Source organism: Janthinobacterium sp. GW821-FHT03C10 (assembly GCF_059420865.1).
In genome coordinates, this window is record NZ_JBWKUN010000002.1 from 121844 (window position 1) to 178715 (window position 56872).

General features: G+C 64.9%; 50 protein-coding genes and 1 tRNA gene (1 of these 51 only partly in view). 18 read left to right on the top strand and 33 right to left on the bottom strand.

Features of this window, described 5'->3' with window-relative positions:
- Nucleotides 1–77 (bottom strand) — tRNA-Arg (locus tag AC07VH_RS08350).
- Between the two features lie 424 nt (nt 78–501).
- On the opposite strand from AC07VH_RS08350, the gene AC07VH_RS08355 reads away from it, so the two are divergent.
- Together AC07VH_RS08355 and AC07VH_RS08360 are read left to right on the top strand one after the other, a co-directional pair.
- Nucleotides 502–3009, top strand: a complete 2508-nt coding sequence (locus AC07VH_RS08355; RefSeq protein ID WP_494787197.1) for a hybrid sensor histidine kinase/response regulator — start codon at nt 502–504, stop codon at nt 3007–3009.
- 306 nt (nt 3010–3315) lie between these two features.
- Nucleotides 3316–4299, top strand: a complete 984-nt coding sequence (locus tag AC07VH_RS08360; protein WP_077406388.1) for a GGDEF domain-containing response regulator — start codon at nt 3316–3318, stop codon at nt 4297–4299.
- 78 nt (nt 4300–4377) lie between these two features.
- Here the strand turns inward: AC07VH_RS08360 and AC07VH_RS08365 are convergent, their stop codons facing one another.
- Nucleotides 4378–4773, bottom strand: a complete 396-nt coding sequence (locus AC07VH_RS08365; protein WP_489630490.1) for a hypothetical protein — start codon at nt 4771–4773, stop codon at nt 4378–4380.
- A 310-nt stretch (nt 4774–5083) separates the two neighbouring features.
- Here AC07VH_RS08365 and AC07VH_RS08370 point away from each other — a divergent pair, with 310 nt between their 5' ends.
- Together AC07VH_RS08370 and AC07VH_RS08375 are read left to right on the top strand one after the other, a co-directional pair.
- Complete coding sequence (locus AC07VH_RS08370; RefSeq protein ID WP_475414029.1) at nt 5084–5797, top strand: sensor histidine kinase; 714 nt, start codon at nt 5084–5086, stop codon at nt 5795–5797.
- Nucleotides 5798–5873: 76 nt separating this feature from the next.
- Complete coding sequence (locus AC07VH_RS08375; protein WP_494787198.1) at nt 5874–6389, top strand: DUF6265 family protein; 516 nt, start codon at nt 5874–5876, stop codon at nt 6387–6389.
- 42 nt (nt 6390–6431) lie between these two features.
- Here the strand turns inward: AC07VH_RS08375 and AC07VH_RS08380 are convergent, their stop codons facing one another.
- From AC07VH_RS08380 to AC07VH_RS08395, 4 genes are all read right to left on the bottom strand, one after another.
- A complete protein-coding gene (locus AC07VH_RS08380; protein ID WP_475414031.1) occupies nt 6432–7730 on the bottom strand; it encodes an NAD(P)/FAD-dependent oxidoreductase in 1299 nt (432 codons plus the stop codon).
- Nucleotides 7731–7745: 15 nt separating this feature from the next.
- A complete protein-coding gene (locus AC07VH_RS08385) occupies nt 7746–8240 on the bottom strand; it encodes a hypothetical protein (protein ID WP_494787199.1) in 495 nt (164 codons plus the stop codon).
- A 93-nt stretch (nt 8241–8333) separates the two neighbouring features.
- Nucleotides 8334–9095 (bottom strand): transporter, encoded by a 762-nt coding sequence (locus AC07VH_RS08390; protein WP_494787200.1) that lies wholly within the window; start codon nt 9093–9095, stop codon nt 8334–8336.
- 77 nt (nt 9096–9172) lie between these two features.
- Entirely contained in the window at nt 9173–10768 is a 1596-nt protein-coding gene (locus AC07VH_RS08395) for a methyl-accepting chemotaxis protein (RefSeq protein ID WP_494787201.1), read from the bottom strand.
- Between AC07VH_RS08395 and AC07VH_RS08400 the strand changes: the two genes are divergently transcribed.
- Entirely contained in the window at nt 10746–10976 is a 231-nt protein-coding gene (locus tag AC07VH_RS08400) for a hypothetical protein (protein ID WP_475414035.1), read from the top strand. The two genes, AC07VH_RS08395 and AC07VH_RS08400, sit on opposite strands and share 23 nt — an antisense overlap.
- A gap of 34 nt (nt 10977–11010) precedes the next feature.
- Here the strand turns inward: AC07VH_RS08400 and AC07VH_RS08405 are convergent, their stop codons facing one another.
- The 9 genes from AC07VH_RS08405 to AC07VH_RS08445 form a co-directional block, all read right to left on the bottom strand.
- The gene (locus tag AC07VH_RS08405) at nt 11011–12393 is read right to left on the bottom strand and encodes a multicopper oxidase family protein (RefSeq protein WP_494787202.1); all 1383 of its coding nucleotides are present in this window, start codon (nt 12391–12393) and stop codon (nt 11011–11013) included.
- A 2-nt stretch (nt 12394–12395) separates the two neighbouring features.
- On the bottom strand, nt 12396–13766 hold the full coding sequence (locus AC07VH_RS08410; protein ID WP_494787203.1) for a TolC family protein: 1371 nt from the start codon (nt 13764–13766) through the stop codon (nt 12396–12398).
- Nucleotide 13767: 1 nt separating this feature from the next.
- Complete coding sequence (locus AC07VH_RS08415; RefSeq protein ID WP_494787204.1) at nt 13768–14148, bottom strand: hypothetical protein; 381 nt, start codon at nt 14146–14148, stop codon at nt 13768–13770.
- Nucleotides 14149–14261: 113 nt separating this feature from the next.
- Nucleotides 14262–14690 (bottom strand): hypothetical protein, encoded by a 429-nt coding sequence (locus tag AC07VH_RS08420; protein WP_494787205.1) that lies wholly within the window; start codon nt 14688–14690, stop codon nt 14262–14264.
- A gap of 33 nt (nt 14691–14723) precedes the next feature.
- A complete protein-coding gene (locus tag AC07VH_RS08425) occupies nt 14724–15269 on the bottom strand; it encodes a hypothetical protein (RefSeq protein WP_494787206.1) in 546 nt (181 codons plus the stop codon).
- Between the two features lie 135 nt (nt 15270–15404).
- The gene (locus tag AC07VH_RS08430; protein WP_475414041.1) at nt 15405–16979 is read right to left on the bottom strand and encodes a diguanylate cyclase; all 1575 of its coding nucleotides are present in this window, start codon (nt 16977–16979) and stop codon (nt 15405–15407) included.
- Between the two features lie 143 nt (nt 16980–17122).
- A complete protein-coding gene (locus AC07VH_RS08435; RefSeq protein ID WP_230540715.1) occupies nt 17123–17680 on the bottom strand; it encodes an NADPH-dependent FMN reductase in 558 nt (185 codons plus the stop codon).
- 86 nt (nt 17681–17766) lie between these two features.
- Entirely contained in the window at nt 17767–18885 is a 1119-nt protein-coding gene (gene alr, locus AC07VH_RS08440; protein WP_475414042.1) for an alanine racemase, read from the bottom strand.
- Between the two features lie 13 nt (nt 18886–18898).
- Nucleotides 18899–20188 carry a D-amino acid dehydrogenase gene (locus AC07VH_RS08445; RefSeq protein WP_475414043.1) on the bottom strand — a complete coding sequence of 430 codons (1290 nt, stop codon included), beginning with the start codon at nt 20186–20188 and terminating at the stop codon, nt 18899–18901.
- Nucleotides 20189–20293: 105 nt separating this feature from the next.
- On the opposite strand from AC07VH_RS08445, the gene AC07VH_RS08450 reads away from it, so the two are divergent.
- The 3 genes from AC07VH_RS08450 (at nt 20294) to AC07VH_RS08460 (ending at nt 22227) form a co-directional block, all read left to right on the top strand.
- The gene (locus AC07VH_RS08450; protein WP_034754979.1) at nt 20294–20794 is read left to right on the top strand and encodes an Lrp/AsnC ligand binding domain-containing protein; all 501 of its coding nucleotides are present in this window, start codon (nt 20294–20296) and stop codon (nt 20792–20794) included.
- Nucleotides 20795–20942: 148 nt separating this feature from the next.
- Complete coding sequence (locus AC07VH_RS08455; RefSeq protein WP_070222194.1) at nt 20943–21290, top strand: hypothetical protein; 348 nt, start codon at nt 20943–20945, stop codon at nt 21288–21290.
- Between the two features lie 76 nt (nt 21291–21366).
- Complete coding sequence (locus tag AC07VH_RS08460) at nt 21367–22227, top strand: tetratricopeptide repeat protein (RefSeq protein ID WP_494787207.1); 861 nt, start codon at nt 21367–21369, stop codon at nt 22225–22227.
- On the opposite strand, the gene AC07VH_RS08465 is transcribed toward AC07VH_RS08460, so the two are convergent.
- On the bottom strand, nt 22204–23172 hold the full coding sequence (locus tag AC07VH_RS08465; RefSeq protein WP_494787428.1) for a GlxA family transcriptional regulator: 969 nt from the start codon (nt 23170–23172) through the stop codon (nt 22204–22206). The two genes, AC07VH_RS08460 and AC07VH_RS08465, sit on opposite strands and share 24 nt — an antisense overlap.
- Nucleotides 23173–23311: 139 nt before the next feature.
- Between AC07VH_RS08465 and AC07VH_RS08470 the strand changes: the two genes are divergently transcribed.
- The gene (locus AC07VH_RS08470; protein ID WP_475414046.1) at nt 23312–23953 is read left to right on the top strand and encodes a cysteine hydrolase family protein; all 642 of its coding nucleotides are present in this window, start codon (nt 23312–23314) and stop codon (nt 23951–23953) included.
- A 9-nt stretch (nt 23954–23962) separates the two neighbouring features.
- Here the strand turns inward: AC07VH_RS08470 and AC07VH_RS08475 are convergent, their stop codons facing one another.
- A complete protein-coding gene (locus tag AC07VH_RS08475; protein ID WP_494787208.1) occupies nt 23963–24454 on the bottom strand; it encodes a hypothetical protein in 492 nt (163 codons plus the stop codon).
- A gap of 152 nt (nt 24455–24606) precedes the next feature.
- Here AC07VH_RS08475 and AC07VH_RS08480 point away from each other — a divergent pair, with 152 nt between their 5' ends.
- Nucleotides 24607–25167 carry a YdcF family protein gene (locus tag AC07VH_RS08480; protein ID WP_494787209.1) on the top strand — a complete coding sequence of 187 codons (561 nt, stop codon included), beginning with the start codon at nt 24607–24609 and terminating at the stop codon, nt 25165–25167.
- A gap of 2 nt (nt 25168–25169) precedes the next feature.
- Nucleotides 25170–25550 (top strand): hypothetical protein, encoded by a 381-nt coding sequence (locus AC07VH_RS08485; protein ID WP_494787210.1) that lies wholly within the window; start codon nt 25170–25172, stop codon nt 25548–25550.
- 4 nt (nt 25551–25554) lie between these two features.
- Here the strand turns inward: AC07VH_RS08485 and glpK are convergent, their stop codons facing one another.
- The 8 genes from glpK to glpD form a co-directional block, all read right to left on the bottom strand.
- On the bottom strand, nt 25555–27048 hold the full coding sequence (gene glpK, locus AC07VH_RS08490; RefSeq protein ID WP_494787211.1) for a glycerol kinase GlpK: 1494 nt from the start codon (nt 27046–27048) through the stop codon (nt 25555–25557).
- 83 nt (nt 27049–27131) lie between these two features.
- Nucleotides 27132–28859, bottom strand: a complete 1728-nt coding sequence (locus AC07VH_RS08495; protein WP_230540705.1) for an ABC transporter substrate-binding protein — start codon at nt 28857–28859, stop codon at nt 27132–27134.
- Nucleotides 28860–28930: 71 nt separating this feature from the next.
- A complete protein-coding gene (locus tag AC07VH_RS08500; RefSeq protein WP_070222334.1) occupies nt 28931–29206 on the bottom strand; it encodes a DUF2160 domain-containing protein in 276 nt (91 codons plus the stop codon).
- Between the two features lie 31 nt (nt 29207–29237).
- Nucleotides 29238–30044 carry a carbohydrate ABC transporter permease gene (locus tag AC07VH_RS08505; RefSeq protein ID WP_070222208.1) on the bottom strand — a complete coding sequence of 269 codons (807 nt, stop codon included), beginning with the start codon at nt 30042–30044 and terminating at the stop codon, nt 29238–29240.
- Nucleotides 30041–30925, bottom strand: coding sequence for a carbohydrate ABC transporter permease (locus AC07VH_RS08510; protein ID WP_034754965.1), 885 nt, complete (start codon nt 30923–30925; stop codon nt 30041–30043). Before AC07VH_RS08510 ends, AC07VH_RS08505 begins: the two co-directional genes overlap by 4 nt.
- Nucleotides 30925–32025: an ABC transporter ATP-binding protein gene (locus AC07VH_RS08515; RefSeq protein WP_494787212.1), complete on the bottom strand. Its 1101-nt coding sequence runs from the start codon at nt 32023–32025 to the stop codon at nt 30925–30927. The genes AC07VH_RS08510 and AC07VH_RS08515 overlap by 1 nt, the downstream gene beginning before the upstream one ends.
- Before the next feature lies 1 nt (nt 32026).
- On the bottom strand, nt 32027–33121 hold the full coding sequence (locus tag AC07VH_RS08520; protein WP_494787213.1) for an ABC transporter ATP-binding protein: 1095 nt from the start codon (nt 33119–33121) through the stop codon (nt 32027–32029).
- Nucleotides 33122–33195: 74 nt separating this feature from the next.
- Nucleotides 33196–34734: a glycerol-3-phosphate dehydrogenase gene (gene glpD, locus AC07VH_RS08525; protein ID WP_494787214.1), complete on the bottom strand. Its 1539-nt coding sequence runs from the start codon at nt 34732–34734 to the stop codon at nt 33196–33198.
- Between the two features lie 226 nt (nt 34735–34960).
- On the opposite strand from glpD, the gene AC07VH_RS08530 reads away from it, so the two are divergent.
- The 3 genes from AC07VH_RS08530 (at nt 34961) to AC07VH_RS08540 (ending at nt 37580) form a co-directional block, all read left to right on the top strand.
- Nucleotides 34961–35719 (top strand): DeoR/GlpR family DNA-binding transcription regulator, encoded by a 759-nt coding sequence (locus AC07VH_RS08530; RefSeq protein ID WP_193316641.1) that lies wholly within the window; start codon nt 34961–34963, stop codon nt 35717–35719.
- Between the two features lie 354 nt (nt 35720–36073).
- Nucleotides 36074–36577, top strand: a complete 504-nt coding sequence (locus AC07VH_RS08535; RefSeq protein WP_475414054.1) for a MarR family winged helix-turn-helix transcriptional regulator — start codon at nt 36074–36076, stop codon at nt 36575–36577.
- An 85-nt stretch (nt 36578–36662) separates the two neighbouring features.
- Nucleotides 36663–37580 carry a pyridoxal-phosphate dependent enzyme gene (locus AC07VH_RS08540; RefSeq protein ID WP_494787215.1) on the top strand — a complete coding sequence of 306 codons (918 nt, stop codon included), beginning with the start codon at nt 36663–36665 and terminating at the stop codon, nt 37578–37580.
- A gap of 3 nt (nt 37581–37583) precedes the next feature.
- Here AC07VH_RS08540 and AC07VH_RS08545 read toward each other — a convergent pair whose 3' ends face one another.
- From AC07VH_RS08545 to AC07VH_RS08575, 7 genes are all read right to left on the bottom strand, one after another.
- Nucleotides 37584–39584, bottom strand: coding sequence for a diguanylate cyclase domain-containing protein (locus tag AC07VH_RS08545; RefSeq protein WP_494787216.1), 2001 nt, complete (start codon nt 39582–39584; stop codon nt 37584–37586).
- Nucleotides 39584–40114, bottom strand: coding sequence for an adenylyl-sulfate kinase (gene cysC, locus AC07VH_RS08550; RefSeq protein WP_494787217.1), 531 nt, complete (start codon nt 40112–40114; stop codon nt 39584–39586). Before cysC ends, AC07VH_RS08545 begins: the two co-directional genes overlap by 1 nt.
- A 63-nt stretch (nt 40115–40177) precedes the next feature.
- Nucleotides 40178–42847 carry a molybdopterin-dependent oxidoreductase gene (locus AC07VH_RS08555; RefSeq protein ID WP_494787218.1) on the bottom strand — a complete coding sequence of 890 codons (2670 nt, stop codon included), beginning with the start codon at nt 42845–42847 and terminating at the stop codon, nt 40178–40180.
- A 22-nt stretch (nt 42848–42869) separates the two neighbouring features.
- Nucleotides 42870–44096, bottom strand: coding sequence for an NAD(P)/FAD-dependent oxidoreductase (locus AC07VH_RS08560; RefSeq protein WP_489630464.1), 1227 nt, complete (start codon nt 44094–44096; stop codon nt 42870–42872).
- Nucleotides 44093–44455, bottom strand: coding sequence for a nitrite reductase small subunit NirD (gene nirD / locus AC07VH_RS08565; protein ID WP_489630463.1), 363 nt, complete (start codon nt 44453–44455; stop codon nt 44093–44095). The genes AC07VH_RS08560 and nirD overlap by 4 nt, the downstream gene beginning before the upstream one ends.
- 3 nt (nt 44456–44458) lie before the next feature.
- The gene (nirB, locus tag AC07VH_RS08570; protein WP_494787219.1) at nt 44459–47011 is read right to left on the bottom strand and encodes a nitrite reductase large subunit NirB; all 2553 of its coding nucleotides are present in this window, start codon (nt 47009–47011) and stop codon (nt 44459–44461) included.
- 10 nt (nt 47012–47021) lie between these two features.
- On the bottom strand, nt 47022–48329 hold the full coding sequence (locus tag AC07VH_RS08575) for an MFS transporter (RefSeq protein WP_489630461.1): 1308 nt from the start codon (nt 48327–48329) through the stop codon (nt 47022–47024).
- Nucleotides 48330–48665: 336 nt separating this feature from the next.
- Here AC07VH_RS08575 and AC07VH_RS08580 point away from each other — a divergent pair, with 336 nt between their 5' ends.
- The 3 genes from AC07VH_RS08580 to AC07VH_RS08590 all read left to right on the top strand — a co-directional run bounded on the left by AC07VH_RS08580 (nt 48666) and on the right by AC07VH_RS08590 (nt 53270).
- Nucleotides 48666–50402, top strand: a complete 1737-nt coding sequence (locus AC07VH_RS08580) for a CehA/McbA family metallohydrolase (RefSeq protein ID WP_494787220.1) — start codon at nt 48666–48668, stop codon at nt 50400–50402.
- A 129-nt stretch (nt 50403–50531) separates the two neighbouring features.
- Nucleotides 50532–50960 (top strand): RcnB family protein, encoded by a 429-nt coding sequence (locus tag AC07VH_RS08585; protein WP_494787221.1) that lies wholly within the window; start codon nt 50532–50534, stop codon nt 50958–50960.
- Between the two features lie 204 nt (nt 50961–51164).
- Entirely contained in the window at nt 51165–53270 is a 2106-nt protein-coding gene (locus tag AC07VH_RS08590; RefSeq protein ID WP_494787222.1) for a prolyl oligopeptidase family serine peptidase, read from the top strand.
- A 140-nt stretch (nt 53271–53410) separates the two neighbouring features.
- Here AC07VH_RS08590 and AC07VH_RS08595 read toward each other — a convergent pair whose 3' ends face one another.
- Nucleotides 53411–54034, bottom strand: coding sequence for a glutathione S-transferase family protein (locus AC07VH_RS08595; protein WP_494787223.1), 624 nt, complete (start codon nt 54032–54034; stop codon nt 53411–53413).
- A gap of 254 nt (nt 54035–54288) precedes the next feature.
- Here AC07VH_RS08595 and AC07VH_RS08600 point away from each other — a divergent pair, with 254 nt between their 5' ends.
- On the top strand, nt 54289–56872 hold the 5' portion of the coding sequence (locus AC07VH_RS08600; protein ID WP_494787224.1) for a M1 family metallopeptidase. It continues 122 nt past the right edge of the window; the window shows 2584 of its 2706 coding nt (coding positions 1–2584); it begins with the start codon at nt 54289–54291; its stop codon lies beyond the right edge, outside the window.

The following is a 56872-nucleotide window of genomic DNA, read 5'->3' on the forward strand; positions in this document are numbered from 1 at the left end:
TGGTGCGGCTGGCAGGAATTGAACCCACGACCCCTTGGTTCGTAGCCAAGTACTCTATCCAGCTGAGCTACAGCCGCGCAGGCAAACATTATAGCGTATTCATTTCGCTTTGAAAAGTTCGATTTTTCAATCGCTTAGCTGATTTTGCAGAATACCGCCCCGCATGACCGACTACCTTTTCACTGCCAAAAAGCTCACGCCTTTTTATCGGTGGACACTTCTGCTTTCGCAGCGGCGCCCAGCGAATCGAGAAGTTGCTGTCTCGAAAGAAGCGGGATTATAGGGACTGCTTTCCAGCCTGTCCAGTGCTATCTGCAGGCGGCGCGCAAGCGTGCGGTGGCGCCGCGCCGCTTGGGGCTACAATACCAGCCAGACAGGGGCGCTTGTGCCTCCCCTAATTCATGACCGCGGGCATTTACATCATGACCCATTTAACTGAGCTTAGCGGCGGCCCGGCGGGGCAAGGGCCCGTGCGGCAGACCCACTGTTGCAGGATTTCCGATGGCCAAGCATGACCGCGAGCAAGACCTGCTTCCCCCATCAGCGCCGCTGAGCCTCTCCGACGAGCGCCTGGCCAACTTGCTGGAAGGCATTACCGACGGCTTCTGCCTGCTCGACCGCGACTGGACCATCCGCTACCTCAATACGCGCGGCGCCGACATGCTGGCGCCGCAGCACGCGCCTGGCGCCAGCCTGGCGGGCAAGAACCTGTGGCAAGCCTGCCCCGACCTGCCGGGCACGGAACTGGAAACGCAGTACCGGCGCGCCATGGCGCAGCAGCACAGCTGCAGTTTCGAACTGCTGTATCCGCCGCTGGGGCGCTGGCTGGAAGTGCGCATCTTCCCGTCCAGCGACGGCTTGAGCACGTATATCCAGGACATCAGCCAGCGCAAGGCGGCCGAGGACAGCCTGCGCCAGAGCGAGGAAGACTTGCGCGCGCTGGCCAATTCCATCCCGCAACTGGCCTGGATCGCCAGCTTCGACGGCACCATTGCGTGGTACAACCAGCGCTGGCACGACTACACGGGCACCAGCGCCGAGCAGATGGCGGGCGACGGCTGGAGCATCGCCTACGACGCGCAGCATTTGCCTTCCATGCTGCAAGCCTGGAAGGCCGCCTTGCGCGATGGCAGGCCCTTCGAAATGGAATTTCCCATCCGTGGCGCCGACGGCCAGTACCGCTGGTTCCTGACGCGCGCCAATCCCGTGCGCGACCGGGGCGGCCAGCTGCTGCGCTGGTTTGGCACGAGCACCGATGTCGACCAGGTCAAGCGGGCGCAGGAAGCCTTGCGCGACGAGACGCGCGTGCTCGAGTTGCTCAACAATACGGGCGCGGCCCTGGCCGGCACCCTCGACTTGCCGGCCCTGCTGCAGGAAACCGTCGACGCGGCCACGCGCATCAGCGGCGCGCGCTTCGGCGCCTTGTATTACGACGATGCGGGCGATGTCCACGACGATCCCGACGCCCTGCCCGCGGCGCGCGCCGTCAACAACGTCAGCCTGCGCCAGGCCGACGCCATTGCCACGGAACTGCGCCAGGGAGCGGCCATGCGCCAGAACGACTTGCTGGCCGCACCCGACGCCAGCGACGGTGGCGCGCCGCCCCTGCGCAGCTGCCTGAGCCTGCCCGTCAGTTCGCGCTCGGGCCTGCTGCTGGGGCGCTTGCTGCTGGGCCATCCGCAGGCGGGCATGTTCAGCGCGCGCAGCGAACGCATCGTCTCGGCCATCGCGGCCCAGGCCGCCGTCGCGCTCGACAATACGCGCCTGTACGCGGCCGCCACGCGCGCCGCCGAAGAGCGCAAGGTGCTGCTCGACAGCGAACGCGAGGCGCGCGCCGAGGCCGAGCGCACGAACCAGCTGAAAGACGATTTTCTCGCCACCCTGTCGCACGAACTGCGCACGCCGCTGTCGGCCATCCTCGGCTGGGCCCAGGTGCTGCGGCGCGGCACGCGCGACCAGGCCGACCTGCACCGCGGCCTGCAAAGCATCGAACGCAATGCGCGCGCGCAGGCGCAACTGATCGAAGACTTGCTCGACATGAGCCGCATCACCTCCGGCAAGGTGCTGCTGGACCTGCAAACCATCGTGCCCGCCAGCATCATCGCCTCGGCCATCGAAACCCTGCGCCCGGCGGCCGACGCCAAGCACATCGCCATTCACAGCAGCATCGCCAGCGATGCGGGCAGGATCACGGGCGACCCCAGCCGTATCCAGCAAGTGATCTGGAACCTGCTGTCGAATGCCTTGAAATTCACGCCGCAAGGGGGACGGGTCGAGATCGGCGCGCGCCGCGAAGCTACCCGCCTGGCCATCACGGTGAGCGACAACGGCGTCGGCATCAAGAAGGATTTCCTGCCGCACGTGTTCGACCGCTTCCGCCAGGCCGACGCCTCCACCACGCGCCGGCATGGCGGCCTGGGCCTGGGGCTGGCCATCGTCAAGCACCTGGTGGAGCAGCATGGCGGCACGGTCGCGGTCAGCAGCGCCGGCGACATGCAGGGCGCCAGCTTTACCGTGCGCCTGCCCCTGGGGACGCGGGCCGCGCCGGCGCGCCTGGAGGCCGGCGCCCCGTCCGCCAGCCATGACTTGCGCGGCGTCACGGTGCTGCTGGTCGATGACGAAGCCGATGCGCGCGAACTGACGGCGCGCATCCTGCGCGACAGCCACGCCGAAGTGCATGACGCCGGCAGCGTGGCGCAAGCGCTGCAACTGCTGGACCAGGTGCGCCCGCACGTGCTGGTCAGCGACATCGGCATGCCCGACGCCGACGGTTTCGACTTGCTGGCGCACATCCGCGCGCACGCTTCCCCCGACGCGGCCCGCCTGCCGGCGCTGGCCCTGACGGCGTTCGCGCAACCGCAGGACCGCCAGCGGGCGCTGGCCAGCGGCTTCCAGGCCTGGGTCTCGAAACCGCTCGACCCGGCCGAACTGCTGGCGGCCGTGGCGCAACTGGCCGCGCCGCGCGCGAGCGCCCTGCCCCCTGAACAGGACGACACAACACCGCCCTAAAAAGATGATGCAAAGAAATACATAGTGCAATACAAAATGACTATTTTCATGGGTTAGCCTTCCTACTTTCAGACGCGGCACTGTCCTACAAGCAACTAAGCCGAAGTTTGCTACACTGAAATGCAGAAGCACACCTGCACGGCAGGCTGGAGACGGCGGCCCTGGCCGGCGAGAACGTGAAAAGCGAGCTCAAGCGCTGTTGTGCGCCCTATCTTGTTGCAAGGCGCTACTATCTTTCCCACCGCCGTCAGCCCAGCATCTGCGGTGGAAGCCAGCGTTGCATAGACCGTATAACCGAGACCTTACATGCCCAGCCAAGATGAGATTTTGAAAGCCAAAATTTTGGTCGTCGACGATTCACCCGACAATGTTGACCTGATGCTGGAAATCCTGCGCGATGCCGGCTACACCAATGTCACGGCCACCATGCGTCCGGCCCAGGTCTGCCCCCTGCACCGGGAGCATTGCTACGACCTGATCTTGCTGGATCTGCAGATGCCGGAACTGAATGGTTTCCAGGTCATGAAAGGCTTGAAGGAAATCGAGCATGGCGGCTACCTGCCCGTGCTGGCCTTGACGGCGCAACCGAGTTTCAAGATCGCCGCCCTGGAAGCCGGGGCGCGCGACTTCATCAGCAAGCCCTTCGACCTGATGGAAGTGCACAAGCGCATCCACAACATGCTGGAAGTGCGCCTGCTGTACAAGGAACTGGCGCAATACAGCAAGCAGCAGCAGGAACTGGCGCTGCACGATCCGCTGACGGGCTTGCCGAACCGGCGCCTGCTGGAAGACCGCATCGAGCATACCCTGCAGCAATCGGCCCGCAGCCGCGGCAAGTCCGCCATCCTGTACCTGGACCTGGATGGCTTCAAGGCCATCAACGACAGTTACGGCCACGGCTATGGCGATGAAATCCTGAAAATGGTGGCGGCCCGCCTGGTGGGCGCCTCGCGCAAGGAAGACACGGTGGCGCGCATCGGCGGCGACGAATTCGTCATCGTGCTGGGCAACCTGGCCGGCAAGGGCGATGCGCGCGAACCGGCCGCCAAGCTGATCGAAGTCATTTCCGAGCCGTATTTCATCAACGACCTGACCCTGCGCCTGTCGACCAGCATCGGCATCGCCATCTACCCGGACGACGCCAGCACCGTCGAATCGCTGCTGGGCGCGGCCGACACGGCCCTGTACGAAGCCAAGCGCGCCGGCAAGAACCGCTTTTGCTGCACGCCCCACGAGGTGATCGCCGCGCAGGTGAACATGCAGAAAAGCAGCATCCCCTCGATCGCCTGAGCCTACTTTCCGCGCGGCACGTAAAAAACCCGGCAAGCCACGTTGATGGCTTGCCGGTTTTTTCATGGCCAGGATGCTTTATTTCTTGCCAGCCGTCACTTTATGCTGGCCCGCGTGCTGGTGGTCCGTTTGCGCATCGACGGTTTCCGGCGGCACTTCGATGCGCGTGATGCCGGCATCGACGGAGATCGGGTCGCTGGCGGGGAAGGTCATTTCCACGGCGTCGTCCAGCAACTCTTCCTTGGCCCGCTCTTCGCCGCTCATGCCCTCTTCATCGGCCAGGATGGCCAGCGCGCTGGCCCACTTGACGAAATTGAGGTTGGACAATTCGCGTACGGTGGTCACGCCAAACGCTTGCTGCAAGGCCTTGGCATCCTTCGCGCTGACGCCGCGCAAGGCGCTGATGGGGGCGTTGACGATGTCGCGGAAGCTTTTGTCGAGGTATTCCTTGTCGACGATGGTTTCGATATTCATGGCATGTCCTTTCGTTTCGGTAATCGGGCCTGTGCTGCGCCCTGCGCCGCGGGGCGGCTATGCTGCATGGAGAAAATGCACACCCTCACTATGGCAGCGTGCAGCGCCCCGGTATGTGCGCAGCCGTACGCAACGGCGGGAACGATGCCCCTTGGCACCAAGAATAATATTGCCTATGATATAAAAGTGATGTGAGGAGATTAAAATTGCCGAAAAGACAGAAATTTTCCATCCATGCGCCCCGCGATGAAATCCTCATGTATGATCCACAACTTGAATTTGGTCCACCTTTCACCATTCACGGGGCGCTATGTCCGCACAAACAGATCCGAACAAGGAAGCGGCCCAGGCCGATGCGGAACGCGCCGCCGATCTCAGCGAGTTGCTGGGTCACGTCAACACCAGCTGGGACAATGAACGGCGCGCCCTGTCGCGCCAGCTGCACGACAGCCTCGGCTCGTCGCTGACGGCGCTGACCATGCACCTGTCGCTGCTGACGCAAAAAATGCCGCAGGAAGCGGCCTTGCTCGACCGCGCCGCGACCATGAAGCAATTGCTGCTGAACGTGATCGAGACCAACCGGCAAATGCAGATGAAGCTGTGGAACGACAAGCTGGAGTTTCTCGGTGTCAATGTGGCGCTGGGCGAGCTGGCCGCGCAATTTGCGGAACAGCACAAGATCACCGTGCGCTGCAGCCTGCCCGAAGATGAGTTGATTTGCCCGCGCAACGTGGGCGTGGCCCTGCTGCGCACCCTGGAAGAGGCGCTCGGCAACATCGCCGCGCACGCCCATGCCACGCAGGTGGACATCATCATCGACGACAATGACGAGGCGCTGATGATGACCGTCAAGGATAACGGCAGCGGCTTGCCGGCCAGCGGCACCGTCGAAATGAGCAAGCACGGCCTGCGCTCCGTACGCGAGCGCGTGCATTACCTCGGTGGCAGCCTGAGCCTGGCGAGCAATCCCCAGGGCGGCACGGCCCTGACCGCCGTCTTGCCGCGCATTAGCCCGAAAGAATAATCCTTGCCAGGCCGCATCGGGCCGGAACACCGCCGGGCGCCCTGATCCGCTGAACGACACAACGACAGGAGACCGCATGCAACGACTGATCCCCACCGTGCTGGCAGCGCTGCTGGCCATGGGCGCCGCCCAGGCCGCCGACAAGACCGTGCCGCCGCCGGAAACCGTGGACAAGCTGGCATGGCTGGCCGGCTGCTGGAACGTCGACGGCGCCGAGCCCGGCTCTGGAGAACAATGGAGCACGGCCGCCGGCGGCACCATCCTCGGCACCAGCCGCACCGTCAAGGGCGGCAAGACGACGGCCTTTGAATTCGTGCAGATCCGCCTCACCGACCCGGGCCAGCTGGCCTACATCGTGCAGCCGTCGGGCCAGCCGCCCGTGATCTTCAACCTGCTGCGCCAGGACAAGCCGAATGAATTCATCTTCGCCAACCTCGACAATGACTTCCCAAGCCGCATCGTCTACCGCCAGGACAGCGAGCGCATCTTGCACGCCAGCATCACCGGCACCTTGAAGGGCAAGCTCACCACCATCGCCTTCCCCATGACGCGGGGCCGCTGCGACGCGGTGCCCGTTACGCGCAGCAAATAAAAAGGGGCCTTGCGGCCCCTTTTTGCTCTGACATCAGCCAAGTTAATGCAACTTGACCTGCGGCGTGCTGCGCTTGATCAGGAAACGGCCCATGGCCATGACGGCCGTGCGCACGCTGCCCAGTACGGCGTTGTGGTGCATCAGGTGCAGGCTGACATACATCATGCGCGCGATAAAGCCTTCCACGAACCAGCTCAGGCCCTTCAGGGAACCCATCAGGGTGCCCACCGAGGTGGTGCGGCCAAACGAGACGAGCGAACCGTAATCGAGGTATTCGTACGGCTTGGTTTGCGGCGGCTTGCCCTTCGCCTGCAGCAGGAACGTTTTCAGCAGGTAATCGGCTTGCTGGTGGGCCGCCTGGGCGCGCGGCGGCACCAGCTTGCCGTCGGGCCCCATGCAGGCGGCGCAGTCGCCCAGCGCGAAGATATTCGCATGGCCCTGCACGTTGAGCATGCCCGTCACTTCCAGCTGGCCGGCGCGGTTGGTCGGCAAGCCCAGGGTAGCCAGGAATTCCGGCGCGCGGATGCCGGCGGCCCACACGCAGATGTCGGCCGCATAGCTGGTGCCGCTGGCCACCGTCACCTTGTCGGGGTCGATGGACGTCACGCGCGTATCGGTCACCACGGTGATGCCGTGCTGGTGCAGCAGTTTCGAGGCGGCGATGGAGACGCGCTCGGGCAGCGGCGCCAGGATGCGCGGCGCCCCTTCCAGCAGGGTGATGCGCACATCCTTGATGGCGTTGAGATTCTGAAAGCCATAGGCGGCATACACGCCGCTCGCTTCGCGCAATTCGGCCGCCAGTTCCACGCCTGTGGCGCCGCCGCCGATGATGACGATGTCGACACCGGGATGGCCCGCGTCGCCCTGGCGCTGCTCGGCCATGGCCAGCAGCTTCAACAGGGTCAGACGGAAACGTTCCGCGTCTTCCGTGGCGTTCAGGGAAATCGTGTTTTCCTTGGCGCCGGGCACGCCGAAGTAATTCGAGGTGCTGCCCACGGCCAGCACCAGCTGGTCGTAGCTGACCTGGCGCTGCGGCAAGAGCTGTTCATCCTTGTCGGTGGCGATGGCGCCCACCGTCAGGCTGTTCGAAGCGGCATCGAGCGCGGTCAGGGGGCCATAGACATAGGTAAAACCATTGTCATGCGCCAGCATCTGGTACGACAGGCCCTCCTGGTGAATATCCAGGGTGCCGGCCGCCACTTCATGCAGCGACGGCTTCCAGATATGGTACAGGCGGCTATCGACCAGGGTCACCTGGCCGGGGCCGAGCTTGCGGCTGAGTTTGCAGGCCAGCTCCAGGCCGCCTGCACCTCCTCCTACGATTACGATTTTACTGTGCAAAAATCCTCCTGCGTGTTAATCCCTGTGCCCGTTACCGTTACCACGGCCGTTGCCATTGCCGTTGCCATTGCCGTTGCCATGGCCTTTGCCCGGCTTGTTGTCATGCTTGTCATAGTGCTTGTCATGCTTGTCGTCATGACGGCCGCGGTCGCCGTAATCAGGACGGCCATGATCGCCATGTTGCTGGCGGTAACGGGGCACATACTGGTTGTTATACCAACTATCTTGGACGAAATATACCTCTTGGTTACAGGCATTATACTTGCGGCAGTGCTTGGACCAGTTTTTCGCATGACCGGGCGGCACGCGCAAATAGATGGGACGGGCCGAATAGTATTGCGGGCGCTGCACGATGACGGGCTGGGCATAGATCAATTGCGGCGCGGGATAGTCGCCTATGTCGAGGCGTCCGTAAAAGCCCGGCTGGCCGACGGTGACGGAGACGCCGACCTGGGCGACGGCGGCGGTAGCTGCCGACAGCAGGACGGCGGCGAGAATGAGGGTTTTCATGAGGACACTCCTTTTATCAGTTATGTCCCAATTGTAGACCTTGTGCGACCAACTGTTTGTTCGCAAGGACACATAAGGTACGCCGTGGCAAACTCACCACAGCTTGCCCAAAGGCACGACCAAGCCGCTGAACAGCGACCAGTCCGGCGACGCCGCCGTCAAGCCGCGCGCCATGCCGAAATCGATGGCCAGCCGTGGCGTGGGACTGTAGGTGGCGGCCAGCAACAATTGCGCCGTGGCCGTTGCCCCGCGCAGGCGCGTGCCAGACACTTCCGCCGTGGCGCCCCAGCGCTCGCTGACGGGCGTGGAAAAGGAGGCCGCCCAGCCCGTTTGCACGCTGCCCGTGCCAGGGCCGGATGCGCCCAGGCGCGTGGCGTTCAGATTGGCGTCCACGTGCACGGCGCCCAGGTCGCGGCTAAGAATGCCGTTCAGTGAGAGATCGCTCTTGCCGCTGCCGATGCTGTCCTTGGCCGTGGGCAACTTCCAGCCCAGTTCCAGGCCCAGCGCCGTGGCGCCATCGAGCAAAAAGGCGCGCTTGAGCACCACCGTGGTGTCGCCCACGCCAGTGTCGCGCCGGCCCGTGCCGTCGCGCGCGCGCACGAAGCCCTCGCCTTCGAGCAACACGCCCCATGCGGGCGTGAACGCCAGCTTGAAGGTGTACGGCAGGCTGGCGCGGCGCGTGTCGTCCGTTTTCGACAGCAGGCCGCCCGCCTCGAATTCCAGCTGGCCCGGCACGGGCAGCTGGGCGGGACTGGCGACGGAAGGCCGGTAAGGCAGGACGGGATCGCCCTGCTGCGCCTGCGCCACAGGCGCCAGGGACAGCAGAGATAAGCAAAGCAAGCGGGGAGACGGCATGAAAGACCCGGAAGTGGCAAACGCGCAATAGCGACAGCCTACCACCGCCGCGCCGATTGCGCCCGAGCCAGCCGCTGTCAGGCCAGGCGCCGCACGTCCTGCCGGGCGGGCGGCACTGGCCGGCGCAGCGGCGTGACGTTGCTCGATGCCGGCACGGCGATGCGTTCGGCCTGGGCATGCAGGCGGAATACGCCCACGAGTTCCGTCAGGGTCTGCGCCTGGTCTTGCAGCGATTCGGCGGCCGCCGCCGCCTCTTCCACCAGGGCCGCATTCTGCTGCGTCACCTGGTCCATTTGCAGCACGGCCTGGTTGACTTGCTCGATGCCGGCGCTTTGCTCCGCGCTGGCGGCCGTGATTTCCTGCATGATGTCGGCCACCTGGCGCACGCTGGCGACCACTTCATCCATCGTCCTGCCCGCGTCATGCACGAGTTTGGAGCCGATTTCGACCTGTTCGACGGAGTCGCCGATCAGGGTCTTGATTTCCTTGGCGGCACTGGCCGAACGCTGAGCCAGGCTGCGCACTTCGGATGCCACGACGGCAAATCCCCGCCCTTCCTCGCCCGCCCGGGCCGCTTCCACGGCCGCGTTCAAGGCCAGGATATTCGTCTGGAAGGCGATGCCGTCGATGACGCTGATGATGTCGACGATCTTGCGCGACGACGCGTTGATCGATTCCATGGTCTGCACCACCTGCCCCACGACGGCGCCGCCCTTGCCGGCCACATCGGACGCGGCGCCGGCCAGCGCATTGGCCTGGCGCGCGTTGTCCGCGTTCTGCCGCACGGCCGACGTCAGCTGTTCCATCGAGGACGCCGTTTCTTCCAGCGAACTGGCCTGCTCTTCCGTGCGCGACGACAGGTCGAGGTTGCCCTGGGCGATTTCGCTGGAGGCCGTATTGATGGTGTCCGTGCCCGAGCGCACCTGACTGACGATGCCCACCAGCTTGTCGCGCATGGCTTTCATGGCGAACAGCAGGCTGGTGCTGTCATGGCTGGCCGTGCGGATATCGATGGTGAGGTCGCCCTCGGCGATGGCGCCGGCGATCCTGACGGCGTACGCCGGCTCGCCGCCGAGCTGCCGCGTCAGTCCGCGCGTGATCAGCGCCCCCAGCGCCAGGCCGGCCGCCATGCTGCCCAGCACCAGCGCGATCATGAAGCTGCGGCTGGCCTGGTACACGCCCGATGCCTGCTCGGAAGCCGCCTTGGCGCGCTCTTCCTTCTGCAGCGAAAGTTTATCCAGCATACCGTCGAGTTCATCGGCATGCAGGCGCGTCTTGTTGAGCAGTTCGACCAGTTGCGCGCTGCGCTGGGCCAGCGGCTCGGCCGCCGCCAGGGCCAGCGCCTGCTGCATGGTGGCAATGTACTCGGCTTCGACAGCGGCGAAGCGGGCAAACAGTTCCTTGGCGGCCGGCGTGACGAACAGCGGCTGGGCCTTGGCCAGGTAGCTTTTATTTAACTCGAGGAATTTGGCGATGTCGGCCTGGCGCGTGGCGCGCTCTTCGGCGGTGCTGGCCAGCAAGAAGTTACTGCGCGCGCGGCCCACCTTGATCAGGGCGATGTTGGCTTCCTTGATGTACGACAGCCCCAGCAGTTCATGGTTGTACATCTGCCCCGCCATGGTATCGATCTTGCCCATGTTGAAGATGCCGATGCCGGCCACGATGGCCCCCATCAGCGCAACGCAAAAAAAAGCCGCCAGCAAGCGCGTTCCCACCCTCATCCGGTTCAACATGATTTCCCCCATAGACTGGCCGACACTCGATGCAACTGGAGCGTACCGACTTGAATATAAAGAAAAATCGCTGAAAAAAATCCTCGGATTGTCACTAAACAACAATTCCTTGATTTATAGCAACATGCAAGACGGCTTGCCATGCTAGGCAAGCCGCCGGGTCTATCCGCGCCTGCCGGGCATCAATGCCCGCCGTGCGCCGCTGGCTTGCGCACCGTCATCTCCACGCCGCCCTTGGCCGGCGGCTTGCCCGCGCCCTGGCCGCGCACGGGTTCCGGCAAGGCGCCCGTCCACTCGTACGCCACGCTGCCGGCCGGGTGCTTGTACCAGCCCGGGTCGCGGTAATCGCCGGGTTTCTGGTCCTTGCGCACCTTCACCGTGGTAAACATGCCACCCATGCCGATGGCGCCGAAGGGGCCGTCGCCGGCCATCATGGGCAAGGTATTGTCAGGAATCGGCATCTGCATCTCGCCCATGTCGGCCATGCCACGCTCGCCCATCACCATGTAGCCGGGCACGAGCTGGTTGACCTTCGCCGCCACGCCCTGGTGGTCGACGCCGATCATGGTGGGCACGTCATGCCCCATGGCATTCATCGTGTGGTGCGACTTGTGGCAGTGGAAAGCCCAGTCGCCCAGGTCCGTGGCCGTGAATTCCACGGCGCGCATCTGGCCCACGGCGATATCGGTCGTCACTTCGGGCCAGCGCGATTCGGGGCGTGTCCAGCCGCCATCCGTGCCCGTCACCTCGAATTCATGCCCATGCATGTGGATCGGGTGGTTGGTCATGGTCAGATTGCCCACGCGCACGCGCACCTTGTCGCCCTGACGCACGACCATGGGGTCGATGCCGGGGAAGACGCGGCTGTTGAAGGTGAACAAATTAAAATCCGTCATGGTCATGATCTTCGGCGTGTAGCTGCCGGGATCGATGTCGTAGTTGCTGAGCAAGAAGACGAAATCGCGGTCCACCTTCATGACATTCGGGTCTTTCGGGTGCGTGACCCAGAAACCCATCATGCCCATGGCCATCTGCGTCATTTCGTCCGCATGCGGGTGGTACATAAAGGTGCCGGGCCGCTTGGCGACGAATTCATAGACGAAAGTCTTGCCGGGAGGAATGCCCGGCTGGGTCAGGCCCGTGACGCCATCCATGCCGTTCGGCAAGCGTTGGCCATGCCAGTGCACGCTCGTGTGTTCCGGCAACTTGTTGGTGACAAAGATGCGCACCCGGTCGCCCTCCACCACTTCGATGGTGGGACCGGGCGACTGGCCGTTGTAGCCCCACAGGTTCGCTTGCATGCCGGGCGCCAGTTCGCGCACGACGGGTTCGGCCACCAGGTGGAATTCCTTGACGTTGTTGTTCATGCGCCAGGGCAAGGACCAGCCATTCAGGGTGACGACGGGGTTGTACGGGCGTCCGTTCGGCGGAGGTGGCGGCGCCTTGGTGTCCGCGCCGGCCATGCTGACGGCTTCCGGCAGGGACGCCGCACCCACGCGGCTGACCGCTGCCGCACTCAGGGCGACGGCGCCCGCATTCATGAAAAAGTTTCTACGTGTAATCATCATTATTCCTTTGCCGCAGTTGCCACACCTGGGCCGCTGCCATTGATGGCCGATTGCAATTCAGTTTGGGCGATCCAGAAATCGCGCTGGGTCTCGATGGCGCTGTTCACGCTGGCAACCTGCTCGCGCGCGTCGGCCAGCAGCTCGAAGACGCTGGCCAGCATGCCGTTGTAACGCAGCAATACTTCATGCGAGATCGTCTTGCGCAGCGGCACAACCTCATCGCGGTAGTGGCGCGCCAGGTCGTAGGCCGTGCGGTAGCTCGAATACGCCTCGCGCACCTCCGAGCGGGCCCGCACCGCCGTGCCCGCCGTGCGCTGCAGCGACTGCTCGTACAAGGCTTGCGCCTTGGCGTTGCGCGCGGCGCCCCAGTCGAACAGGGGCAGTTCCAGCGATACCTCATAGCCGTTTTCGCGCGGCGCCTCGCTGCTGCTCTTGTTGGTGTAGCCCACGTCGAGCACGTTGATGAATCCCGTCACCTTGGACAGGCCCAGCGCGTCCGCCGTCGCATGGACGTCGAGTTTCGCTCTTTGCACGTCGAGCCGCTGCTCCATCGCCTGCGCCTCGATATTGCCGGCCTCCGCCGCCCGGGCCGGCAAGTCTGGCAGGCGCGACGGCAAAGTAAAGCTGGTCTGCTTGCCCCACAAACCCAGCAAGCGCGTCAGGTGCTCGCGCGTGGCGCTGGCCTGGTGGCGCGCGCGGGCCAGGTCGCTGACGGCGTCCGCATAAAACACTTGCTGGCGCGCCTGGTCGAGGCGGCTCCAGTTGCCCGCCTGCCGCAGGCGCGTGGCCAGTTCGGCGCCCGCCTCGGCCGACAGCAGCGCGCGCTGCATGAATGCTTCCGTCTGCACGGCGGCCACGGCATTGAAATAGGCGCGACGCGTGTCAGCGGCCAGCTGCACGGCGCTGCTGGCCGCCTGCAGCTTGGCTTGCTCGAAACGGCCCCGCTCGATCTTCACGCGCATCGGCATGGTCAGCAGTCCCGCCAGGTCGAAGCTGACACCCCGGTCGATTTCATTGCCGTGGCTGCCGTGCGAGCGGCCGAACGACAGGCCGGGATTGCGCAAGCGCCCCGCCTGCACCAGGTCCGATTCGGACGCGCCCAGTTCGGCCAGCGCCACCTTCATGCCGCGGTTGTTCATCAGGGCGATGCGCACGGCGCTGTCGGCGTCCAGGGGCTGAGCCAGCAGGGAGGCCAGTTTTTCTTCGCCGCCCTTGTCCGTCAATGCCGCCGGGGCGCCCGTGCGGGCGTCGGCTAGCGCGGACACGGCCTGCATGCCGCCATCGGGGCTGAAGCTGGCGCAGCCGCTGAGCAGCAAGACGGCCGCCAGGGCCAGCGGCGTGAGGCAAGTTGATTTTGTGAAACGTGCCATCTCAGTGTCCTTCATGCTGGTGTTGCGGGGCGGGCTGGGCGGCCGGCTTGGCATCGGGCTTCTCCATCGGCATGGTGTGCCCGTTCATCTTGTGGCCGTCCATCTTGTGGCCGTCCATCTTGTGACCTTCCATCTTCATCATGCCCATGTGGCCGCCGGCCTTGCCGACTTTCTCGTTGACGGCGCGCCAGGTCTGGTCGGGCGTAGCGTCCTCCTCGGCGGCGGGACGGTAGCCGGCGAAGGCGGAGCGATAGGTGGGGGCCGGCACGGGCGCTTGCGCCTCTTGCGGGGCGGACGGAGGCCGGGACTGCGCGGCGGCGACCAGCGGCAGCGAGGCAAGCACAACGCCGGCGGCCAGCGCGAGGCTGAATAATTGCTTCATGGTATTCCTTGAATGACAGGGTATGGCGCGGCGGGCGCGCGACTGGAACGCTGGCGCGGCCAAAGCAACGAGCAGTGACGTGCGAAGGCGGCACCGCCAGGTTCAACGGGCGGTCAGGCGGAGCGCGTGCTTCTCGGGGGACGTTCGGGACCAGGCGGGATATGCCCGGCGAACAGGGAATCGGGCGCCAGCGCCGGGGGCGGCGCGCGCAGGGTCAAGGCGTGCACGGCAGGCATGCCCGGCGGCGCCGTGGCGCCCACCGTGCAGGCGCCATGGTTGCTGCAATCGTGGCCAGGGTGGCCGGCGCCGCCATCGTCCATGGCCATGTGCAGCGGCTGGTCCTGCATGTGGGACATGCCGGCCATGTCGCCCATGTCGTGGCACTGGGGCGCCTGCATGGCCTCGGCGGCGACCGTGACTGCTGCCGCCCGCTCATCCACGCAGCAGCTGCGCATGGCCGACGCAAAGCCCTGCAAGGGCAGCGTGACGGCAAGCAGCCAGAGCAGCGAGCGGGCGAGAAAGCGGAAAAAGGCACGGTTCATGGCAGGACTATAAACCTTCCCATATGAGGAAGGTCAAGTGCCTATTTGATCTCGCCGGCCCTGCGTCAGCCAGATAATGTAGGTGCCGTAGTAGCCCTGCCCTTCCAGGATGACCTGGCCATCGGCAAAATAGATTTTCTCCACTTTATTGACGGTAAAATACGCGCGGCCATCGGCCGCCTCCACGTCGCCCAAGCAACGGGCGCGGGGCCGGCAGTAGCCGCTGGCGCGCCCGATGGCCCACATCAGGTCGCCGATCATGAAGTCGTCAATCATTTCGGCCAGCAGCGGCCGGTGGCCCGCCAGCATGGCCGTGATGTCGGGATAGCCGGCCTGCATGAGCTCGGGCAAGTCGCTTTCCTCGTACTGCAGGTCGTCTTCGCGGCAATCCTGCACGAAACTGTTGAACGGTTCGTCGAGCAGTCCCGCCAGCGCCGCTTCCGGCACGCTCAGGCGGAACGGGTGCAGCGGCAGCACGCTGTGCTGGCCGTAATTGAGTTCGCGGCAGTCGAGCAGGGCCGGCGGGTGAGGCTGATCACCGACCTCGCAGCGGATGCCAAGTTCTTGCTCAAACGTCATCAATATTCACCGTTGCCATGCACTTTGCCCCCGTTGTACACCATCAGGGCCATATGGTAAGCGCTGTCGGGAAAACGGGACAGGCTCAGATGCAACAGAAAACAACGGATCAGTTCATCCCGCGCGGCACGCCCGTCAGGCGGGTTCCGTGATGCCCACGCAATTGCGGCCGTTTTCCTTGGCCACGTACAGGGCCGCGTCGGCGGCCAGCAGCACCGCGTCCGTGCTGCGCTCGCCGTGCGACGACGAGACCACGCCCAGCGAGACCGTGATGGCGCCCGCGCCGGGAATCACGGCGGCGGCCACCTTGGCGCGCAGGCGCTCGGCCACCTGCATGGCCACGTCCAGGTCCGCATCGGGCAGCAGCATGATGAATTCGTCGCCGCCATTGCGGCACAGCACGTCGGCATCGCGCGAACAGGCGCGCATCAGCTGCGCCAGGCGCAGGATGACGTCATCGCCCACGGCATGGCCCCAGCGGTCGTTGACTTGCTTGAAATGGTCGATATCGATGGCGATGACGGAAAACGGCCGCGCCTGCGCCTGCCAGGCGTCCAGCGCCGCCGCCATGCCGCGCCGGTTCGACAGGCCCGTCAGCGGGTCCGTCTCCACGTCCGTCTTCAGCTTGCCGATCTTGTTCTGCAACAACGCCAGCCCCTTCAACAGGGCTTTCTTGATCTGCGCCGCTTCCACATACCACGAGCGGATGGCGGCGATGTGTTCGGCCGTGCCGGGCGCGTCCATGCGCCGCGCCCCTTCGGCCAGCTGCACCAGGGGCCGCGAAATCAGGCTGGCCAGCCACCAGATGAATGGCAGGCTCAGCAAGGCGATCGGCAGGGAATGCCATACCGTGTCGGCCATCAGCTGGTTCAGCGGGGCCAGGGTCATGGCCGTGGGCCGCTGCGCCACGATGCCCCAGCCCGTCGACGGCATGACGGCGTAGCCGGCCAGCATGTCCACGCCCAGGCTGTTGTCCATGCGCCGGTTGCCGCCGCCCCGCTGCGCGATGATGGCGTCGATCACTTCATTGCGGCCGGCCACGTCGCCCAGGCGCTCGGGGTCCGGGTGGTACAGCAAGCGCCGGTTCTGGTCGACCACGTACAGATACGAGCCGTCGCGGTAATAATGCTGGCCCAGCATGGTGTACAGGATGTTTTTCTGTTTCAGGTAGATGCTGCCGCCCACGTAGCCGAGGTAGCGGCCATCCTTGCCAAGGATGGGATGCGAGACGAAGACCACCAGGTTGCCCGCCGAGGAGACGTACGGCTGCGTGACCAGCGGGCGCCGTTCGCGCAGCGCCTGCGCGGCGCCGGCCGAATCGAGCGTGCGGTTTTTCAGTGCCAGGGTTTCCGGCGAGACGCCCAGCACCTTGCCCTGGGCATCGACGATGAGCACGGAATTGAAGCTGTTCGTCTGCAGGCGCAGGCGCTGCGCTTCTTCCGTCAGCCATTGCTCGTCGCCCATGCGCGAGGGCAGGCTGCCGGCGCTGTAGGCCAGCTGCTGGCGCGCCGACTGCAGGAAGTCCTCGGCCGTGCTGGCCAGCTTGCTCGCGTAGGCGTGGTTCGCTTCCAGGGTGGTATCGATCAGCAGCTGGCGCTGCACGCTGTAGCTGGCATAGAAGGTGTTGGCCAGCGACACCAGGGCGCTGGCAAAGGCCACGAGCACGATCAAACGGCGCAAGTTCATGCGCGGAACAGGTTTAGTCCACATGGAGTCGGCAGGAAATTGGAAAGTATTGCGCTACAGAAAGGGCGCATTATACCGAGACAGCCGTGGCAATATTGAAATCCTGGCATCCATGGTCAAAGAAACGGTACAAGCGGCAACGCTGAGCGCTGCCGCCTTGACTTGCATCAAGCGTGAATCGCGTGCTTGCGGACCCAGTCCGTGTAGCGCTGCATCCAGCCCTGGAAGAAACCGAGGCTGGCCGGGCCGATGCCGCCGTGCTCGTCGAACAGGCCGTCCTTGGCCTGGATAAACATTTCAGGCTGCCCCAGCAGCGGCACGTCCAGGTAGGCGAGCACATTGCGCAAATGCTGCTGCGCCAGGGCCGTGCCCGTGGCGCCCACGGAAACGCCCAGCACGGCACCGGGCTTGCCGCCCCACACGCTCTGGCCATACGGACGCGAGCCGTGGTCGAGGGCGTTTTTCAGCACGCCGGGGATAGAGCGGTTGTATTCGGGGGTGAGGAAGAGCAAGGCTTGCGATGCAGAAATATCGGATTTCAGGCGCAGCACCTGCTCGGCCTGCGCGCCATCGTCGTCCTGGTTGTACAGCGGCAAGTCGCCGATCTCGATATGTTTAAAGGAAAACTCGGGCGGCGCCAGCTTGATGAGGGCGTCGGCCAGCTTGCGGTTGAAGGAATCCTTGCGCAGGCTGCCGACGATGATTGCGACTTGATATTGGCTCATGAAAGTCCCCGAAAACGGTTAAAGAAAAGCCCTGGAGTGAAGCTCACACCAGGGCTATCTTGCCACACAATCATCGGGTTCGCGCGCTAGCGTGCGGACTGCGCCAGGCCTCGGTACTCGCGGTAATAACGCCCACCAAGATTGGTCAGCACCTCGTAGCCGATGGTCTTGGCCATGGCCGCCACGGCATCGACCGGGTGCTCGGCACAGATCAGGTCGACCAGGCTGCCCGGCGCGACGCGCTCCTGCGCGATGGCGCTCACGTCCAGGGTGATGGAATCCATCGAGATGGCGCCGATCTGCGGCACTTTCACGCCATCGACGATGGCCAGGCCCTGGTTGCTCATGCTGCGCAGCCAGCCATCGGCATAGCCGACGGAAACCGTGGCCACCTGGCGCGGTTCGCTGGCCGTGTAGCGGCGGCTGTAGCCCACGTGGTCGCCGGCGGCAATCGTGCGCGTCTGCATGACCTTGCCCTGCAGCCGCACCACGGAGCGCAGCGGATTCGGCTCACCGCCCTGCGGCCCGATGCCGTACAGGGCCGCGCCGGGGCGCACCAGGTCGAAGTGATAATCGGGCGACAAGAAGATGCCCGAGGAATTGGCCAGGCTGGCGCGGTATTGCGGCAAACGGGCGCGGATGGCGGTGAAACGGGCCAGCTGCTCGCCATTCATCGGGTTGGCGCGCTCGTCGGCGCAAGCCAGGTGGCTCATGACATAGCGCACCTTGATGCCATCGAGAAAGTGCGGGTCCAGCAGCCAGGCGTCGATTTCCCGCGGCGACAGGCCCATGCGCGACATGCCCGTGTCCACCTGCACGATGGCGTCCAGCGCGGTGCCCAGCGCTTGCGCATGCGCGCGCCAGCCCGCCACCTGTGGCTCGCTGTTGAGCACGGGGATCAGGCCATGGGCCGTGAATTCGCCTTCCGTGCCGACGGGCGGGCCGTGCAGCACGAAGATGGCCGCGTCCGGCGCCACGTGCGGGCGCAGGCTGATGCCCTCTTCCAGGTGGGCCACGAAGAAATGGCGGCAACCCTCTTCATACAGGGCCGCGCCCACTTGCGCGGCGCCCAGGCCATACGCGTCGGATTTCACGACGGCCGAGCAGGCGGCCGGGTGCGCCTTGTCGCGCAGCAATCGGTAGTTGGCGCGCACGGCATCAAGGTCCACCGTCAGGATGGCGCCGCTACGTTCCTTTGGAGGCATGCTTCCCGCCATCTCAGGCTCCCGCGTATTGCAGCTTGCCGCCGCGCTGCGCGCCGCTGTAGCGGCTGACGGACAGGTCGTCGGCCAGGATGGCCGGCTTTTTCGACGACATCAGGTCGGCCAGCAATTGCGCCGAACCGCAGGACATGGTCCAGCCCAGGGTGCCGTGGCCCGTGTTGAGGAACAGGTTGCGCAGCGGCGTACGGCCGACGATCGGCGTGCCGTCCGGCGTCATCGGGCGCAAGCCCGTCCAGAACGTGGCATCCATCGTGTTGCCGCCGCCGGGGAACAGGTCGTTGACGACCATTTCCAGGGTTTCGCGGCGGCGCGGGTTCAGGTTCAGGTTGTAGCCGGCGATTTCCGCCATGCCGCCCACGCGGATGCGGTCGTCGAAACGCGTCACGGCGATTTTATAGGTTTCATCGAGGATGGTCGACACGGGCGCCTTGGCCGCGTTGACGATGGGCACGGTGATCGAATAGCCTTTCAGCGGATACACGGGGATGTCGAGCAGCGGCTTCATGAAGCCCGTCGAGTAGGAACCGAGCGCCACCACATAGGAATCGGCCTTGACGATTTCCGCGCCGCATTGCACGCCGGCGATTTCGTCGCCCTGCGTCAGCAATGCATCGATCGAGACGCCATAGCGGAACTTCACGCCCAGCGCCTCGGCCATCTCGGACAGACGCGTGGTAAACAGCTGGCAATCGCCCGTTTCATCGTTGGGCAGGCGCAAGCCGCCGAACAGCTTGTCCTTGACGGCTTCCAGGGCCGGCTCAGCACGCGACAGCTCGTTGCGCTGCAGCACTTCATACGGCACGCCCGCGTCTTTCAACACTTCGATATCCTTGGCGGCGTCGTTGTATTGCTTTTCGGTGCGGAACAATTGCATCGTGCCTTGCTGGCGGCCTTCATACGTGATGCCCGCCTCGGCGCGCAGCACCTTGAAGCAGTCGCGGCTGTATTCGGCCAGGCGCACCATGCGTTCCTTGTTCACGGCGTACGCTTCCGGTGTGCAATTACGCAACATCTGCCACATCCATTTCAGCTGGGCGGCGCTGCCGTCGAGCGAGATGGCCAGCGGTGCGTGGCGCTGCATCATCCACTTCACGGCTTTCAGGGGAATGCCGGGCGCAGCCCATGGCGAAGCGTAGCCGGGCGAGATTTGCCCCGCATTCGCGAAGCTGGTTTCCAGTGCCGGGCCCGGCTGGCGGTCGATGACGGTCACCTCATGTCCTGCCTTGGCCAGATAGTAAGCACTGGTGACGCCGATGACGCCGCTACCCAGAATCACGATACGCATAGTTTCCTCATTATATTTTTTAGGCTGACGCCAGATTAACCGCTATCATATTGGGAAAGAGCCAGTATTTGTTCACGTATAAATCGAGATATTCAGCAATAAATCATGAGAATCCTTAAAGAATCGGCACGTGGCCTCGACAAGCTGGACCGCCACATCCTGCGCATCCTGCAACAGGATGGCCGCATCTCGATGAAAGACCTCGGTGAACAGGTAGGGCTATCCATCACGCCCTGCATCGAGCGGGTCAAGCGCATGGAGCGCGACGGCGTCATCACGGGCTATCACGCCAAGGTGAACCCGGCCGCGCTGGGCGCCAAGCTGCTCGTCTTTGTAGAGATTACTCTCAATCAAAAGTCGGCGTCCGCCTTCGAGCAATTCCGCCGCGAAGTGCTGCAGATTCCCGAAGTGCAGGAATGCCACCTGGTGTCGGGCGACTTCGATTACCTGATCAAGGCGCGCATCCATGAAATGGCCGAATACCGCAAGCTGCTGGGCGACATGCTGCTGCAGCTGCCCGGCGCCGCGCAATCGAAAAGCTATGTGGTGATGGAAGAAATCAAGGAAACCCTGGCGCTGTCGACCGACGTGCTGCAGAGCCGGTAAAAGTACCGCCAGCCGGCACCGACGGCATCATATGCTGCGCCTTTGTATAATCTTGTAGCACATTCGTGGCGACGCAAGCACACTCCCGGCATGACATCACGCCCGTCCCCTCTGAGATTGGAAGCAGTGATGCACACCGGGAGTCCCTATGAACACATTGATCAAACTGGCAGCTTCCTGCCTCGCGGGCCTGGCCGTGGCCATGTGCACCGCCAGTGAATACAAGGTCAACCGCGCGCCCGACAACGGCGCCATCTATCAGAACATCAAGGTGGGCAAGACCACCCGCCTCGACCTCGACGCGGCCCTCGGCAACGCCACCGTCGTCAGCTTCGATCCCGGCTATGAAGTCTGGGTCTACAAGAACCAGCTGCAAGCGCCCAAGGTGACGCGGCTGATCCCCCTGCTGGGCGAAAAAGGCACGCGCGAAGTGGCCGTCATGTTCGACCAGGCGGGTGTCGTGAAGAAATTCCGCATACACGAGCCGCGCAAGTAGGCGCACAGACAAGCCACGGGGACGCGCCCGCCGCGTCCTCTTGTTCTACACTGGCGTTTTGTACTCCGGTGCCCCCATGCAACTACCCGCAAGCCTCGCCCACATCTCGCCAGAACAAGACTGGCAACACACGACAGCATATCCACCGCTCGGTCTCACCCCGTTCGCCGAGGGCGCGCTGGGCAATGGCGACACGTTCGGCCTGTACTGGCCTATCGGCCGCGAAGCGGCGGAACCGATCGTCGTCGAAACGTGGCACGACGAATGGCGATTGCAGCCGCACTTTTCCAGCCTGGCGGCGTTTCTGTCAGCCTACGCAAGCGCGGAAGACGAGTACGTCGCCACGCCATCGCTGGCCGACGACCCCGCATCGCCGCGCGCCGCGTTCCTGGAGGCCAAGGAATTGATTGCGCAGCGCAAGCCCGAAGCGGCCATCGCGCTGCTGGAAGCGGCGCTGGCCATCGTTCCCGAATATACGGACGCGCTGGTGCTGCTGCATGGACAGTATGTGCGCGCGGGAAGAATCGGAGAAGCCGTCAAGGTGGCCATCCAGGCCATCATTTCACCACCGTCGTTTGGCGGCCCGCCATTCAAGGCCTTGCAATGGCTGCGCGCGCAGCCGGTGCCGGACGGGGAACTTGACCCCATCTGGCGCGCCTGCGGGCAATTGTCGTTCAACTTCGGCGGCAGCAAGGAAAATGCCGACTACCCCGTGCTGCTGGCCGCCATCGACACCTATGTTGAACAAGGCAAACATGTTTCCGCCTCGACCCTGATGCAGACGTATGCCGAACTGATGAGCGCGGAAACCGTCTCGTTCCAGGAACGCTACGCCTTCGAACCGGCCGCCTTCATCGCGCGGCAAATCGCCGTCAGCGCGCAGCTGCCCAACGGCAGCCGGGACACGGCGGCGCTATGGCTGCCCGGCACGGCCTGATTGCTGCCGGAACAGCTTGCGATACGCCGACGGCGACGTCTGCAAGCTGGACCGGAAATGCTGGCGCAGCGACAGGGCCGTGCCGAAGCCGGCTTCTTGCGCCACGACATCGATCGAGGCCGCACTTTTCTCCAGCAGGCTTTGCGCATGCGCCAGGCGCTGGTTCAGCAGCCATTGCTTGAACGACGTGCCCGTCGCCTGGCGGAAGTGACGCGTAAAATTGCGCCGGCTCATGGCAGCCCGTTCGGCCAGCGCATCGATGCTGTGCGCCACGCCCAGGCTGGCCGTCACGCAGGCGAGCACTTCGGCAAAACGCCCTTCGCTGCCGGACACGGGCAGCGGGCGTTCGATGAATTGCGCCTGCCCGCCCTGGCGGTGCGGCGCCACCAGCAGCCGACGCGCCACGCGGTTGGCCACCTCGGCGCCCGCCAGCTGGCGCAGCAGATACAGGCAGCAATCGAGGCCGGCCGCCACGCCCGCCGACGTGAGTATTCCGCCATCATCCACGTACAGCACCTCCCGGTCCACCTTGACCTTGGGGTAGCGGGCCGCCAGGCGGTCCGCCATGCCCCAGTGCGTGGCCGCGCTCTTGCCATCCAACAAGCCTGCCTGCGCCAGGGGAAACGCGCCCAGGCACAGGCCCACCATGCGCGCGCCGCGCCCGCTGGCCGCCCGCAGCGCCTCGACCAGGGATGGCGCCGCGTCGCGGCAATCGTCGTGCCAGGCCGGCATGATGACGATGTCGGCGCCGTCCAGTCCTTCCAGGCCGAACTCGGGCGTGATGGCGAAGCCGGCCGCCGTGCGCAAGGGCGCGGGATCGGCGGCGCACACGCGCACGTGGAAAGGCGGCAGGTCGGCCTCGTCCGTCTGGGCGCCAAACACGAGGCAAGGCACGGACAAGTGGAAAGGCGTCATGCCGTCGAAGGCGATCACGGCCACGCTCAAGGGGGAAGAAGCTGGAAAAGTAGGCATGGCCCGATTTTATCGCAGATAGGCCTTCGGGCCACTTTTTGTTTGTGCCGTGCGACTTGAAAATGACGGTATCGGGGAAGTCCTTCCTCTTTCAACCATTCAGGAGTCAAGTATGTCCACCACTACCGCACCGCGCCGCGCCCTGCTCGTCATCGACGTGCAAAACGAATACTTCACGGGCGACATGCCCATCGAATATCCGTCCGTCGACATCTCGCTGCCCAACATCGTCCAGGCCATGGCCGCCGCCCGCGCCGCCGGCGTGCCCGTCATCGTCGTCCAGCACGATGCGCCGGAAGCTTCTCCCATCTTTGCAAAAGGCAGCGACGGCTGGCAGCTGCACCCGCAAGTGGCCGCCTTTGCCGCCGACCACCGCATCAACAAGAGCATGGGCAGCGCGTTTGCGGGCACGGACCTGCGCGCCTGGTTGGAGAGCCACGGCATCGACACCCTGACGGTGATCGGCTACATGACGCACAACTGCGACGCGGCCACCATCTACCAGGCCGCGCACGACGGCTTGCAAGTCGAGTTCCTGCAGGACGCCACCGGCACGCTGCCCTACGCCAATGCGGGCGGCACGGCCAGCGCCGAGGAAATCCACCGCGTCTTCAGCAGCGTATTCCACTCGAATTTCGCCGCCGTCGTCAGCACACAGGACTGGCTCGATGCCGTACGCGCAGGCAAGCCGCTGGACAAGGACAATATCTACCTGTCGAACCAGCGCGCGCGCAAGGCGGCTGTCGCCGCCTGAGTTGGCTTCTTAAAAGCGCCGGTGCCCGTCATCGGCGTCGCAGCGGCCGCTGAACTTGATCATGCCGTCGACCGTGATCACGCCGCTGCGGCGGTTGATCACCACGGTGGGGCGGTTCAGGGCGTTCAGACGGAAACGGGCGCGGATTTCATCGTGGCCAACGATCAAATCCATCAGATCCCACCAGCCGTCGTTGCTGTCGCCATGAATCGGTGGAATCAGCTGCTTCGGCAAACGGATCTGCGCCGCGCTGCCCTGGATGCTGACGTTGACGGCCGTATCGAAACGGCTCTTGCCCGTCTCCACAGTGGATTTCTGCACATATTGATGCTTGTCATTGTCCCATTCCATGCCGGAACGATTTTCCATGACGGTTTTTTCTGCCTCGCCATAGCAGACGAGCTGGATGTCATCGCCGCGCCCGGCACGTTCGGCATGCTCATACTGGTCCGCCTGGGCGGCGAAAGCCATGGCAATCAGGAGGCTGGATACGGCTGTCATGCTGGTTCTCCAATGCAAGGTAAGGGGGATCAGGTTGCCAGATCACCAAGCTTAGCATAGGCGAAAATCCACCTGCGCCGGCTTGCGAATGGTCAATTCGCGGCGCGATCTGCTACAGTCGCGCTCACGAAAAACCTGCCGGATGCCTGACGATGCGAAGATTGACACTGACCGCCCTGCTGGCGCTGACAACGTTCCTGCTGGCCACGGCCGCCCTGGTGCTGGCGGGCCTGAACGACAAGCTGGCGCCCGCCGACGTGATCGTCGTGCCGGGCAATACGATCCTGCCCGACGGCACGCCCAGCCCCCGCCTGCAGGCGCGGCTCGACGCGGCGCTGACGCAATTCCAGGCACACCGGGCGCCGCGCATCCTCGTCAGCGGGGCGACGGGCAAGGAAGGTTTTGACGAGGCCGCGGCTATGGCCCGCTATCTGCAATCGCGCGGCGTGCCGGCCGGCGCCATCCTTGAGGATAATCAAGGCTGGACCACGGACGCCACGGCCCGCAACGCGGCGCTTCTCATGCGCGCACACGGCTGGAAGACGGCCATGGTCGCCACGCAATACTTTCACGTGCCCCGCTTCCGGCTGGCTTTGGAGCGGGCCGGCATCGCCGTCAGCGGCAACGTGCATGCGCCGTATTTCGAATTGCGCGACCTGTATTCCGTACCCAGGGAAACCGTGGGCTACCTTGTGTATTACGTGAAATCCTGAACATGAAGATACTTGCCTTTGCCGCCAGTTTTGGCCTGGTGGCCGCATGCACCGTGCCGTCGATGGCCGCCGCCGATGCGGAGCCGATCGGCGCCGCTGCAAGCCTGTACCTGTTTGGCGCGCTGATGCTGGGGGTGTGCATCGCCGCCTTTGGCGCGCTGGCGCGGCGTGTGGACGTGGCGCATGGCCACTGGCTGTCGGCCTGCGTGGGCGCGCTGTGCGGCGCGGTGCTGTATGGCAGTTTCGCGCTGGCATTTGCAACGCAATCGATCACGGCGAGCTTTGCCTATGCCGCCAGCGCCCTGTGCGCCGCAAGCGCGGCCCTGTTGCTGCCGGGCCTGCTAAAGCGTGTGGCAAGGTTTATGGCAAGGCCAGGCCAGTGAGCAGTCACTCGCTCCAGTCGCGCGAGCGCTCCACCGCGCGCTGCCATTTATGCAAGCGCGTCAGCCGTTCGTCGGCCGCCATCTTCGGCTCGAATCGGCGCCCCACCTGCCATTGGGCGGCGATTTCTTCCTGCGAGGCCCAGAAGCCCACGGCCAGGCCCGCCAGGTAGGCGGCGCCCAGGGCCGTCGTTTCCGTCACCACGGGGCGCACCACGGGCACGTTCAAGATGTCGGCCTGGAACTGCATCAGCATGTCGTTGCGTGCCGCGCCGCCATCCACGCGCAATTCCGATAGCGCAATGCCCGCGTCGTCCTGCATGGCGGACAACACATCGACGTTCTGGTAGGCCACGCCCTCCAATGCCGCGCGCGCGATGTGCGCCTTGCCCGTGCCGCGCGTGATGCCGATCAGGGTGCCCCGTGCATACGGGTCCCAGTACGGCGCGCCGAGCCCGGCGAACGCGGGCACGAAGACCAGGCCGCCCGAATCGGGCACGCTGGTGGCCAGCGCTTCCACCTCGGACGAGTCGCGGATGATGCCGATGCCGTCACGCATCCATTGCACGGCCGCGCCCGCGATGAAGGCGCTGCCTTCCAGCAGATAATCGGTTTGATCGCCGCCTTGGCCCAGGCTCCAGCCCACTGTCGTCAGCAGCCGGTTTTTCGATGGCAGCGGGCGCTTGCCCACGTTCATCAGCATGAAGCAACCCGTGCCGTAGGTATTTTTCGCCATGCCCGGCTTCAAACATGCCTGGCCGAACGTGGCCGCCTGCTGGTCGCCCGCGATGCCGGCGATCGGCACGGAGACGCCCAACAATGCCGCGTGCGTGTGCGCGGCCACGCCGCTCGATGGCACGACGTCGGGCAGCAGCGAGGCGGGAATGTCCAGCAGCGCCAGCAGGTCCGTGTCCCATTGCAGGGTGTGAATATTGAACAGCATGGTGCGCGCCGCGTTGCTCGTGTCCGTCAAGTGGGCGCCGCTCATCTTGTAGATCAGCCAGCTGTCGACCGTGCCGAAGGCCAGCTCGCCCCGCTCGGCGCGGGCGCGGGCGCCCGGCACGTTGTCGAGCAGCCATTTCAGTTTAGTGGCGGAAAAATAGGCGTCCAGCACGAGACCCGTTTTTTGCTGGATCACATCCGCCTTGCCCTGCTCGACCAGCTGCTCGCAGTAAGCGGCGTTTCTCCGGTCTTGCCAGACGATGGCATTGGCGACAGGTTCGCCCGTGGCGCGGTCCCACAGCACCGTCGTCTCGCGCTGGTTGGTCACGCCGATGGCGGCCACGTCGGATGCCGCCACGCCGCTGTCGCGCAGCACCTGCTGCAGCACGCCCTCTTGCGAGGCCCAGATTTCGCCCGCGTCATGCTCGACCCAGCCGGGCTGGGGGAAAATCTGGCGGAATTCGCGCTGCGCGCTGGCGTGCGGCCGGCCCGCATGGTCGAACAGGATGGCGCGCGAACTGGTGGTGCCCTGGTCTAAAGCAAGTATGTATTTGGTCATGGTCGCTACTACGGCTATACAGTGAAAAAAGGGCACGGACAAGCGCCCGTGCCCCGGGAAAGCGGCGGCAGAAGTCTACACGACTACTTTACCTTGCCTTCTTTCCAGGCCTGCAATAATTTATCGTAGGCAATCGTTTCTCCCTTCGGCTTTTCATTCGCCAGCTTTTTCCATGGGGCATGCTGGTCCGACAGATACTGGTTCGGATCGACCTTGGGATTGAGCTTGGGCGCGCACGCCTTCATGCCGGCACGCTGCAGGCGCGCCATGACCTGGTCCATTTCCTCGGCCAGGTTATCCATGGCGGCCTGCGGCGTTTTTTCCGCCGTGATGGCCGTGGCCACGTTCTTCCACCACAGCTGGGCCAGCTTCGGATAGTCGGGCACGTTGTTGCCCGTCGGCGTCCACGCCACGCGGGCGGGGCTGCGATAGAACTCGATCAAGCCGCCGTATTCGTTCGCGTGCTTGGTGAAATAATCGTGGCGGATGTCGGAATCGCGGATGAACGTCAGGCCGACGATGGATTTCTTCAGCGACACGGTTTTCGACGTGACGAATTGCGCGTACAGCCAGGCGGCAGCCTTGCGGTCATCCGGCGTGGACTTGAACAGGAACCAGGAACCGACGTCCTGGTAGCCGTTCTGCATGCCCTCTTTCCAGTACGGACCGTGCGGCGACGGCGCCATGCGCCATTTCGGCGTGCCATCCTTGTTGACGACCGGTAAGCCCGGTTTCGTCATGCCGGCCGTAAATGCCGTGTACCAGAAGATTTGCTGGGCGATTTCGCCCTGCGCCGGCACGGGGCCCGATTCCGAGAAATTCATGCCGTTCGCCTGCGGCGGCGCGTATTTCTTCATCCAGTCGATATATTTCGTCAGCGCAAAGACGGCCGCCGGCGAATTGGTGGCGCCGCCGCGCGACATCGAGGCCCCTACGGGCGTGCACTTGTCGGCCGCCACCTTGATGCCCCACTCGTCGACGGGCATGCCGTTCGGAATGCCCTTGTCGGCCGCGCCAGCCATCGACAGCCAGGCATCGGTAAAGCGCCAGCCCAGGGACGGATCTTTCTTGCCGTAATCCATGTGGCCGTAGACTTTCTTGCCGTCCAGTTCCTTCACGTCATTGGTAAAAAAATCGGCGATGTCTTCATACGCGGACCAGTTTTGCGGCACGCCCAGTTCGTAGCCATACTTGGCCTTGAACTTGGCTTGCAAATCCTTGCGCGCGAACCAGTCGGCGCGGAACCAGTACAGATTGGCGAATTGCTGGTCGGGCAACTGGTACACCTTGCCATCGGGCGCCGTCGTGAAGCTGATGCCGATGAAATCTTTCAAGTCCAGGCCCGGATTCGTGAATTCCTTGCCCTTGGCGGCCATGTAGTCGGACAGCGGTTCCACGGCGCCATAGCGGTAATGCGTGCCGATCAGGTCGGAATCGGAAATCCAGCCGTCATAGATGCTCTTGCCCGACTGCATGGAGGTTTGCAGCTTTTCCACCACGTCGCCTTCCTGGATGATGTCGTGGCGCACCTTGATGCCCGTGATTTCCTCGAAGGCCTTGGCCAGGGTCTTCGATTCGTAGACGTGGGTGTCGATGGTTTCCGAGACCACGGAAATTTCCTTGATGCCCTTGGCTTTCAGCTTGGCCGCCGCATCGATGAACCATTTCATTTCAGCAAGCTGTTGCTGCTTGCTCAGGCTGGATGGCTGGAATTCCTTGTCGATCCAGGTTTGCGCCTGCTTGGCGTCGGCCAGGGCCGCGTTCGACACGAGCATGGCCGCGGCCGCGAAGACCGTGAACTTCAATTTCATCGTGAATCTCCTTTTATTTTATTGCCGGCCGCCTGCTGACGGTCCGGCCTCCATCAACACCGGCAAGCCGGTCATCCCCAACGCATTACCACTAATAAAATTACAAAACTGATGGCGGCGCCTATCGCCTGCTGCATTTCCGTGAACCCCGCCCAAGCCAGATTCACGTAGGCCGCCGTGAGCAAGCCGATGAACAGGCGGTCGCCGCGCGTCGTCGGCATGGGCAAAAAGCCCTTGCGTTCGATGCTGGGCGAGCGGATTTGCCACACCGTCATGCCAGCCAGCATCAGGCCGATGCAGATGAAGAAGATGGCCACTTCCGGCGTCCACGCCATCCAGCCGAACAGGCTGGCTGTGCTATCGGTATTATTTTCCATGTCACACCCTCCCCATCGCGAAACCCTTGGCTATGTAATGCCGCACGAACCAGATCACCAGCGCGCCGGGCACGATGGTCAGCACGCCCGCCGCCGCCAGCACGCCCCAGTCCATGCCGGCCGCCGAGACGGTGCGCGTCATGGTGGCGGCAATGGGCTTGGCATTGACGGAGGTCAGGGTGCGCGCCAGCAGCAATTCCACCCAGCTGAACATGAAGCAGAAGAACGCCGTCACGCCCACGCCAGACTTGATCATCGGCAAGAAGATGCGGATGAAGAAGCGGGGAAAGCTGTAGCCGTCGATATACGCCGTCTCGTCGATCTCCTTCGGCACGCCGGACATGAAGCCCTCCAAAATCCACACGGCCAGCGGCACGTTGAAGACCATGTGCGCCAGCGCCACGGCAAGATGCGTATCCATCAGGCCCACCGTCGAATACAGCTGGAAGAACGGCACGAGGAAGACGGCGGGCGGCGTCATGCGGTTGGTCAGCAGCCAGAAGAACAGATGTTTATCGCCGACAAAGTTATAGCGGGAAAAAGCGTAGGCTGCCGGCAAGGCGACCGTGACCGACATGACCATGTTCAAGGCCACGTAGATCATGGAATTGATATAGCCGCTGTACCAGGAACGGTCGGTAAAAATCGTGTGGTAGTTGGCGAACGTCCATTGCTGGGGCCACAGGCTCAAGACCCCCACGATTTCCTCGTTGGTCTTGAGCGACATGTTGAGCATCCAGTAGATGGGCAACAGCGAGCCCAGCAAAAAGACGATCAGGATGGTGCTGCTCATTTTCTTGTGCATCATTTCTGGTCTCCCGTGCCGACGCGCTGCATCCACGTGTACAGCACAAAGCAGAACAGCAGGATGATGAGGAAATAGATCAGGGAAAAGGCCGAGGCCGGCCCCAGGTCGAACTGGCCCACAGCCTTTTGCGTCAGGTATTGCGACAGGAACGTGGTGGCATTGCCCGGCCCGCCGCCCGTCAGCACGAACGGCTCCGTGTAGATCATGAAACTGTCCATGAAGCGCAGCAAGACGGCGATCATCAGCACATTGCGCAGTTTCGGCAGCTGGATGTAGCGGAACACGGCCAGGCGCGAGGCGCCATCGATGCGCGCCGCCTGGTAATACGCGTCGGGAATGGCGCGCAAGCCCGCATAGCACAGCAGCACGACCAGCGGCGTCCAGTGCCAGATATCCATCACCATCACCGTCAGCCAGGCGTCGAGCGAATTGCCGTTGTAGTTGTAGTCAAATCCCAATTGATTCAGGGTGTAGCCCATCAGGCCGATGTCGCCGCGGCCAAAGATTTGCCAGATGGTGCCCACCACGTTCCAGGGGATCAGCAAGGGCAGCGCGATCAGCACCAGCGCCAGCGACGCCTTCCAGCCATCGGCCGGCATGCACAGGGCGATCAGGATACCGAGCGGAATCTGGATCGCCAGCACGGAGCCGGAAAACAGCAGCTGGCGCAGCAAGGCGCTGTGCAGGTCGCCGTCGAGCATGACCATGCGGAACCATTCCGTGCCGACGAAGACCTTTTGCGTGGGGCTCAGAATATCCTGCACGGAATAATTGACCACCGTCATCAGGGGCAGGATGGCGGAAAAGGCCACGCACAGCAGCACGGGCAGGATCAGCAGCCAGGCGCGGCGGTTGTTATCGGTTTTACCGTTATGTATCATCAGGCCACCCGCTTATCGTTGACATAGAACAAGGTGCGTTGCGGCGGAAAATGCAGCCGCACAGCATCACCGGCGACGGCATCGATGGCGCGCAGCTTGGCCGCCACCGTCGCGCCGCCCAGCTGGAATTCCGCCAGGTAATGCGTACCCATGTTGCGCACGGCCTTCACCGTGGCGTCCAGGCAATGATCGCTCCCCGCGCCGCCCTCGCCCGCCTTCAGGCATGCGACGAATTCCGGCCGCACGCCCAGCGTGATTTTCCCTTGCGCACCCGACAGCGCCGCGCGGGCGGCGGCGGACACGGCCAGCGGCTGTCCCGCCACCCTCGCCCCGCCATCATCCAGGGTGCAATCGAGCAAATTCATGCCCGGATTGCCGATGAAATAGCCGACAAACGTGTGTTCCGGTTCCTCGAACAGCGCCTGCGCGCTGCCCGTCTGCACCACTTCGCCCTGCGTCATGACAACCACCTGGTCGGCAAAGGTCAAGGCTTCCACCTGGTCGTGCGTGACGTAGATCAGGGACAATTTCAGCTCGTGGTGGATTTCCTTCAACTTTCTGCGCAGCAGCCATTTCAAATGCGGGTCGATCACCGTCAGCGGTTCGTCGAACAGCACGGCCGCCACGTCGGGGCGCACGAGACCGCGGCCCAGCGAAATCTTTTGCTTCGCGTCCACGGACAAGCCGCTGGCACGCAGCTTCAGGTCGCCCGTCAGCTCCAGCATCTGCGCCACCTGCTGCACGCGCTTTTTCACCTCGCTCTCTTTCCAGCCGCGATTACGCAGCGGAAACGCCAGGTTGTCGTGCACGGTCATGGTGTCGTAGATGACGGGGAACTGGAACACTTGCGCGATATTGCGTGCTTCCGTGGGCAGCTGCGTGACGTCCTTGCCGTCGAACAGCACCTTGCCATGCGACGGTTTCACGAGGCCGGAGATAATATTGAGCAAAGTCGTCTTGCCGCAGCCGGATGGCCCCAGCAAGGCGTAGGCGCCGCCGTCATGCCACTCCATGCTCATGGGCCGCAGCGCATAGTCGGCGGGGGCCGCCGGGTTCGGTTTGTAGGCGTGAGCCAGGTCCACCAGTTCGATGCGCGCCATGTCACACCCCTCCTTGCACAGGAGCGAACAGCAGCCCGCCATCGTCGGCGAAGATCAGCAAGGCATGCGGCTGGCAATACACGGTACAGGCGCTGCCGATCTCCAGATTGTGCACGCCGCCCAGCTGGGCCACGAGGGCCAAGTCGCCGCGGCGCGCATGCACATAGGTTTCCGAGCCGCTGATTTCGGCCAGGTCCACCTGCGCCGCGATGGCCACGTCGCCCTCGGACTGCGGTGACAGATGCAGGCTGTGGGCGCGCACGCCGAGGATCACCTCCGTGCTGTCGCCCAGGCGGGCGCGCTGCGCGCTGCTCAGGTGTATCGACAGGCCGTCGGCCGCCTGCGCCACGCCATCGGCGCTCACGCGGGCGGGGATCAGGTTGATCGGCGGGTCGCTGAAGGTGCGCGCCACCTCAATGGAATTGGGGGCGTTGAAGACGTCCAGGGTCGGCCCCTGCTGCAGCAGCCGTCCCTCGTGCAGCACGGCCACGTGGCCGCCCAGCTGCAGCGCTTCCAGCGGTTCCGTGGTCGCGTACACGACCGTCGTGCTGCCGCTGGAAAACAGTTCCGTCAATTCGCGGCGCAATTCCTCGCGCAGTTTGTAGTCGAGGTTGACCAGGGGTTCGTCGAGCAGCAGCAAGGACGCATCCTTGATCAGCGCGCGCCCCAGCGCCGTGCGCTGCTGCTGCCCGCCGGACAATTCTCCCGGCGTGCGCTGCAGGTAGGGTGTGATGTGCAGGCGCTCGGCCAGCGCCAGCACTTTCGCGCGGATCTGTTCCTCGGGCACCTTGCGCAAGCGCAAGGGCGAGGCGATATTATCGTAGACGGTGAAGGCCGGATAATTGATGAATTGCTGGTACACCATGGCCAGGTTACGTTTGCTGACGGGCACGCCCGTCACGTCGACGCCATCGGCCGTGACGGTGCCCCCGCTGGGCTTGTCCAGGCCCGCCATTACGCGCATCAGGGTCGTCTTGCCGGCACGCGTGGTGCCCAGCAAGACGTTGATGGCGCCCGGCACCAATGCCAGCGACATCGGATATAAAAAGTCGTCAGCCCCCTGCTTCCTGCTGATCTTGTCCAGTACCAGTTGCACGCGCTTCTCCTCCAGTGATGTGTTCTTATTCTTCGCCGCGCCCTCTGCGGGGTGCGGTCGCCAACGTGTGCTGCCTACGACGACAACGGATGCTGCAACAGCCAGGCGTCGAGCGTGCCCGCCGTCTCGCGCGGCAGGTGCAGGCCCAGCTTGGAGCGCCGCCACAGGATGTCGGCCGCGCTGACGGCCCATTCGTGGCGCCGCAGATAATCGACTTCCGCCGCGTACAGGCCGGCGGCGATTTCCTCGCCCATGGCCGCCACATCCGTCCGCCCGGCCAGCAGCACGTGGATGCGCGTGCCGTAGGCGCGTGCATAGCGCGCCACCAGCGCCGCCGGCAACCACGCATAGTCGCGCTGCAAGCCTTGCACGAACTGGCCGAACTCGCGCACGGACCGGTTCTGCGGCGTGCTGCCGAAGACGTCGCCGCCGGGCAGGCAGGCGTTGGCCGTCCAGGCCGGCCGCGCATTGCCTGACTCCGGCGCCAGCAACGGTGCGAGCACATCCAGCGCTTCCTCCGCCAGCTTGCGGAACGTGGTGATCTTGCCGCCGAAAATACTCAGCAGCGGCGCCCCTTCCCGGTCCAGCTCGAAGCGGTAATCGCGCGTGACGGCCTTGGCGTCGGCCGCCGCGTCCTCCACCAGCGGCCGCACGCCCGCATACGTCCAGACCACGTCGGCCGGCAGAATGGGCTTGCTGAAATAGTAACTGGAAAGCTCGCACAAGTAACGAATTTCCTCGTCATCGATTTCCACCTTGCCAGTGTCACCGTGGTAGTCGAGATCGGTGGTGCCGATCAGGGTGAAATCGTGCTCATACGGAATGGCAAACACGATGCGCCCGTCCGGATGCTGGAAGATGTAGGCATGATCATGCTCGAACAATCGCCTGACGACGATATGGCTGCCCTTGATCAGGCGCAAATGCCGGCCCTGTCCGCCCGGCGACGCCTGCTGCAGGAACTCGGCCGTCCACGGTCCGGCCGCATTGACGACGCTGCGCGCCCGCACGGCCAGTGTACGTCCATCGTCCTGCCGCAAGGTGGCCAGCCAGGAAGCGTCCGCCCCCGCGCCGTCGCGACGCAGCGCCGTGCAGCGCGTCTGCGTCAGGATGGTCGCGCCCTTGTCCGCCGCGTCGATGGCGTTCAGGACCACCAGGCGCGCATCGTCGACCCAGCCGTCGGAATACACGAAGCCGCGCTTGAATTCGGGTTTTAACGGTGTGCCGGCCGCGTGGCGCGCCAGGTCGATGCCCTGCGAGCCAGGCAGGATTTCCCGCTTCGCCAGCATGTCGTAAAGGAAGAGGCCGGCGCGTATCAGCCAGGCGGGGCGCTGGCCCTGGGCGTGCGGCATGACGAAGCGCAAGGGCCACATGATGTGCGGCGCCGAGCGCAGCAGCACTTCGCGCTCGATCAGCGCCTTGCGCACGAGGCCGAATTCATAGTATTCGAGGTAGCGCAGGCCGCCGTGTATCAGCTTGGTGGAAGCGGACGAGGTGTGGGAAGCGAGGTCGTCCTTTTCGCACAGCACCACGGACAAGCCCCGTCCGGCCGCGTCGCGCGCGATGCCGGCGCCATTGATGCCGCCGCCGACCACCAGCACGTCGCATGTCATCGTTGTCTCCACACCTTGCTGTGCTGCGGCCATCGGGACTCCGTGTCTGTCAGGGAAAGGCCGGCGAGGAAAGACTAGGCATCGCCGGCGACTGTCGTTAAGATCAATACAGCTGTAATTCGAATGCAATATGGATAAGATACGCCAGATTGCGAATCGATAGCAACATATTTTTATCACTATTTGTTCGTTTTTGTTCGTTTGTGTTTTTTAAAGAGACAAGCCCATGATTTTGAATCCCCGCCAGCGCCGCCTGCTCGAAGTGGTGCGCCAGAAGGTCACCATGTCCGTCGAGGAGCTGGCGCAGCAGCTGGACGTGACGCCGCAGACCGTGCGCCGCGACGTCAAACAGATGGAAGAAGCGCGCCTGCTGGCCCGCTACCACGGCGGAGTCGGCTTGCCCTCGTCCGTGGAAAACATCGATTACAGCCAGCGGCAAGTGTTCAACAGCGACGCCAAGCGGCGCATCGCCGCCGCCGTCGCCGCGCAGGTGCCGCACGGCTGTTCGCTCTTGATCAATATCGGCACGACGACCGAGGAAGTGGCGCGCGCGCTGGGCCGGCACACGGGCTTGCACGTGGTGACGAACAACCTGAACGTGGCCGCCATCCTGGCCGACAACGCCGCCTGCGAAGTCATCGTGGCCGGCGGCGTGGTGCGCGGGCGCGACCGCGGCATCGTCGGCGAAGCCACCATCGATTTCATCCGCCAGTTCAAGGTCGACATCGGCATCATCGGCATTTCCAGCATCGACGAGGACGGCAGCCTGCGCGACTTCGACGCGCGCGAGGTCAAAGTGGCGCAAGCCATCATCGAACAGTCGCGCGAAGTGTGGCTGGTGGCCGACCAGCATAAATTCGGCCGCAAGGCCCTGGTGCGTCTGGCCGACCTGGCGCAAGTCGACATCCTGTTTACGGATGCGCCGCCGCCGCCCCGCTTTGCCGAAGTACTGCGCGAAGCGGGCGTGAAGGTGGTGCTGGCCTGAAGGGACCGCATTTCTGCAGGAAAACCTCGCGCTGTCGCGTGGGTAATACGCCGTGTGTTGGCCAGCATACAGAATGATATGAAATATTTATCAATTCTCCAAAATGCTGTTACCATTGATGCAACATGAGTTATTTTTTTAATCTTCCTCGCTAGCAATACGATTATTTGCTTGATATTGCTTTTTATCCATACAGAGCAAGAAAAAAGGAAAAACTTTTTGCCGGTAAGTGATTTCCTGTGAAAACAGTGTTAGAAATACCTCAAGCACGACGATTGTTCCCAAACAAACCACTCGACAGCAAGCGTGAAGGCCTTAACCATGCCGGCAACGCCGCCCAGTGAAGGAAGAGAAATGAGCCATAATTTTGAAACGGCCGCCATGCCGCAAGCCGCCCATCCCAACAGCGTCCCCGTCAGCGAGCTGGAAGCCCATCTCGGTTACTGGCTGCGTTTCGTTTCCAACCACGTTTCCCACAGCTTCCAGAAAAAAGCCGAGGCCAATGGCGTGACGGTATCCGAATGGGTGGTGCTGCGCGAAATGTTCCGCCTGGGTTGCACCTCGCCCACGGTGCTGGCGCAAGTGTCCGGCATGAGCAAGGGCGCCGTGTCGAAACTGATCGACCGCCTGGAAAGCAAGGGCATGGTCAGCAAATCCATCCTGCTGGCCGACCGCCGCCAGCACTCGATCGAACTGACCACGGAAGGCGAGGCGCTGGTGCCCGTGCTGGCCGAGATGGCCGACCAGAACGACGAGGAATTCTTCGGCAAGCTGCCGCGCCAGCTGCGCGACGACCTGCTCGAGGCGATGAAGGAAGTGGCGCGCACGCATCAGCTCAAGAGCGCGCCGCTGAACTAGCTGCCGCCATATTCCGGGCAAGGGTGAGGCGGTGGCACGGGCGCTTCGGCTATGATGCTGGCCTGACTGTTTACCAGGAACACGCATGGCCCTGCACATCGAAACTCCCTTGCTCAACTCGCGCGCCCTGAGCCTGCACAGCGAACGCGCCATCTGGCTCAAGCTCGAAGCCTTGCAGCCGCCCGGCTCCTTCAAGATCCGCGGCATCGGCCTCGCCTGCGAAGAATACGCGCGGCGCGGCGCCAGCCGCTTCGTTTCCTCTTCCGGCGGCAATGCCGGCATCGCCGTCGCCTATGCGGGACGCCAGCTGGGCATTCCCGTCATCGTCGTCGTGCCGGAAACGACGAGCGAACGGGCCAAGGCCCTGATCACCCAGGAAGGCGCCGAAGTCATCGTGCACGGCGCCGCCTGGCAGGAAGCCAACGCGCTGGCGCAATCGATGCTCACGCCGCAAGACGCCTTTTTGCACCCGTTCGACGACCCGCTGCTGTGGCAGGGCCATGCCGGCATGATCGATGAAGTGGCCCGCGCTGGCCTGAAACCGGACGCCGTCGTGCTGTCGGTGGGCGGCGGCGGCCTGCTGGCCGGCGTGGCCGAGGGCTTGCAGCGCAACGGCTGGGATGACGTGGCCATCGTGGCCGTGGAAACGCAAGGCGCCGCCTCGCTGGCGGCGGCCGTGGCCGCGCGCGAGCACGTGGCCCTGCCGGCCGTGAGCAGCATCGCCACCTCGCTGGCCGCGCGCCAGGTCTGCGCGCAGGCATACGCCATCAGCCAGTCCCGCCTGCTGCACAGCGTGGTGGTGTCGGACCGTGCCGCCGTCGACGCCTGCCAGCGCTTCATCACCGACCAGCGCCTGGTGGTGGAACCGGCCTGCGGCGCGGCGCTGGCGGCCGTCTACGGCAAGGCGCCGGAACTGGCGCCCTACCGCAATGTGCTCGTCATCGTCTGCGGCGGCGTGACGGCCACCACGCAGCAGCTCGACCACTGGAGCGCCACCCTGTAGTCGCTACGGCGCCGCCTCGCGCAGCGCCACGCCGTCGCGGCCCTGTCCCTTGGCGACGTACAGGGCCTGGTCGGCCAGGTCCAGCAACTGCGCCGGCGTCAGCGCGCCCTCGCGGAAGATGGCCATGCCGACGCTGGTCGTCACCGGCAGCGGGCCGCCGGCCAGCGCAAACGGCTGGCGGATGGCCTCGACGATCTTGGCGCCGATCTGGCGCACTTCGGCCGCGCCGTTCACGCCTTCGAGAATGATCACGAATTCATCGCCGGCCAGGCGCGCCACCAGGTCGCTGGCGCGCACGCTGCGCACCAGCCGCGCGGCGAACTCCTTGAGCACCTCGTCGCCCGCCTTGTGCCCCAGGCTGTCGTTGATGGCCTTGAAACGGTCGATATCGAGATACGCCAGCGCCATCGGCGCGCGTGCTGCCCGCGTGCGCTGCATGCTCAATTCCAGCTGCTCGTCAAAACGGCGCCGGTTGGCGATGCCCGTCAGGATATCCGTGGCGGCGGCGAACTGCAGCGCCGTGTGCACGGCCCTGGTCTTGGTGATTTCGTGGATCAGGCCATACACGCCTTCCACCGCGCCGCTCTCGCCCACATCGGGCACGTAACTGGTCTGGAAGGCGCGCTGGCCTGCGTCTCCGTCGCCGCCGATGGTAAATTCATAGTCGACCTCCTCGCCCGCGAAGGCGCGCCGCAGGTATTGCTCGCGCAGCTGGTAGGCTTCCTCGCCCAGCACCTCGCGGATCGACTGCATCATGCTTTCCCGCCGCGATCTGCCGAACCATTTTTCAAACGTCGCGTTGATGAACTGGTAGCGGTGCTCGCGGTCGATGTAGACGATCACCACGGGCACGTGGTCCGTCAGCAGCTTCAGGCGCCGCTCGCTGTCGCGCGTCTGCGCCTCGGCGATTTCGCGCTCGGCCACCAGCGAGTAAAAATCGCGGCTCAAGTCGCCGATCTCGTCACGCCGCCCGATCTGCAGCGCCTCGATGCCCAGGCGCTGGCGGCGGATTTCATGCACATGGCGGCGCAGCCGCTCCAGAGGCTGCAACAGGCGCAGCACCACGCGCCAGCCGGCCAGGCCCGCCAGCGCCGCCAGCAGCACGGCGGCCAACAGGATCTTGCTGCGGATGGCGTGCAGCGGCGCGAACGCGTCGCGCATGGGATACACGGACGCCAGTATCCAGCCCGTCGAGGCGATGCGGTGGTAGGCAAACAGCGCATCGACGCCTTGCGTGGTGGTGCCCGTCAGCCAGCCCTCGAAACCCTGCAAGGCGCGCCGCGTGGGCACGCTGATGGGACCATGCGCCTCGATATGCTGCATGATGCGCGACTTGTCGGGATGCTCGACGATGATGCCTTCGCCGGTCATGATGTACAGGTAGCCGCCCGTGCCCGGCTTGAGGGCGCCGAGGCGGCCCAGGAAATCGGGCTGGCGCAGGTTGACGCTGGCGGCCAGCACATAGCGCATGGCGCCGTGCGCGTCGAACACGGGTTGCGTCACCACCACCAGGGGCATGCCGGAAATGCTGCCGTTGAGCGGCGCCGAGATCACCGAGCGCCGGGTCGCCAGCGTCTGTTCAAAGTAAGAGCGGCCCTTCACGTTCAGCCCCGCCTGCGGCTTGAAGGGACTCACGCTGGCCAGCACGGCCCCGTCGATGCCGACCACGCCGGCCGTATAGAATTCCTTGCCCAGCACCGTTTGCGCGGCCAGGAAACGCTGCAGGCTGGCGCCGTCGTGCGCGCCGCCGGCCGCCAGGCTGTCGGCGATGGCGCGCAGCACGTTGCGCTTCGCGCCGAGTTCCTCGTCGATGAAGACGGCGGCGCTGGCCAGCGACACGTACTGCTGGCGCCCCGTCACGTCGCGCATGCCCCGTTCGGCCACGGACAGGGTGGCCAGCGCCAGCGACGCCACGGCAGCGAGCACGAGCAGGAAGACGACCACGCTCATGCGCGCCTTCAGGCTGGCCGGCAGGCGCCGGCGCAGCCGTTTTCGCCAGCTCATCACTGGCGCTGCTGCAAAAGCCGGCAAATGCGCGCGACCGACTCGTCCAGCGCCAGGGTGCCCGTGTCCAGGGTCAGCGCGGCCGCCAGCGGCGCTTCATAGGGCGCGGAAATGCCCGTGAATTGCGCCAGCTGCCCCGCGCGTGCCTTTTCATACAGGCCCTTGGGATCGCGCGCCTCGCACACGGTCAGCGGCGTACTGACGTGGACTTCGATGAAATGCGCTGCGCCGATGATGGCGGCGGCCATGGCCCGGTCGGCGCGGTAGGGCGAAATGAAGGCGGCGATGACGGTCAATCCCGCCCCGTTCATCAGGCGCGCCACTTCGGCCGTGCGGCGGATGTTTTCATGCCGGTCTGCCGGCGTAAAACCCAGGTCGCGGTTCAAGCCATGGCGCAGCTGGTCGCCGTCGAGCACCGCCACGGCGCGCCCCTGCGCCTTGAGCTGGCGCGCCAGCGCATCGGCGATGGTGGACTTGCCGGCCCCGCTCAAGCCCGTCAGCCACACCGTGTCATGTTGTCCTTTTGTCATCGCATCGCCTCTCCCCTTGTAGAGCTGGCAATATAACAAAGCCGCGCGGGAAAGGACAGATGATCAGGCCGCGCTGCGGGCCTCAAGCAGCAACTGTCGTATCTCCGGCACGCAGGAACCGCAATTGCCGCCCGCCTTGACGCAGGCCGTCACCTGGGCCGTCGTGGTCAGCTTCTGTTCCACGATGGCCGCGCAAATGGTGTTGCGCCCCACGCCAAAGCACGAGCACACGGTGGGCCCGGCATCCATGCCCTTGCCGATGGGCTGGCCCAGCAGCACGCCGGCGCGATCAAGCGCATCCATCTGCGCATGCGCAAACAGGCCCGCCAGCCAGCTGCGCGACGGCAGGTCGGGACGGGGCGAGACATACACGCATTGCGCGATGCGCCCCTCCTCCAGGTGCACGGCGCGGTACACGCCGGCGCTGGCATCCGCGTAATCGAGCCAGTCGGCGTTGTCGTCCGTGACGCCCAGCAAGGCGCGCGCCCAGGCGCCCAGATCATCGATGCGCTGGCGGCCCGCCAGTTCGTAGCGCAGGAATTGCTCGCCCTGGATGCGCGTCCAGTGCGCCACGCCGTCGAGAATCAAAGGCGTGCGGCTCAGGACAAACGCATGCCAGTGCACGCGGAACTGCTCGATGCGCACGGGCGTGTGCTTGAATTCCGGTTCGCCCGAGACGGGATCGACGACCGGATTGACGACGGCGCCCACGCGCGCATCGGACGCGTTGGCGTCGCTCCAGTGGATCGGCACGAAGACCTGGCCGCGCGCGATGCCGCCGCCATGCACGACGCGCGCCACCATCGCGCCCCAGGCGCTGGAAATGCGCGCCAGTTCGCCCTCGCGCACGCTGTACAGCAGCGCATCCTGCGGGTGGATGTCGATGAACGCTTCGGCGACGTGGCCCGACAGTTTCGCCGCCTTGCCCGTGCGCGTCATCGTATGCCACTGGTCGCGCACCCGGCCCGTGTTCAGGATCAGCGGATAATCTTCGTCGGGCACGTTGCGCGGCGCGCGCGGCGCCGTCGGCACGAAGCGCGCGCGCCCGTCCGCATGGGCGAAGCGGCCGTCGCCGAACAGCCGCGCCCGGCCCTGCGGCCACTGCTGCGGCGCCAGCGCGTCGTACTGCGCGGCGTTCAGCGCCACCAGGTGCGACAGATTGAACAGCCGCGCCGTCTCTGCCGCGTTGCGGAACGCGGACAGGCGCGCGTGTTCGTCGAAGATGGCCTGTGGCGCCGTGAAATCGAAGCCGGCAAAACCCATGCGCCGCGCCACGTCGCACAGCACGTCCCAATCGGCGCGCGCCTCGCCCGGCGCCGGCAAGAAGGCGCGCTGGCGCGAGATGCGGCGCTCCGAGTTCGTCACTGTGCCGTCCTTCTCGCCCCAGCCCAGGGCCGGCAGCAGCACGTCGGCATGGGCGTTCGTGTCCGACCCGGCGCTGATGTCCGACACCACCACCAGCGCGCATTTGGCCAGCGCGCGGCGCACCTGGTCGGCGTCCGGCATGCTGACCAGCGGATTGGTGGCGATGATCCACACGGCTTTGACTTTACCCGCCTCGATCGCGTGGAACAGGTCCACCGCCTTCAAGCCAGGCTTGTTCGCCATGCGCGGCGAGTCCCAGAAGGTTTGCACGGTCTCGCGGTGCAGCGGATTATCCAGTTCCAGATGCGCCGCCAGCATGTTGGCCAGGCCGCCCACTTCGCGCCCGCCCATGGCGTTCGGCTGGCCCGTGAGCGAGAACGGCCCCATGCCGGGCTGGCCGATGCGCCCCGTCGCCAGGTGGCAGTTGATGATGCTGTTGACCTTGTCCGTGCCGGAGGACGACTGGTTCACGCCCTGCGAAAAGGCCGTGACGACCTTGCGCGTGGCGGCAAACGCCTGGTAAAACGCCAGCAAGGCTTGCGGGTCGACCTTGCAGATGCGCGCCACCTGCAAGGGGTCGCCGCAGTCCGCATGGGCGGCCGCCAGCGCTTCGTCGAGTCCCGCGCTATGCCGCGTGACGAAAGCGTCATTGACCACGCCTTGCTGCGCCAGGTAGCACAGCAAGCCGTTGAACAGCCACACGTCCGTGCCCGGTTTCACGGGCAGGTGCAAATCGGCCAGCTCGCAGGTGGCCGTGCGGCGCGGGTCGATCACCACCAGCTTCATCTCCGGCCGGCTTTCGCGGATGCGGGCGATGCGCTGGAACAGGATCGGGTGGCACCAGGCCGTGTTCGAGCCCACCAGCACGACCATGTCCGCCAGTTCCAGGTCTTCATAGCAGCCGGGCACGATGTCCTCGCCGAACGCGCGCTTGTGGCCGGCCACGGCCGACGACATGCACAGGCGCGAATTGGTGTCGATGTTCGCGCTGCCCACGTAGCCCTTCATGAATTTGTTGGCCACGTAATAATCTTCCGTCAGCAGCTGGCCCGAGACGTACAGGGCGACGGCGTCGGGGCCGTGCTCGTCGATGATGGCGCGCAGGCCGCCGGCCACCTGATCCAGCGCGGCATCCCAGGAAGCGCGCCGCAGCACGCCGTCGACGCGCACCTGCGGCTGCAGCAAACGGTTTTCCAGGCCCAGGGTGTCGCCCAAGGCCGAGCCTTTCACGCACAGCTTGCCCAGGTTGGCCGGATGGCTGGCGTCGCCGGCGATGCGGATGGCGCCGTCGGGCAGGCGTGTCGCTTCCACGCCGCAGCCGACGCCGCAATACGGGCAAGTGGTTTTCACGGGCGTGCAAGTGGTCATGGGGGTATCCTGTTGGTCGCTGTCAGGCGGCCTGGGCGCACAGCGCCTGGCCAAACAATAAATGGGCGCGCAGCTTGCTGATGTCGCGGCGCTGCTGGATCAGGTCGAAATACCAGGGACCGTCCTGCACGTCGCCATACAGCACGGCGCCGGCCAGGCGGCTGCCCTGCACCACCAGGCGCTTGTAGACGCCACGCCTCGGATCGCGCAGCACCAGGTCTTCGCTGCCCTCGCCGCCGATGATGTCGCCGGCCGAATACAGGTCGATGCCCGTCACTTTCAATTTGGTGGCGCTGGCTTGCTGCACGTAGCGGCGGTGTCCCGCGCCGGCCAGGTGCGCGCCGCACACGCGCGCCTGTTCCCAGATGGGCGCGACCAGGCCGAAGGTGGCGCGCCGGTGCTGCACGCATTCGCCCACGGCGTACACGCGCGGATCGTAGCTTTGCAGGCAGTCGTCGACGACGATGGCCCGCTCGCAGTGCAGGCCGGCCGCCTGCGCCAGCGCGATGTTGGGGCGCACGCCGGCCGTCATCACCACCAGGTCGGCGGGAATGCTGCTGCCGTCCGCAAACTGCACGCCTTCCACGCGGGCGCGGCCCAGGATGGCCGACGTTTGCGCCTGCATCAGGAAGCGCAGGCCGCGCGCTTCCAGCGCCGACTTGAGCAACATCGATGCGGGCGCGTCGAGCTGCTGGTTCATCAGGGCGCCGCTCATGTGCACCACCGTCACGTCCATGCCCTGCCGCTGCAGGCCGTTGGCCGCTTCCAGTCCCAGCAAGCCGCCGCCGATGACGACCGCGTGGCGGTGCTGGCGCGCCGCCCGCAGCATGGTGTCGACGTCGTCGATGTCGCGAAAACCGATCACGCCGGGCAGCTCGTGGCCCGGCACGGGCACGATGAAGGGCGTGGAACCGGTGGCCAGCAGCAGGCGGTCATAGCGCACCTCGATGCCGGACAGCGCTTGCACCGTGCGCGCCTGGCGGTCGATGTGTACCACGGGGTCGCCCGCGTGCAGGGTGATGCCGTTGTGCGCATACCAGTCGCGCGTGTGCAGCATGATGTCGTCCACCGTCTTTTCGCCGGCCAGCACCGGGGACAGCAGGATGCGGTTGTAATTGCCGTGCGGTTCAGCACCGAACACGGTGATGTCGTACAGGTCCGGCGCGAGTTTCAAGAGTTCCTCGACCGTGCGCATGCCGGCCATGCCGTTGCCGACCACGACTAAAGACGGCCGTGCGGCGGTGTTCATATGGCCACCCACACCATGCCGCCGAACACGCGCGCCGGCCAGGCGGCGACCGAGTGTTCAGGCGCTTCGATGCACTCGCCGCTGGCCAGGTCGAAGTGCTGCTTGTAGATCGGCGACGCTACCACGACGCGCTCGCCGATGCTGCCCACCAGGCCGCGCGAGAGCACGGAAGCGCCCGCGTTCGGGTCGACATTGTCGATGGCGTACACGCGCGGCGCGGCATCGCCGACGCGGAACACGGCCACGTGGCGGCCGCCCAGCAGCGCGCACACGCCCGTGTCGGGCACGATGTCAGTCAGGGGGCAGATGGCCACCCAGTTGTCGGCGCTGGTGCTGTTCAATTCATTCATTGCATTCATGGCTCACGCCTCCACGGCAAGGATGGGGATGACGGTGCTGCGGCGTTCCATCTCGGTGGCGGGCCGGATCTGGCCCCGCTCTTCGACGAACACCACGTTTTCATCGTTCTTCCCGCTGTTGACGAAATGGCGGAAACGCTGGCGCACGGCGGGATTGGAGACGGCTTCCTGCCACTCGCAGGCATAGGTGTCGACCACATGCTGCATGTCCGCTTCCAGCTCGGCGCCCAGGCCCAGGCTGTCGTCGATGATGACGCGCTTGAGATAATCGAGGCCCCCTTCGAGATTGTCGCGCCACACGCTGGTGCGCTGCAGGCGGTCCGCCGTGCGCACGTAGAACATCAGGAAGCGGTCGACATAGCGCACCAGGGTGTCTTCGTCCAGATCGGACGCCAGCAATTCCGCGTGGCGCGGCTTCATGCCGCCATTGCCGCACACGTACAGGTTCCAGCCTTTTTCCGTGGCGATCAGGCCGATGTCCTTGCCCTGCGCCTCGGCGCATTCGCGCGTGCAGCCGGACACGCCGAACTTGATCTTGTGCGGCGTGCGCAAGCCCTTGTAGCGGTTTTCCAGCTGGATCGCAAAGCCCACGCTGTCGGCCACGCCATAGCGGCACCAGGTGGAACCGACGCAGGATTTGACCGTGCGCAGCGACTTGCCGTAGGCGTGGCCCGATTCGAAGCCGGACGCGATCAGCTCTTCCCAGATGGCGGGCAACTGGTCGACGCGCGCACCGAACAGGTCGACCCGCTGGCCGCCCGTGATCTTCGTATAGAGACCGTATTTTTTCGCCACCATGCCCACGGCGATCAAACCGTCGGCCGTCACTTCGCCGCCCGGCATGCGGGGCACGACGGAATACGTGCCATCCTTCTGGATATTGCCGAGGAAATAGTCGTTACTGTCCTGCAGGCTGGCGTGCACGGGCGACAGCACGAAATCGTTCCAGCAAGACGCCAGGATATTCGCCGCCACGGGCTTGCACACGTCGCAGCCCAGGCCCTGTCCATGCGCGGCCAGCAGTTCGCCGAAGCTGCGGATCTTGCCCACGCGGACCAGGTGATGCAGTTCCTGGCGCGAGTAGGCAAAGTGTTCGCACACGTGGTTGTTGACGGCCAGACCCTGCTTCTGCATTTCCGCCTTCATGATCTGCGTCACCAGGGGCACGCAGCCGCCGCAGGCCGTGCCGGCCATTGTGCAGCTCTTGAGGGCACCGATGGTGGTGGCGCCCCCGGCGACGGCCGCGCACAGCGCGCCTTTCGACACGTCGTTGCACGAGCAGATTTGCGCCGCCTCGGGCAAGGCGTCGACGCCCAGTCCCGCCTTTTGCCGGCCGTCCGCCTGCGGCAGAATAAGGAATTCAGGGAACTCGGGCAGCTCGATCTTGTTGAGCATCATCTGCAAGAGCGTGCCGTATTCGCTGGCGTCGCCCACCATCACGCCGCCCAGCAGGTACTTGCCGCAGTCGGAAACGACGATCTTCTTGTAGATCTGCTTGCGCTCGTCCATGAACTGGTAGGAGCGGCTGCCCGGCGCATTGCCGTGCGGGTCGCCCAGGCTGGCCACGTCCACGCCCATCAGTTTGAGCTTGGTGCTCATGTCGGCGCCCTTGAACGACGCTTCGCCCTCCTCCTGCAACAGGTGGCGGGCAGCGATGCGCGCCATCTCGTAGCCGGGCGCCACCAGGCCGAACACCAGGCCGCCCCACAGCGCGCATTCGCCGATGGCATAGATGTCCGGGTCGGACGTGACGCAGCTGTCGTCGATGGCGATGCCGCCGCGCGGTCCCACCTCCAGGCCGCAGGCGCGCGCCAGTTCGTCGCGCGGGCGGATGCCGGCCGAGAAGACGATCATGTCCGCTTCCAGGTGGCTGCCGTCGGCGAACTGCATGCGGTGCGTGGCTGATTCGCCGTCAACGATGGCCAGCGTATTCTTTTGCGTGTGCACGGTCACGCCCAGTTCCTCGATCTTGCGGCGCAGGACGCGCGCGCCGCCTTCATCCACCTGCACGGCCATCAGGCGCGGCGCGAATTCCACCACGTGGGTGTCGAGTTTCAGGTCGCGCAAGGCTTTCGCGCATTCGAGGCCCAGCAGTCCCCCGCCGATCACCACGCCCGTTTTTGACTTTCCGCCCCAGGCCAGCATGGCTTCCAGGTCTTCGATGGTGCGGTAGACGAAGCAGCCATCGCGCTCCTTGCCCGGCAGCGGCGGCACGAACGGCGTGGAGCCGGTGGCGAACACCAGCTTGTCGTAGCCCAGCACTTCACCCGTGCTGGCCGTGACGGTTTTCGCCGCGCGGTCGATGGACACGGCCCGCGCATTGAGCTTCAGGACGACGTTGCCCTTGTCGAAGAAGCCGGGCGCCACCAGCGACAGGTCCTCAGCCGACTTTCCGCTGAAAAATTCGGACAGGTGCACCCGGTCGTAGGCGGGGCGCGGCTCTTCGCACAAGACCGTCACGGACAGGTGCGGCGCGTTGTCCAGGGCCAGGCGTTCGAGGAATTTGTGGCCGACCATGCCATGGCCGAGGACGACGATGTTCAAGGGGTGGTTCATTGTTCTCTCCTCAGGCTGCGGCCATGTTCGGTTCGGCCGCTTCGCGGGTAAAGCGCACGGCGATGGCGCACAGGGCCGAGATCACCACCAGCGCGCTGAGGATGATCAGCGTCTGGCGGATGTCGCCCGTGCCCTTCATCAGGAAGCCGGCCGCCACGGCGCCCACGTTGCCGCCGGCGCCGATGATGCCGGCCACGCCGCCGAGAGCCTTGCTGTCGATGAAGGGCACCAGGGCGTAGGTGGCGCCGCACGCCATGTGGGTGAACAGACCGAAGACCAGCATGGCGATGACGGCCCAGGTGACGCTGTCGACCTTGGCAAACCACAGCAGGCCCACGCCTTCGCCTATCATCAGCATGAACAGCAGGGTCACGCGGCTGTTCAGGTTGCCGCGCAGGGCCAGTTTGTCGGACATCCAGCCGCCCAAAGCGCGGGCAAACAGGGCCAGCAAGCCGAAGCTGCCGGCGGCCAGACCGGCCGATTTCAACGACAGGCCGAAATGGTCGACGTAGTACACGGCGGCGATGTTGTGGATGAAGATTTCAATGCCGAAGCAGGCGCCGTAGGTGACGAACAGCAGCCACACGCGATAATTGCCGCTGGCGGCCTTGAAGCTGTCCCAGCCACCGCTTTTGCCACCACCTTTTCCCCCGTCGATGGCCACGCCGGCGGCGCGCAAGTCCGAGTAATTACCTTCCGGGCAATCCTGCGTATAGCGCCAGTACAGCACGGCCATCACCAGCATCAGCACGCCCGGCACCAGCAGGGCCACGCGCCAGCCCAGCGATTCGGACACGCCCAGCATCAGCACGGCGCCGAGCAGCAGCGGCATCAGCGCCTGCGCCGCGCCGCCGCCCGCATTGCCCCAGCCGGCGGCGGCCGCATTCGCCGTGCCGACGACGCGGGGGGCGAACATGACGGACGTGTGATATTGCGTGATGACAAAGCTGGCGCCGACGGCGCCGATGCCCAGGCGGAAGAACAGAAAGCTTTCATAGCTTTGCGATGCGGCCACGCCCAGCACGGGAATGGCGCCCAGCAGCAGCAAGCCCGTGTAGGTCTTGCGCGGGCCGTAGCGGTCGCACAAGGGGCCCACGATCAGGCGCACGAGGATGGTGATGGCGACGGCCGCGATATTGATGTTCGCCACTTGCGCCAGGGACAGGCCGAACTCGCCCTTGATGACCGGCATCAGCGGTGCGCAGGCGAACCAGGCGAAGAAACACACGAAAAATGCCATCCACGTCAGGTGGAATGCCCGCATGGGCGGCGTGGCGAGGGAGAAGAGCGCGATGCTTGTTGCTTTTTGGCTAGCCATGATGGTTTCCCGAAGTATCCCGAAAATAACAAAGATGCAAACAAAACGGCGCCCGCCCCCGCCGATGAAAAAATCAGCCAGAGCGGACGCCGTTGTCCAGGTGGTCCGTCGTTGGACCGTTGTCAAGTTTATTCAAGGGATCGCCGTTGATCCGTATCTCCTGTTTAGCAAGCGCCGTGCCAGGCCTGCTTCAGGGGCCGGCCTGCCTATTTGTACGGACTTTGCGCCAGATCATGGCACCTGGCGGTGCAGGCACGCCTCTTCTTGGTGCGCCAAGGAACTCGAAAGTGGCAATGATTGTCTAATTACTATTGAGTTCATGAAGCGGAGGCCGGCATGGTCGGGCAACTGCGGCAATGGCAGCCACGGCGCGGCATGGCGCGTGCGCTGGCGTGCGTCTGCGTGGGTGCGCTCTTGATCACCTGGAGTAACACTGCTGCGGCACAAGATGGCGCCGCCGAACCCAGGGAACACAGTGAACTGGACGCGACCGTGTTCGCGCCGTTCCACGCCGCGCGCGGCGGGCGGGTCACGCAGGCGCGCAGCGCGCAGTCACGTACATTTATTGTGCGCCTCACCTATCCGGACGCAGGCCGCCCCCATGCGGTGCGCTGGGCCTTGACCTTGTCCGGCCCCGGCCCGCAAGGGGCCGTGCTGCGGCGCTGGTCGGGCACGGAACAGGTGGGCGCCGGCGGCCGGAGCATCACCCTGCCCTGGGATGGCCGCGCCGATGCCGATGCCCGCGAACGGCGCATGCTGGCGCCGGACGGCTTGTACCAACTGCGCCTGCTGGCCGTGGCCGATGCCGGCACGCCGCACGAGGCGCAGGTGGAACAGCAATGGCAAATCCAGGTGCAGCGGGGCCCCAGCACGGCGCCCAGGGTGCCCGCCTTCCACGCCGGCCTGCAGCAGCTGCCCAGCCTGGAAGGCCAGCCCGGATACCGCATCGTCTACGCCAACCTGCACAGCCAGACGCGCCACAGCGACGGCGGCGCGGCACTGAACGACTGCCATGGCGCGCAGGAACCGCAGACGGCGCCGTTCGGCCCCATCGATGCCTATAAATATGCGCAGGATCACGGCCTGGACGCCCTGCTGACGTCCGAGCACAACCATATGTACGACGGCTCGGACGGCACCAACAGCGCGGCCGAGCCAGCCGAAGCGAAGGCCCTGTACCAGACGGGTCTGGCCGAAGCGGCCGCCTACACTGCGGCGCACCCCGGCTTCCTGGCCCTGTACGGCATGGAATGGGGCGTCATCAACAAGGGCGGCCATCTGAACATTTTGAATAGCGACCAGTTGCTGGGCTGGGAAAGGAATGCCCAGGGCGAACTGCTGGCCGACGTGGAAACGCCGAAAAGCGACTACGCCGCCCTGTATGCGCTGATGCGCGAACGGGGCTGGATAGGCCAGTTCAACCACCCTGCCTATGCGGGCCAGTTTCTCGTCAACGGCCAGCCGCTCGGCTACACGCCGGACGGCGACGCGGCGATGGTGCTGTGCGAAGTGATGAACACGTCGGCCTTTTCCACCAACGACGAGGAAACGGAAACGCGGCGCAGCAACTACGAGGCGGCCTGCAACCGGGCCCTGACGGCCGGCTACCACGTGGCCTTCAGCAGCAACCAGGACAACCACTGCGCCAACTGGGGCGCGTCATACGGCAACAGGACGGCCGTGCTGGTGGCCAGCCCGGCCGCCGGCATGCCCGTTTCACGCGACAGCTTCCTCGATGCGCTGCGCGCGCGCCGCGTCTACGCCACCATGGACAAGCACGCGCAACTGCTGTTCACGGCGAATGGCAAGCTGATGGGCGAGCGTTTCGACAATCGCGGGCCGCTGCACCTGGCCACCAGTTTCAGCAACAGCACGGGACGGCAAGCGGCGGCCGTCGCCATCTTCCACGGCGTGCCGGGCGGCAATGGCTCCGTCACGGCCATATCGGACCAGGCCGAGGTCACCGTCACGCCCGCGCCCGGCCCCCATTTCTATTACGCGCGCCTGACGCAGGATGACGGCAACATCGTCTGGTCGGCGCCCGTGTGGGTGATGCAGGGTCCGGAATCCTGAGCGCATGGCGCCGTGCCGGCAATCCGGGCCCATCCGTACGCCAGCGAACTGACGGAAAGGCGATAAGCATGTTCTTATCAGTAATGGTCAGGCCATTCGTGTCGGCCCATACTGAAAGAGGAGTCTCTGATGAACAAGCAAATCGTCGTATCCGCACTGATCGCGGCCCTGGCAGCAGGCAGCGCGTCGGTATCGGCCCAGGATCGCCATGACCAGAATGACCACGGACCGCAACGGCAAGAGCAACGCGGCGATGCCGGGCGCGACCACATGGACAACGGCGGCCAGCGTGGCAACAACGGCCGCGGGCATGCCAACGGGCACCAGAACAATGGCGCCAAGCATGCCGGCAATCGCGGCGTCGGCCCACGGCATGACCTGTACAAGGGCAACCGCCTGCCGGCCCAGTACCGCAGCAAGCAGCATGTCGTCAGCGACTGGCGCGGCCGCCACCTCAGCGCCCCGCCGCGCGGCCACCAGTGGGTGCAGGTCGACGGCGACTATGTGCTGATGGCCGTGGCCACGGGCGTGATCGCGCAAATCATCCTCGGCAATTAAGCGCGGCATGTAATAGCCGCTCTTGACGCCTGCCAGCGCCGCAGAAAATACGGCCTGGCGATCCAGCAGCGAACATTATAGGAAATACATGCCAAAGCTACACTAATACCTACGTCACACTGGTTCCTCAAAGCAATCCATGGCACTATGGCTGCGCCGTTTTGCCTGCAACACGGCCTCCATCGGACCAACCAGGAACCCACCATGTCGTCATATCGCACTCTCGCCGGCAGCATGCTGCTCGGCCTGGCCGCAGCGGGCATTGCCCATGCGCAAGCTCCCGCCCCTGCCGCCGCCAACACCGATCCCCATTTATGGCTGGAAGAAGTCCTCGGCGACAAGCCGCTGGCCTGGGTCAAACAGCACAATGCCGTCACCACGAAGGAACTGGAAAGCCAGCCCGGCTTCCCGGCCCTGCAGGCGCGCCTGAAAACCATCCTCAACTCGAAGGAACGCATTCCCTACGTCAGCAAGGAAGGCGAGTACTACTACAATTTCTGGCGCGACGCCCAGCACGTGCGCGGCATCTGGCGCCGCACCACCCTGGCGCAGTACCAGCTGGCGGAACCGGCATGGGAAACCGTGATCGACCTCGACCAGCTGGCCGCCGGCGAGCATGAAAACTGGGTCTGGGGCGGCGCCTCCTGCCTGTATCCGAAGGGCGAACGCTGCCTCATTTCCCTGTCACGCGGCGGCGGTGACGCCAAGGTGGTGCGCGAATACGACGTGACCAGGCGCGCCTTCGTCGACGGCGGCTTCAGCCTGCCGGAAGCGAAGGGCAGCGCCAGCTGGATCGACCAGGACACGCTGTTCGTGTCCACCGATTTCGGCCCCGGCTCGATGACCAGCTCCGGCTACCCGCGCATCATCAAAGAGTGGCAGCGCGGCACGCCGCTGGCGCAGGCGCACACCTTGTATGAAGCCAAGCCCGACGACCTGAGCGCGGGCGCCTACAAGGATTTCACGCCCGGGCACGAGCACCAGTTCATCGAACGGCAAATCGATTTCTACAGCGGCGAAACCTTCTTGCGCGACGGCGCGGACCTGAAGAAAGTGCCGAAGCCGGACGACGCGACGGCCTTCACCGTGCGCGATCAATTGATCATCACCCTGCGCTCGGACTGGAAAGTCAACGGCAAGACCTACCTGCAAGGCTCGCTGCTGGCCACCGATTTGAAGGACTTCATGCAAGGCAAGCAGGAGCTGGAAGTGCTGTACGCGCCCACGGCCACGTCGTCGCTGGACAATGTCACGGCGACCAAATCGGCCATCCTCGTCACCACCCTGGACAAGGTCAAGAACCGCCTGACGGAACTGCGCCACGTGAACGGCAAGTGGCAGCGCCGCGCCGTCGATGCGCCGAAGCTGGGCACCCTGGCCGTCAGCGCGCTCGACCCGGTCGACTCGGAGCAGTACTTCCTGACGGTGACCGACTTCCTCAATCCGACCACCCTGTACCTGGCCACGGCGGGCAGTGACAAGCGCACGAAAATCAAGTCGCTGCCCGCCTACTACGATGCGGCGCCGTACAAGGTGGAGCAGTTCGAATCGACGTCGAAGGACGGCACCAAAGTGCCGTATTTCGCCATCATGAACAAGAAGACGAAGTTCGACGGCCGCAACCCCACGGTGCTGTATGGCTATGGCGGCTTCGAAGTGTCGCTCAAACCGAGCTACAGCGGCACCACGGGCGTGGCCTGGCTGGAAAAAGGCGGCGTGTACGTGCTGGCGAATATCCGCGGCGGCGGCGAGTTCGGCCCCCGCTGGCACCAGGCGGCGCTGAAGGAAAACCGCCAGCGCGCGTATGACGATTTCATCTCGGTGGCGCAGGATCTGATCAAGCGCAAGGTCACCAGCCCGCGCCACCTGGGCATCATGGGCGGCAGCAATGGCGGCCTGCTGACGGGCGCCGTGCTGGTGCAGCGTCCCGATTTGTTCAACGCCGTCGTCAGCCAGGTGCCGCTGCTCGACATGCGCCGCTATAACAAGATGCTGGCCGGCGCCTCGTGGATGGGAGAATACGGCGACCCGGACGTACCGGAACAATGGGCGTACATCAGCAAGTACTCGCCGTACCAGAACGTCTTCAAGGATAAAAAGTATCCGCGCGTGCTGTTGACCACCTCGACGCGCGACGACCGGGTCCACCCCGGCCATGCGCGCAAGATGGTGGCGAAGATGGAAGAGCAAGGCCACGACGTGCTGTACTGGGAAAACACGGAAGGCGGCCACGCGGGCGCCGCCAACAACGACCAGCAGGCGCTGATGTGGGCGCTGACCTACACCTTCCTGCACGAGCAGCTGAAGTAAGTGGTGATGTCGGATTACGCGTTCCGCTAATCCGACCTACCGGGCTGTCGGTCGGCGTAGGCCGGCGTAGGTCGGCGTAGGTCGGCTTAGCCCAACGGGCGTAAGCCGACAACATAGTTGAAGCGGCCCGTACGCATGACCTACTTCGCCTGCGCGCTGGGCCGCTCGGCGATACGGTCGCGGTAGGCTTGCAAGTTCTGCAACCCTTCCGCGCCCGGACGGTATTTCATCAGGCCGCGCACGAATTCCAGCGCGCAGAAGGCCGTGATGTCGGCAATCGTAAACCGCTCGCCGGCGATGTAGGGCTGGTGGGCCAGCACCTGGTCCAGCCATTGCGCCGTCTCGCGCAGCTTGCCCGCCTGCGCCGTGGCGAAATCGGGAAACTGCGGGTTTTCCAGCGCCACCAGGGCCGGGTGGCCGTGGCGCGCCCAGTTGGCGGCGGCGCTGAACAGGTGCAGTTCCACGCGGCGGTCGGCCATTTCGATAAATGCGCGCTCCTCGAATCCCTCGCCCATCAGATTGGGCTGCGGCTGCAAGCCTTCCAGGTAGGTGCAGATGGCGCGCGTCTCGGTCAGCACGCGCCCGTCGTCCAGTTCCAGTACGGGCACGCGACCCAGCGGGTTTTTCGCCAGGAAGGCGGGATCGCGGTGCTGGCCCGCCATCAGGTCGAGCGCCACTTCCTCGATGCCGGTGATGCCCTTTTCGGCGATGAACATGGTGACGCGGCGCGGATTGGGCGTGCGGGGGCTGATAGTCAGTTTCATGTGCTTGGGTCTCGTCTCGTTATGGTGGCGGCCAATCAGCTGCGGGACTGGCCTGCGGCAGTACAGTCAGGCGTCCATCATACCAGCGCACCGCCATGGTGCGGCGCCCCTGGCGCGTTGACTTTGCCCCCGTTTCGCCTTAGATTGCTGTACGGGAACGCTGGCCGCCAGTTCCAGCGATGTCCCCCACACGTCATCAACGCCCGCAGCCTATCCGGCTGGCGGGCGTTTTATCCATGCACCAAGGGCATACCATGCATCGCACACCGACTCCGCGCTTCCGGCGCAGCCAACTGGCCGCCGCCGTCCTGGCACTGGCTTCCCTCACCGCAGCCCATGCGGACAATGCCGCTCCCGCCGCCAGGTACGTCTCGGCCAGCCATGCCCCCGGCACCACCACGCAGCTGCCGCGCGGCGTCACGCCCCTGCACTATATCGTGTCGATCACGCCGGACGCCGCCGCCTCTACCTTCAAGGGCGAGGTGGCCATCAAGGTGGCCGTCGACGCGCCGACCGCCAGCATCACCTTCAATGCCTTGAACCTGGCGTTTGCGGCCGCCGCCATCGAAGGCAAGGGCGGCAGCAAGCAGGTGACGCGCAAGATCGAGTTCGATGCGGACAAGCAGACGGCCACCGTGCATTTCGCCGAACCCGTGACGAAGGGCGAGTACCTGCTGCGCATCGATTACAGCGGCAAGATCGGCACGCAGGCCACGGGCCTGTTCTCGCTCGACTACGACACGCCGCAGGGCCGCCAGCGCGCGCTGTACACGCAGTTCGAAAATTCCGATGCGCGCAGCATGCTGCCATCGTGGGATGAACCGGCCTACAAGGCCACCTTCGCGCTCGACGTGGTCGTGCCGAGCAGCCAGATGGCCGTCGGTAACATGCCGATCGCCAGCAGCGAAGAGCTGGGCAATGGCATGAAGCACGTGTACTTCGCCACCACGCCGCGCATGTCGACGTATCTGCTGTTCTTCGGCCTGGGCGACTTCGAGCGGGCGACAACGATGGCCGACGGCACGGAGATCGGCGTCATCACGAAGAAAGGAGCGCTGGCGCAAAGCCGCTTCGCGCTCGACGAGTCGGCTGCCCTGCTGCGCGAATACAACGATTATTTCGGCGTGCGCTATCCGCTGCCCAAGCTCGACAACATCGCCGCGCCGGGCCGCAGCCAGTTCTTCGGCGCCATGGAAAACTGGGGCGCCGTCTTCACCTTCGAATACGGCCTGCTGCTCGACCCGGCCATTTCGACCCAGGCCGACAAGGAAAACATCTACACCACCCTGTCGCATGAAATGGCGCACCAGTGGTTCGGCGACCTGGTCACCATGCGCTGGTGGGACGACCTGTGGCTCAACGAAGGTTTCGCGTCGTGGATGGAAAGCCGCACCACGGAGCGTCTGCACCCGGAGTGGAACACGGCCCTGTCCAGCGTGGGCGGGCGCGAGTCGGCCATGAGCCAGGACGCGCTGCGCACCACGCACCCGGTGGTGCAGCGCATCGCCACCGTGGAGCAGGCCAGCCAGGCCTTCGACGGCATCACCTATCAAAAGGGCGAGGCGGTGATCCGCATGCTCGAAGCGTATGTCGGCGCCGACACGTGGCGCACGGCCGTGCGCAGCTACATGCGCAAGCATGCGTATGGCAATACGGTGTCCGACGACCTGTGGCGTGAAGTCGATGCGGCCGCCGGCAAGCCCGTCAGCGCCATCGCCCATGATTTCACCTTGCAGCCGGGCGTGCCGATGATCACGGTGGGCGAGGCCGTGTGCAGGAACGGCAATACGCGCGTGCGCCTGACGCAGACGGAATTTTCCAAGGACCAGCCGAACAAGAAACCGCTGTCGTGGAAAGTGCCCGTCATCGCCTCGACGGTCGGCAACGGCAAGCTGGCCACGGTGCTGGTCAGGAATGGCAAGGCGACCTTGAACGTGCCCGGCTGCGGCGCCCTGCTGGTGAACGCGGGCCAGAGCGGCTACTACCGCACCGTGTACGCGCCCGCCAACACGCGCGCGCTGGCGCGCAGCTTTGCGCGCCTGGCGCCGATCGACCAGCTGGGCTTGCTGGCGGACAGCCAGTCGCTGGGCCTGGCCGGCGCGCAAAACCTGGCCGATTTCCTGGAACTGGTGAAAGCGACGCCGCTGTCGGCCGATCCGCAGGTGCTGGGCAAGGTGGCCGCCTCCCTGGGCAGCCTGTACGAACAATACGCGGGCGATAGCGCGGAAAGCAAAGCGCGCCAGCAGGCCTTCGGCCGCTTTGCCGTGGCGCGCCTGGCGCCGATGATGGCGCAGACGGGCTGGGAAGCGCGCGCGGGCGAAGCCTCGAGCGTGGCGACGTTGCGCGGCCAGCTGATCGCCATCCTCGGCGACATGGGCGAGCCTGGCGTGATCGCCGAGGCGCGCCGCCGCCATGCGGCCAGCGAGCAAGACCCCGCCGCCATGCCCGCGCCGCTGCGCCGCACCATCCTGGGCGTGGTGGCGCAGCATGCGGACGCCGCCACCTGGGAGCAGCTGCACGCCAGGGCGCGGCAGGAAAAGACGCCGCTGGTGAAGAACCAGCTGTACGACCTGCTGGCCTCGAGCGACGATCCCGTCCTGGCGCGGCGCGCGCTGGCGCTGGCGCTGACGGATGAACCGGGCGTGACGAACAGCCCGGCCATGATCTCGCGCGTGTCGCGCACGCATCCGGAACTGGCCTTCGACTTCGCGCTGGCGCACCTGGAGCAAGTCAATGCGCGCATCGACGCCAGCTCGCGCAGCCGCTACTTCCCGCGCCTGGCCGCCGCGTCGGCGCAGCCGGACATGATCGCCAAGCTGGAAGCGTACGCGCAGGCGC

What these genes read in the sequence shown, in the direction of transcription:
- AC07VH_RS08355 (WP_494787197.1), top strand. Translation starts at nt 502, where the DNA reads ATGGCCAAGCATGACCGCGAGCAAGACCTGCTTCCCCCATCAGCGCCG.
- AC07VH_RS08360 (WP_077406388.1), top strand. Translation starts at nt 3,316, where the DNA reads ATGCCCAGCCAAGATGAGATTTTGAAAGCCAAAATTTTGGTCGTCGAC.
- AC07VH_RS08365 (WP_489630490.1), bottom strand. Translation starts at nt 4,773, where the DNA reads ATGAATATCGAAACCATCGTCGACAAGGAATACCTCGACAAAAGCTTC.
- AC07VH_RS08370 (WP_475414029.1), top strand. Translation starts at nt 5,084, where the DNA reads ATGTCCGCACAAACAGATCCGAACAAGGAAGCGGCCCAGGCCGATGCG.
- AC07VH_RS08375 (WP_494787198.1), top strand. Translation starts at nt 5,874, where the DNA reads ATGCAACGACTGATCCCCACCGTGCTGGCAGCGCTGCTGGCCATGGGC.
- AC07VH_RS08385 (WP_494787199.1), bottom strand. Translation starts at nt 8,240, where the DNA reads ATGAAAACCCTCATTCTCGCCGCCGTCCTGCTGTCGGCAGCTACCGCC.
- AC07VH_RS08390 (WP_494787200.1), bottom strand. Translation starts at nt 9,095, where the DNA reads ATGCCGTCTCCCCGCTTGCTTTGCTTATCTCTGCTGTCCCTGGCGCCT.
- AC07VH_RS08400 (WP_475414035.1), top strand. Translation starts at nt 10,746, where the DNA reads ATGCCGGCCACGATGGCCCCCATCAGCGCAACGCAAAAAAAAGCCGCC.
- AC07VH_RS08395 (WP_494787201.1), bottom strand. Translation starts at nt 10,768, where the DNA reads ATGGGGGCCATCGTGGCCGGCATCGGCATCTTCAACATGGGCAAGATC.
- AC07VH_RS08405 (WP_494787202.1), bottom strand. Translation starts at nt 12,393, where the DNA reads ATGATTACACGTAGAAACTTTTTCATGAATGCGGGCGCCGTCGCCCTG.
- AC07VH_RS08410 (WP_494787203.1), bottom strand. Translation starts at nt 13,766, where the DNA reads ATGGCACGTTTCACAAAATCAACTTGCCTCACGCCGCTGGCCCTGGCG.
- AC07VH_RS08415 (WP_494787204.1), bottom strand. Translation starts at nt 14,148, where the DNA reads ATGAAGCAATTATTCAGCCTCGCGCTGGCCGCCGGCGTTGTGCTTGCC.
- AC07VH_RS08420 (WP_494787205.1), bottom strand. Translation starts at nt 14,690, where the DNA reads ATGAACCGTGCCTTTTTCCGCTTTCTCGCCCGCTCGCTGCTCTGGCTG.
- AC07VH_RS08425 (WP_494787206.1), bottom strand. Translation starts at nt 15,269, where the DNA reads ATGACGTTTGAGCAAGAACTTGGCATCCGCTGCGAGGTCGGTGATCAG.
- AC07VH_RS08430 (WP_475414041.1), bottom strand. Translation starts at nt 16,979, where the DNA reads ATGTGGACTAAACCTGTTCCGCGCATGAACTTGCGCCGTTTGATCGTG.
- AC07VH_RS08435 (WP_230540715.1), bottom strand. Translation starts at nt 17,680, where the DNA reads ATGAGCCAATATCAAGTCGCAATCATCGTCGGCAGCCTGCGCAAGGAT.
- alr (WP_475414042.1), bottom strand. Translation starts at nt 18,885, where the DNA reads ATGCCTCCAAAGGAACGTAGCGGCGCCATCCTGACGGTGGACCTTGAT.
- AC07VH_RS08445 (WP_475414043.1), bottom strand. Translation starts at nt 20,188, where the DNA reads ATGCGTATCGTGATTCTGGGTAGCGGCGTCATCGGCGTCACCAGTGCT.
- AC07VH_RS08450 (WP_034754979.1), top strand. Translation starts at nt 20,294, where the DNA reads ATGAGAATCCTTAAAGAATCGGCACGTGGCCTCGACAAGCTGGACCGC.
- AC07VH_RS08455 (WP_070222194.1), top strand. Translation starts at nt 20,943, where the DNA reads ATGAACACATTGATCAAACTGGCAGCTTCCTGCCTCGCGGGCCTGGCC.
- AC07VH_RS08460 (WP_494787207.1), top strand. Translation starts at nt 21,367, where the DNA reads ATGCAACTACCCGCAAGCCTCGCCCACATCTCGCCAGAACAAGACTGG.
- AC07VH_RS08470 (WP_475414046.1), top strand. Translation starts at nt 23,312, where the DNA reads ATGTCCACCACTACCGCACCGCGCCGCGCCCTGCTCGTCATCGACGTG.
- AC07VH_RS08475 (WP_494787208.1), bottom strand. Translation starts at nt 24,454, where the DNA reads ATGACAGCCGTATCCAGCCTCCTGATTGCCATGGCTTTCGCCGCCCAG.
- AC07VH_RS08480 (WP_494787209.1), top strand. Translation starts at nt 24,607, where the DNA reads ATGCGAAGATTGACACTGACCGCCCTGCTGGCGCTGACAACGTTCCTG.
- AC07VH_RS08485 (WP_494787210.1), top strand. Translation starts at nt 25,170, where the DNA reads ATGAAGATACTTGCCTTTGCCGCCAGTTTTGGCCTGGTGGCCGCATGC.
- glpK (WP_494787211.1), bottom strand. Translation starts at nt 27,048, where the DNA reads ATGACCAAATACATACTTGCTTTAGACCAGGGCACCACCAGTTCGCGC.
- AC07VH_RS08495 (WP_230540705.1), bottom strand. Translation starts at nt 28,859, where the DNA reads ATGAAATTGAAGTTCACGGTCTTCGCGGCCGCGGCCATGCTCGTGTCG.
- AC07VH_RS08505 (WP_070222208.1), bottom strand. Translation starts at nt 30,044, where the DNA reads ATGATGCACAAGAAAATGAGCAGCACCATCCTGATCGTCTTTTTGCTG.
- AC07VH_RS08510 (WP_034754965.1), bottom strand. Translation starts at nt 30,925, where the DNA reads ATGATACATAACGGTAAAACCGATAACAACCGCCGCGCCTGGCTGCTG.
- AC07VH_RS08515 (WP_494787212.1), bottom strand. Translation starts at nt 32,025, where the DNA reads ATGGCGCGCATCGAACTGGTGGACCTGGCTCACGCCTACAAACCGAAC.
- glpD (WP_494787214.1), bottom strand. Translation starts at nt 34,734, where the DNA reads ATGACATGCGACGTGCTGGTGGTCGGCGGCGGCATCAATGGCGCCGGC.
- AC07VH_RS08530 (WP_193316641.1), top strand. Translation starts at nt 34,961, where the DNA reads ATGATTTTGAATCCCCGCCAGCGCCGCCTGCTCGAAGTGGTGCGCCAG.
- AC07VH_RS08535 (WP_475414054.1), top strand. Translation starts at nt 36,074, where the DNA reads ATGAGCCATAATTTTGAAACGGCCGCCATGCCGCAAGCCGCCCATCCC.
- AC07VH_RS08540 (WP_494787215.1), top strand. Translation starts at nt 36,663, where the DNA reads ATGGCCCTGCACATCGAAACTCCCTTGCTCAACTCGCGCGCCCTGAGC.
- AC07VH_RS08545 (WP_494787216.1), bottom strand. Translation starts at nt 39,584, where the DNA reads ATGAGCTGGCGAAAACGGCTGCGCCGGCGCCTGCCGGCCAGCCTGAAG.
- cysC (WP_494787217.1), bottom strand. Translation starts at nt 40,114, where the DNA reads ATGACAAAAGGACAACATGACACGGTGTGGCTGACGGGCTTGAGCGGG.
- AC07VH_RS08555 (WP_494787218.1), bottom strand. Translation starts at nt 42,847, where the DNA reads ATGACCACTTGCACGCCCGTGAAAACCACTTGCCCGTATTGCGGCGTC.
- AC07VH_RS08560 (WP_489630464.1), bottom strand. Translation starts at nt 44,096, where the DNA reads ATGAACACCGCCGCACGGCCGTCTTTAGTCGTGGTCGGCAACGGCATG.
- nirD (WP_489630463.1), bottom strand. Translation starts at nt 44,455, where the DNA reads ATGAATGCAATGAATGAATTGAACAGCACCAGCGCCGACAACTGGGTG.
- nirB (WP_494787219.1), bottom strand. Translation starts at nt 47,011, where the DNA reads ATGAACCACCCCTTGAACATCGTCGTCCTCGGCCATGGCATGGTCGGC.
- AC07VH_RS08575 (WP_489630461.1), bottom strand. Translation starts at nt 48,329, where the DNA reads ATGGCTAGCCAAAAAGCAACAAGCATCGCGCTCTTCTCCCTCGCCACG.
- AC07VH_RS08580 (WP_494787220.1), top strand. Translation starts at nt 48,666, where the DNA reads ATGGTCGGGCAACTGCGGCAATGGCAGCCACGGCGCGGCATGGCGCGT.
- AC07VH_RS08585 (WP_494787221.1), top strand. Translation starts at nt 50,532, where the DNA reads ATGAACAAGCAAATCGTCGTATCCGCACTGATCGCGGCCCTGGCAGCA.
- AC07VH_RS08590 (WP_494787222.1), top strand. Translation starts at nt 51,165, where the DNA reads ATGTCGTCATATCGCACTCTCGCCGGCAGCATGCTGCTCGGCCTGGCC.
- AC07VH_RS08595 (WP_494787223.1), bottom strand. Translation starts at nt 54,034, where the DNA reads ATGAAACTGACTATCAGCCCCCGCACGCCCAATCCGCGCCGCGTCACC.